Origin of the sequence: Collinsella sp. AM15-2 (genome assembly GCF_003471985.1) — a bacterium.
In the GTDB taxonomy this organism is placed as follows: Bacteria; Actinomycetota; Coriobacteriia; order Coriobacteriales; family Coriobacteriaceae; genus Collinsella.
The window spans coordinates 1-57,671 of sequence record NZ_QRKO01000011.1; the positions used below are offsets into that span (position 1 = coordinate 1).

The 57,671-nt window shown below is 61.1% G+C and carries 48 protein-coding genes (1 of these 48 running past the window's edge); 20 read left to right on the plus strand and 28 right to left on the minus strand.

From position 1 onward, the window contains the following. Window positions 1–148: 148 nt before the first annotated feature. From DW171_RS06015 to recJ, 3 genes are all read right to left on the minus strand, one after another. Complete coding sequence (locus DW171_RS06015; protein ID WP_118270717.1) at window positions 149–832, minus strand: MBL fold metallo-hydrolase; 684 nt, start codon at window positions 830–832, stop codon at window positions 149–151. An 84-nt stretch (window positions 833–916) separates the two neighbouring features. Beyond that, window positions 917–3,277 (minus strand): bifunctional (p)ppGpp synthetase/guanosine-3',5'-bis(diphosphate) 3'-pyrophosphohydrolase, encoded by a 2,361-nt coding sequence (locus DW171_RS06020; RefSeq protein WP_117774295.1) that lies wholly within the window; start codon window positions 3,275–3,277, stop codon window positions 917–919. A 15-nt stretch (window positions 3,278–3,292) separates the two neighbouring features. Continuing rightward, on the minus strand, window positions 3,293–6,580 hold the full coding sequence (gene recJ / locus DW171_RS06025; RefSeq protein ID WP_118270719.1) for a single-stranded-DNA-specific exonuclease RecJ: 3,288 nt from the start codon (window positions 6,578–6,580) through the stop codon (window positions 3,293–3,295). A gap of 276 nt (window positions 6,581–6,856) precedes the next feature. Between recJ and DW171_RS06030 the strand changes: the two genes are divergently transcribed. Further along, window positions 6,857–7,855 (plus strand): bile acid:sodium symporter family protein, encoded by a 999-nt coding sequence (locus DW171_RS06030; protein ID WP_118270720.1) that lies wholly within the window; start codon window positions 6,857–6,859, stop codon window positions 7,853–7,855. Window positions 7,856–7,925: 70 nt separating this feature from the next. Here the strand turns inward: DW171_RS06030 and DW171_RS06035 are convergent, their stop codons facing one another. Beyond that, the gene (locus tag DW171_RS06035; protein WP_118270721.1) at window positions 7,926–8,603 is read right to left on the minus strand and encodes a copper homeostasis protein CutC; all 678 of its coding nucleotides are present in this window, start codon (window positions 8,601–8,603) and stop codon (window positions 7,926–7,928) included. A gap of 284 nt (window positions 8,604–8,887) precedes the next feature. On the opposite strand from DW171_RS06035, the gene DW171_RS06040 reads away from it, so the two are divergent. Genes DW171_RS06040 through DW171_RS06050 form a run of 3 tightly spaced genes read left to right on the plus strand, consistent with a single transcriptional unit; the run spans window position 8,888 to window position 10,105 of the window. Then, entirely contained in the window at window positions 8,888–9,208 is a 321-nt protein-coding gene (locus tag DW171_RS06040; protein ID WP_199586882.1) for a PadR family transcriptional regulator, read from the plus strand. Continuing rightward, window positions 9,195–9,827 carry a DUF1700 domain-containing protein gene (locus DW171_RS06045; RefSeq protein ID WP_118270722.1) on the plus strand — a complete coding sequence of 211 codons (633 nt, stop codon included), beginning with the start codon at window positions 9,195–9,197 and terminating at the stop codon, window positions 9,825–9,827. Before DW171_RS06040 ends, DW171_RS06045 begins: the two co-directional genes overlap by 14 nt. Before the next feature lie 14 nt (window positions 9,828–9,841). Further along, complete coding sequence (locus DW171_RS06050) at window positions 9,842–10,105, plus strand: hypothetical protein (protein ID WP_089573305.1); 264 nt, start codon at window positions 9,842–9,844, stop codon at window positions 10,103–10,105. Window positions 10,106–10,617: 512 nt separating this feature from the next. Here DW171_RS06050 and DW171_RS06060 read toward each other — a convergent pair. The 6 genes from DW171_RS06060 to DW171_RS06085 all read right to left on the minus strand — a co-directional run bounded on the left by DW171_RS06060 (window position 10,618) and on the right by DW171_RS06085 (window position 16,917). Then, on the minus strand, window positions 10,618–11,319 hold the full coding sequence (locus DW171_RS06060) for an ABC transporter ATP-binding protein (protein ID WP_035137222.1): 702 nt from the start codon (window positions 11,317–11,319) through the stop codon (window positions 10,618–10,620). Between the two features lie 12 nt (window positions 11,320–11,331). After that, on the minus strand, window positions 11,332–12,192 hold the full coding sequence (locus tag DW171_RS06065) for an ABC transporter ATP-binding protein (protein WP_089573307.1): 861 nt from the start codon (window positions 12,190–12,192) through the stop codon (window positions 11,332–11,334). Beyond that, window positions 12,182–13,261: a branched-chain amino acid ABC transporter permease gene (locus DW171_RS06070; protein WP_089573308.1), complete on the minus strand. Its 1,080-nt coding sequence runs from the start codon at window positions 13,259–13,261 to the stop codon at window positions 12,182–12,184. Before DW171_RS06070 ends, DW171_RS06065 begins: the two co-directional genes overlap by 11 nt. A 9-nt stretch (window positions 13,262–13,270) precedes the next feature. Then, complete coding sequence (locus tag DW171_RS06075) at window positions 13,271–14,152, minus strand: branched-chain amino acid ABC transporter permease (RefSeq protein WP_089573309.1); 882 nt, start codon at window positions 14,150–14,152, stop codon at window positions 13,271–13,273. A 139-nt stretch (window positions 14,153–14,291) separates the two neighbouring features. Then, complete coding sequence (locus tag DW171_RS06080) at window positions 14,292–15,479, minus strand: ABC transporter substrate-binding protein (RefSeq protein ID WP_118270723.1); 1,188 nt, start codon at window positions 15,477–15,479, stop codon at window positions 14,292–14,294. A 271-nt stretch (window positions 15,480–15,750) separates the two neighbouring features. Further along, window positions 15,751–16,917, minus strand: a complete 1,167-nt coding sequence (locus DW171_RS06085) for an ABC transporter substrate-binding protein (RefSeq protein ID WP_089573311.1) — start codon at window positions 16,915–16,917, stop codon at window positions 15,751–15,753. A gap of 251 nt (window positions 16,918–17,168) precedes the next feature. Here DW171_RS06085 and DW171_RS06090 point away from each other — a divergent pair, with 251 nt between their 5' ends. Together DW171_RS06090 and DW171_RS06095 are read left to right on the plus strand one after the other, a co-directional pair. Continuing rightward, complete coding sequence (locus DW171_RS06090; protein ID WP_118270724.1) at window positions 17,169–18,512, plus strand: homoserine dehydrogenase; 1,344 nt, start codon at window positions 17,169–17,171, stop codon at window positions 18,510–18,512. Between the two features lie 214 nt (window positions 18,513–18,726). Further along, complete coding sequence (locus tag DW171_RS06095; RefSeq protein ID WP_118270725.1) at window positions 18,727–19,476, plus strand: SDR family NAD(P)-dependent oxidoreductase; 750 nt, start codon at window positions 18,727–18,729, stop codon at window positions 19,474–19,476. Between the two features lie 222 nt (window positions 19,477–19,698). Here DW171_RS06095 and DW171_RS06100 read toward each other — a convergent pair whose 3' ends face one another. Further along, entirely contained in the window at window positions 19,699–21,261 is a 1,563-nt protein-coding gene (locus DW171_RS06100) for a cation:proton antiporter (protein ID WP_006234446.1), read from the minus strand. 184 nt (window positions 21,262–21,445) lie between these two features. Here DW171_RS06100 and DW171_RS06105 point away from each other — a divergent pair, with 184 nt between their 5' ends. Both DW171_RS06105 and DW171_RS06110 read left to right on the plus strand, forming a co-directional pair. Continuing rightward, window positions 21,446–25,192: a phosphoribosylformylglycinamidine synthase gene (locus DW171_RS06105; protein WP_117563492.1), complete on the plus strand. Its 3,747-nt coding sequence runs from the start codon at window positions 21,446–21,448 to the stop codon at window positions 25,190–25,192. Window positions 25,193–25,291: 99 nt separating this feature from the next. After that, the gene (locus tag DW171_RS06110) at window positions 25,292–26,227 is read left to right on the plus strand and encodes a DMT family transporter (RefSeq protein ID WP_117563493.1); all 936 of its coding nucleotides are present in this window, start codon (window positions 25,292–25,294) and stop codon (window positions 26,225–26,227) included. A 101-nt stretch (window positions 26,228–26,328) separates the two neighbouring features. On the opposite strand, the gene DW171_RS06115 is transcribed toward DW171_RS06110, so the two are convergent. From DW171_RS06115 to DW171_RS06130, 4 genes are all read right to left on the minus strand, one after another. After that, on the minus strand, window positions 26,329–27,471 hold the full coding sequence (locus DW171_RS06115; protein ID WP_118270726.1) for a diguanylate cyclase: 1,143 nt from the start codon (window positions 27,469–27,471) through the stop codon (window positions 26,329–26,331). A gap of 190 nt (window positions 27,472–27,661) precedes the next feature. Beyond that, on the minus strand, window positions 27,662–28,684 hold the full coding sequence (locus DW171_RS06120; protein WP_117647483.1) for a 2-keto-3-deoxygluconate permease: 1,023 nt from the start codon (window positions 28,682–28,684) through the stop codon (window positions 27,662–27,664). A 142-nt stretch (window positions 28,685–28,826) separates the two neighbouring features. Further along, window positions 28,827–29,150, minus strand: coding sequence for an AzlD domain-containing protein (locus tag DW171_RS06125; RefSeq protein ID WP_117629654.1), 324 nt, complete (start codon window positions 29,148–29,150; stop codon window positions 28,827–28,829). Next, window positions 29,140–29,832, minus strand: coding sequence for an AzlC family ABC transporter permease (locus DW171_RS06130; RefSeq protein WP_117563497.1), 693 nt, complete (start codon window positions 29,830–29,832; stop codon window positions 29,140–29,142). Before DW171_RS06130 ends, DW171_RS06125 begins: the two co-directional genes overlap by 11 nt. Window positions 29,833–29,958: 126 nt before the next feature. Between DW171_RS06130 and DW171_RS06135 the strand changes: the two genes are divergently transcribed. Beyond that, window positions 29,959–30,771: an HD domain-containing protein gene (locus tag DW171_RS06135; RefSeq protein WP_117563498.1), complete on the plus strand. Its 813-nt coding sequence runs from the start codon at window positions 29,959–29,961 to the stop codon at window positions 30,769–30,771. On the opposite strand, the gene DW171_RS06140 is transcribed toward DW171_RS06135, so the two are convergent. Genes DW171_RS06140 through DW171_RS06150 form a run of 3 tightly spaced genes read right to left on the minus strand, consistent with a single transcriptional unit; the run spans window position 30,768 to window position 34,393 of the window. After that, on the minus strand, window positions 30,768–31,973 hold the full coding sequence (locus DW171_RS06140) for an electron transfer flavoprotein subunit alpha (protein WP_117563499.1): 1,206 nt from the start codon (window positions 31,971–31,973) through the stop codon (window positions 30,768–30,770). The two genes, DW171_RS06135 and DW171_RS06140, sit on opposite strands and share 4 nt — an antisense overlap. Then, window positions 31,974–32,789, minus strand: a complete 816-nt coding sequence (locus DW171_RS06145; protein WP_117563500.1) for an electron transfer flavoprotein subunit beta/FixA family protein — start codon at window positions 32,787–32,789, stop codon at window positions 31,974–31,976. Window positions 32,790–32,791: 2 nt separating this feature from the next. Then, on the minus strand, window positions 32,792–34,393 hold the full coding sequence (locus DW171_RS06150; protein WP_118270727.1) for an FAD-binding oxidoreductase: 1,602 nt from the start codon (window positions 34,391–34,393) through the stop codon (window positions 32,792–32,794). A gap of 346 nt (window positions 34,394–34,739) precedes the next feature. On the opposite strand from DW171_RS06150, the gene DW171_RS06155 reads away from it, so the two are divergent. The 3 genes from DW171_RS06155 (at window position 34,740) to DW171_RS06165 (ending at window position 36,232) form a co-directional block, all read left to right on the plus strand. Further along, window positions 34,740–35,036 (plus strand): hypothetical protein, encoded by a 297-nt coding sequence (locus DW171_RS06155; protein WP_089573322.1) that lies wholly within the window; start codon window positions 34,740–34,742, stop codon window positions 35,034–35,036. Beyond that, window positions 35,033–35,542, plus strand: a complete 510-nt coding sequence (locus tag DW171_RS06160; protein WP_099431401.1) for a hypothetical protein — start codon at window positions 35,033–35,035, stop codon at window positions 35,540–35,542. The genes DW171_RS06155 and DW171_RS06160 overlap by 4 nt, the downstream gene beginning before the upstream one ends. 90 nt (window positions 35,543–35,632) lie before the next feature. Beyond that, window positions 35,633–36,232: a hypothetical protein gene (locus DW171_RS06165; RefSeq protein WP_117855242.1), complete on the plus strand. Its 600-nt coding sequence runs from the start codon at window positions 35,633–35,635 to the stop codon at window positions 36,230–36,232. Window positions 36,233–36,263: 31 nt separating this feature from the next. Here the strand turns inward: DW171_RS06165 and DW171_RS10075 are convergent, their stop codons facing one another. Continuing rightward, the gene (locus DW171_RS10075; RefSeq protein WP_147345464.1) at window positions 36,264–36,494 is read right to left on the minus strand and encodes a hypothetical protein; all 231 of its coding nucleotides are present in this window, start codon (window positions 36,492–36,494) and stop codon (window positions 36,264–36,266) included. Window positions 36,495–36,515: 21 nt separating this feature from the next. Between DW171_RS10075 and DW171_RS06175 the strand changes: the two genes are divergently transcribed. The 5 genes from DW171_RS06175 to DW171_RS06195 all read left to right on the plus strand — a co-directional run bounded on the left by DW171_RS06175 (window position 36,516) and on the right by DW171_RS06195 (window position 44,487). Continuing rightward, complete coding sequence (locus DW171_RS06175) at window positions 36,516–37,946, plus strand: hypothetical protein (RefSeq protein ID WP_118270730.1); 1,431 nt, start codon at window positions 36,516–36,518, stop codon at window positions 37,944–37,946. Between the two features lie 118 nt (window positions 37,947–38,064). After that, window positions 38,065–38,781 (plus strand): DUF554 domain-containing protein, encoded by a 717-nt coding sequence (locus DW171_RS06180; RefSeq protein WP_172622415.1) that lies wholly within the window; start codon window positions 38,065–38,067, stop codon window positions 38,779–38,781. An 87-nt stretch (window positions 38,782–38,868) separates the two neighbouring features. Continuing rightward, window positions 38,869–40,629 (plus strand): TerB N-terminal domain-containing protein, encoded by a 1,761-nt coding sequence (locus DW171_RS06185; protein ID WP_233539117.1) that lies wholly within the window; start codon window positions 38,869–38,871, stop codon window positions 40,627–40,629. Then, window positions 40,622–41,926 (plus strand): ATP-binding protein, encoded by a 1,305-nt coding sequence (locus DW171_RS06190; RefSeq protein WP_117563507.1) that lies wholly within the window; start codon window positions 40,622–40,624, stop codon window positions 41,924–41,926. The genes DW171_RS06185 and DW171_RS06190 overlap by 8 nt, the downstream gene beginning before the upstream one ends. 116 nt (window positions 41,927–42,042) lie before the next feature. Continuing rightward, window positions 42,043–44,487, plus strand: a complete 2,445-nt coding sequence (locus DW171_RS06195; protein WP_117563508.1) for a DEAD/DEAH box helicase — start codon at window positions 42,043–42,045, stop codon at window positions 44,485–44,487. A 27-nt stretch (window positions 44,488–44,514) separates the two neighbouring features. Here DW171_RS06195 and DW171_RS06200 read toward each other — a convergent pair whose 3' ends face one another. From DW171_RS06200 to DW171_RS06215, 4 genes are all read right to left on the minus strand, one after another. Beyond that, window positions 44,515–45,393 carry a spermidine synthase gene (locus DW171_RS06200; protein WP_117563509.1) on the minus strand — a complete coding sequence of 293 codons (879 nt, stop codon included), beginning with the start codon at window positions 45,391–45,393 and terminating at the stop codon, window positions 44,515–44,517. Further along, the gene (locus DW171_RS06205) at window positions 45,394–47,301 is read right to left on the minus strand and encodes an elongator complex protein 3 (RefSeq protein ID WP_117840168.1); all 1,908 of its coding nucleotides are present in this window, start codon (window positions 47,299–47,301) and stop codon (window positions 45,394–45,396) included. A 97-nt stretch (window positions 47,302–47,398) separates the two neighbouring features. Beyond that, window positions 47,399–48,295, minus strand: a complete 897-nt coding sequence (locus DW171_RS06210; protein ID WP_158549067.1) for a DUF4097 family beta strand repeat-containing protein — start codon at window positions 48,293–48,295, stop codon at window positions 47,399–47,401. Then, the gene (locus DW171_RS06215) at window positions 48,295–49,008 is read right to left on the minus strand and encodes a helix-turn-helix domain-containing protein (protein ID WP_117640543.1); all 714 of its coding nucleotides are present in this window, start codon (window positions 49,006–49,008) and stop codon (window positions 48,295–48,297) included. Before DW171_RS06215 ends, DW171_RS06210 begins: the two co-directional genes overlap by 1 nt. 267 nt (window positions 49,009–49,275) lie before the next feature. On the opposite strand from DW171_RS06215, the gene DW171_RS06220 reads away from it, so the two are divergent. The 3 genes from DW171_RS06220 (at window position 49,276) to DW171_RS06230 (ending at window position 54,100) form a co-directional block, all read left to right on the plus strand. Further along, the gene (locus tag DW171_RS06220) at window positions 49,276–50,148 is read left to right on the plus strand and encodes a hypothetical protein (protein WP_118270731.1); all 873 of its coding nucleotides are present in this window, start codon (window positions 49,276–49,278) and stop codon (window positions 50,146–50,148) included. Between the two features lie 119 nt (window positions 50,149–50,267). Next, complete coding sequence (locus tag DW171_RS06225; RefSeq protein ID WP_118270732.1) at window positions 50,268–51,107, plus strand: tRNA (guanosine(46)-N(7))-methyltransferase TrmB; 840 nt, start codon at window positions 50,268–50,270, stop codon at window positions 51,105–51,107. Window positions 51,108–51,418: 311 nt separating this feature from the next. After that, a complete protein-coding gene (locus DW171_RS06230; RefSeq protein ID WP_118270733.1) occupies window positions 51,419–54,100 on the plus strand; it encodes an RNA helicase in 2,682 nt (893 codons plus the stop codon). A gap of 79 nt (window positions 54,101–54,179) precedes the next feature. Here DW171_RS06230 and DW171_RS06235 read toward each other — a convergent pair whose 3' ends face one another. The 5 genes from DW171_RS06235 to DW171_RS06255 form a co-directional block, all read right to left on the minus strand. Further along, window positions 54,180–55,937, minus strand: a complete 1,758-nt coding sequence (locus DW171_RS06235) for a DUF2130 domain-containing protein (protein WP_118270734.1) — start codon at window positions 55,935–55,937, stop codon at window positions 54,180–54,182. 138 nt (window positions 55,938–56,075) lie between these two features. Next, window positions 56,076–56,621 carry a metallophosphoesterase gene (locus tag DW171_RS06240; RefSeq protein ID WP_233539118.1) on the minus strand — a complete coding sequence of 182 codons (546 nt, stop codon included), beginning with the start codon at window positions 56,619–56,621 and terminating at the stop codon, window positions 56,076–56,078. A gap of 66 nt (window positions 56,622–56,687) precedes the next feature. After that, window positions 56,688–56,867: a hypothetical protein gene (locus tag DW171_RS06245; RefSeq protein ID WP_117647461.1), complete on the minus strand. Its 180-nt coding sequence runs from the start codon at window positions 56,865–56,867 to the stop codon at window positions 56,688–56,690. 18 nt (window positions 56,868–56,885) lie between these two features. Next, on the minus strand, window positions 56,886–57,212 hold the full coding sequence (locus tag DW171_RS06250) for an HIRAN domain-containing protein (RefSeq protein WP_117647459.1): 327 nt from the start codon (window positions 57,210–57,212) through the stop codon (window positions 56,886–56,888). Between the two features lie 326 nt (window positions 57,213–57,538). Continuing rightward, window positions 57,539–57,671 carry the end of an MFS transporter gene (locus tag DW171_RS06255; protein ID WP_158571026.1) on the minus strand. 1,067 nt of this gene lie beyond the right edge of the window, so only the last 133 of its 1,200 coding nucleotides appear in the window; its start codon lies beyond the right edge, outside the window; its stop codon occupies window positions 57,539–57,541.

Sequence of the window (57,671 nt, forward strand, 5' to 3'; positions counted from 1 at the left end):
AATGGCCTATCCGCTCAATGTGTTCGGCTGAGATCGGAAATCAACCCCAAACAGACTTTTTTGACCGTTTGCCCTACGAAATCGACCCGTTGGGGAAAAATAGCTTGACGTTTGGACGCTTCTCGTGCTTCAAAAGCCGACTATTAAGCTACATCTGCATGAAAGGGTTCTGCATGAGCTCGCGTGCCATGGTGGTCGAATCGCCATGACCGGTTAGGCAAACGGTATCGGGCGGGAGAAGCCGGGCGAGCTTGGAGAGCGAGCGCAGAATCGCCGCCTCGTCTCCTCCAGAAAGATCGGTGCGGCCGTGCCCACCCGGAAACAGGGTGTCGCCCACAAAGGCAATGTTCCCCTGCTCGGTGGCAGCAAACAAGACGATCCCGCCCGGCGTATGCCCTGGCGTCTCGATCACCTGCAGGTAGATATCGCCCACCTCGATAGCATCTCCCTCGGCGAGCAGGTGCGTCGGCTCCCCGGGGTCAGGCGTCTCAATGCCCCACATAGCTCGCTGTTCCTCGATGTTCGCATGCGGCACCGCCACATCCTTAGCACACAGCTCATACTGGCAGCCCTCGCCAAAGGTGGTTCGCACGCCTGCAACACCACCAACATGATCGGCATGGCCATGAGTGCATACGGCGCCAAACACGCGTACGCCGGGATGCTCGGCTCGAATATGCTCCACCAAGCGCTCGCCTTCCCATGCGGGGTCGATAATCACGCACTCATTGTCCGAAATGACAGCATAGCTATTGGTCTGAATGGGACCGTTTACGAGCGTCTCGATCTCGACCGATCCCTTGGGAGTTAAATCCAAGGACACAGCACTCATGTCCCTCTCCTCTCTATAGAACTCGAGGCATCAAACGATGCCTCGAGTGTAGCGAATATCGATAATGTGGCACGTTCGTCGCGACTAAACGCGGCGCTTAAGCTGGGCTCCACCCTCGCCGGGCATCAAGCGACGCGCGTCGTAGACCGAGTCAACGCTGCTGATAGAGGCCAGCAGCGGATCCAGACCACTCGCGTCCGAGATCTCGACCATAAAGCGCAGGGTTGCAATACCCTCGCGGTTGGTCGACGTGGCGGCAGAAAGGATATTGCCACCCGCATCGCCAATGGCAATGGTGACATCCTTGAGCAGGCCCATGCGGTCCAGGCACTCGACCACGATCTCGACCTGGAAGAGGGTGTCGGCAGCGCCGTCCCATTCCACATCGATCATGCGCTCGGGATGCTCCATAAGACCCTTGACGTTGGGGCAGTTGGCGCGATGCACCGAAACGCCACGACCGCGCGTGATGAAGCCGACGATGTCGTCGCCCGTCACGGGGTTGCAGCAATGGGCCAGACGGACCAGCAGGCCGCTGTTGCTCTCGCCCTTGACGATAATGCCGTTGCTGGCGCTCTTGCCGCGCTTTTGCGGCTTGCGGTTGGAGCCGCGGGCAGGCTGCTTGACAACCTCGGCGATAGCCTCGGCCTTGGTGAGCTGTTCCTCGGGTTTGGGGTCCAAGATTTGCTCGACCTTATTGCCAACGGCACGTGGGGCGACTTTGCCCGCACCAACGGCGGCAAACAGGTCCTCGAGCTGCTTATAGTTAAACTGCTCCGCCACGGCGTTGAGCGCACGCGTGGATCGTGGCGTAGAGATGCCATATCCGCGCTTGCGCAGGTCCTTAGCCAGTATATCGCGGCCGGCGGCAGCGTCGTCGTCCTTGGTCGCGGCGGCGAAGTAACGGCGGATCTTTGACTTGGCGGAAGGTGTCTTAACGATCTTGAGCCAATCACGCGACGGCTTGGAACTCTTGTTGGTCAGAATCTCGACACGGTCGCCCGTCTTGATCTCGTGCGTGAGCGGGGCCACCGCACCGTTGATCTTAGCGCCGACGCAGTGGTTTCCCACCTCGGTGTGAACGGCGTAGGCAAAGTCGAGCGGCGTGGAGCCGGCACGAAGCGCCATGACCTCGCCCTTGGGCGTAAAGACGAAAATCTCCTGATCGAAGAGGTCGACCTTCAGCGAATGCAGGTATTCCTTGGCGTCGGTGATCTCATCAGACGCAGCCCAATCGAGCGAATGTTTGAGCCAGTTAATCTGGTCGTCCAAGCGCTGGGCATCATTGGTCTTAGACGCGGACGATCCGCCCGACTTCTTATAGAGCCAGTGGGCGGCAATACCGTACTCGGCCTGCTCGTGCATCTCGTAGGTACGAATCTGAATCTCGAGCGGACGAGCCGTGGGGCCGATAACCGTCGTGTGGAGCGACTGGTAGTTATTGACCTTGGGCATGGCGATATAGTCTTTAAAGCGCCCGGGCATGGGGTGCCACAGCGTATGCACCGCACCGAGCGTGGAATAGCAATCGCGCACCGAATGCGTGATGACGCGCAGTGCCACCAGGTCGTAGATCTCGGAAAATTCCTTGCCCTTGCGCTTCATCTTTTGGTAGATGGACCAATAGTGCTTGGAACGGCCGTTGATCTGAAAGTCCTCCAGGCCAATGCGGTTGAGCTCGTCGGTGAGTGTCTTGATGGTCTCGGCCAGATAGCGCTCACGGACCTCGCGCGACTCCGCCACCATGCGTGCGATGCGCTGGTAGGCGTCGGGTTCAAGGTAGAAGAAGGACAGATCCTCGAGTTCCCATTTAATGGAGCTCATGCCCAGACGGTCGGCCAGGGGCGCATACACGTCCATGGTCTCGCGGGCCTTAAACAGGCGACGGTCCTCACGCAGGGCCGCAAGGGTGCGCATGTTGTGCAGACGGTCGGCAAGCTTAACGATGATGACGCGGATGTCCTTGGACATGGCGAGAAACATCTTGCGCAGCGTGAGCGCCTGTTTCTCGTCCATGCTGTCGACTTCGATGTTGGTGAGCTTGGTCACGCCATCGACGAGCTCGGCCACCGTATCGCCAAACAGGCCGGAAACATCGGCAAGCGAGGTCTCGGTATCCTCGACGGTATCGTGCAGCAGCGCGGCGCACACCACATCGCAGTCCATCTTGAGATCGGCCAAAATGATGGCTACCTCGACGGGATGGTTGATGTACATCTCACCCGAGCGGCGCTTTTGGTTGCAGTGCTTCTCGGCAGCAAAACAATAGGCCTGCTCCACCTTAGAAAAGTCGTCCTCATTCATATATTTGAGGCACAGGCGCTCCAGCTTGTCGTAGCTGTCCGCCATAATCTCGGGCGGCAGCTCATCGGCATGCTTATAGTGCTCCATCTCCGAGAACGGCTGGAGGGCGGAATCATGGGCGGTACGGGCTGCGGCATCCATCGAGGTCCCCTTCCCCTAGGCCCGCGGTACGATCGGGCGGTTAACTTTGGCTAGCATATCAGAAGCGCACGAATCGAGCGCCCAACTCCGGAAAGCCGAGAACTCCATGCGCGAGCGCAAGCCCTCCAAATAGCGAATTGACCTGCTCAATTGCACACGGCCGGGGTTTTCGGCCATCGCGATGCGACGGGTGTCGTCAAACCCCGAAACGCGACAGAAGCCAAGCTCTTCGAAGATTCCCAGGCCACTTTCCACCGAGCGCTCGTCGACCGGCGTGCGAGCATCGATGGCAAGGCACATCTGCGCGATGTCGATATCGCTCGCGCTAAAGGAATCGTCCCCGGTCTTGCCGCGGTTGGAGCGCCACATGGTTTGCAGCGCGCGATAGAGCGTGACGAGCTCGTCGCGCTCGGGCGCATAGCAGTCGAGTAGGCGCTCGTTAATGCGGGCGTCGCGCGACGAATAGAGCAGGTGAATCACGGCGGGCTGTCCATCGCGACCGGCGCGGCCACTCATCTGGTTAAACTCAATCGCGCCAAACGGCATGTGATAGAGCACGACATGGCGAATATCGGGAAGGTTGACGCCCTCGCCAAAGGCCGAAGTCGAGACGATGCAACTGAGGCTGCCGTCTCGGAATGCTTCCTCCACGCGGCGGCGATCGGGGCGCGCAAGACCCGCGTTATAGAACGCGATATGGGTTGCGCAATCGGGCACACGCTTGCGCAACGTCTTGGCGAGCGCCACGGACTGGTCGCGCGAATTAACGTAGATGACGGTCTTCTCCCCCGTCGCCACGATCGACACCAAACGGTTCTCGCGGCTCGCAAGGTCGCGGTCGTCCTCGAGCTGTAGGTTCTCGCGCACCGTCTCGTCGACCACCGTGCGAGTGATCGGCAGCATGCGGGCAAGCTCGGCCACGACCGGAGCCGTTGCGGTGGCAGTCGTGGCCAGAACGACCGGATCGCCCAGGGCTTTGAGGATATCGGGCATGTCGAGATAGGCGCTGCGGTCGCCGCCCTTGGCAAGGCCGGCGTGGTGCGCCTCATCGATAACGACAAAGCCGATACGGCCCGAACGCGCGAAGCGGTCGCGGTGAATAGACAGGAACTCGGGCGTCGTGAGCACGATGCCGGTGCGGCCCGAAGCCAGGCCGGCGAACACGTCATCGCGTGCGGCTTCCACGGTCTCGCCGGTCAGCACGCCAACGCCAATGCCAAGCGCTGCCATCGTCGACGAGAGATGATAGGCCTGGTCGGCAACGAGCGCGCGCAGCGGATAGACAAAGATGCTCGCACGTCCGCGAAGGACAGCCTCGCGCGCAGCATGTACATGGAAGATGAGAGACTTGCCGCGGCCCGTTCCCATAACGGCCAAGACGCTCTGGTGGTCAGCCAAGGCATCGAGTGCCTCAACCTGTGCGCGGTGCGGCTGGTTCGATCCGATAAAGCTATGGATAAGCGAGCGCGTGAGCTCGGTATAGGAAAGCTGGGCGAGCGTCTCGCGCTTACGCGACTCCAGGCGCAGGCCGGAATCCGCCGGCTGCACGCCACGACGAAGCTCGCATGCCGGATCGTCGACGCTGGGCAGCGTGGTATCGCGGACCAGAACATCCTTGATCATGAGCTTGGGCTTCACACGCCCCTGCCAATGCTCGGCAACGGCCTCGAACACCAAGTCGACAGCGCTATCGCAGTTGATGAGCTTATCGATTTGCGGCACGCGGAACATAATGGCCGGCACACTCGCGGCGCCATCGGTCGCCACAAAGCGCATGTGCTCGCCGGTTTTGCCCACCACGGCGCGATCGCACATTGTCACGCCCTCGGCCGCCAACAGCGGCACCTTGTTGCCCTGGCCAAACGGCTCAAGACGGGAGATCTGCTCGATGGTCTCAATATTCAGCTCGAAAAGGTCGACGGTGGCGGCGACCTCGTCGGTGTCTTCAAAGTCCTCGGCGGGAAGCTCCGATAGCACGGCGGAAAGGCGGCGGCGGAACTCATCGAGCTTGGATGCCTCGATGGTCACACCCACCGCACCGGCATGTCCGCCGCGACGAATCAGCAGGTCGGAACAGCGCTCGACGGCGTCAAACAGGTTAACTTTGCCCACCGAGCGACCAGAGCCGCGCGCGATACCGTCCTCGATCGAGAACAGCAGCGCCGGCACGTGATAGCGGTTGGTCAGACGGCTTGCCACGATGCCCTTGACGCCCTCGTGCCAGCCCTCGCCACCCACGACGATTGCGCGTCCGCCGTCATAGGTCTTCTCGACCTTTGCCATGGCATCGCGCGTGAGCTCCGCCTCGATCTCACGGCGCTGGCGGTTGATTTCCTCGAGCTCAGCCGCCAGCGCGCTTGCTTCGATGGGATCGCGGGCAAGCAGCAGGTCGAGCGCCAGCTTGGGATCGGCCATGCGACCGGCAGCGTTTAAGCGGGGAATGAGCGAGAACGATAGGCCATCCGCCGTAATGCTCGAAAGGTCCGCCTTGGCGAGCGCGGCAAGCGCGATATAGCCGGGACGAGCGGTTACGCGCATCTGCTGGATGCCCTCGGCAACCAGCGCGCGGTTCTCGGGCGTGAGCGGCATCATGTCGGACACGGTGCCCAGCGCCGCGACCTCGATTAGCGAACGCCAATACGACGGCTTGCCCAAGCGCTCACCCAGGACTTGCACCAGCTTGAGCGCCACACCAGCACCGGCAAGTTCACGCGAGGGTCCCTCATCCTCGAGCTTGGGGTCGGTCAGGGGCACGCTCTGCGGCACCTGGTCGGAGGGCTCGTGATGGTCCGTAACCACCAGATCGATTCCCAGGCTCTCCAGATAGGAAACCTCTTCCTTGGCGGCAATGCCGTTATCGACGGTCACGATCAACTGGGGGCGAGCGAGCTCGTTAACGCGGTCGAGCGCCGCGCGCGAGAGACCGTAGCCCTCGTCAAAGCGATGCGGAATAAACGGCGTGACATCGGCGCCAAACGTGCGCAGTGCCTCGGTTAACAGGCAGGTCGACGTAATACCGTCAACGTCAAAATCGCCAAAGACCGCGATGTGCTCGTGGTTGCGAATAGCACGCTCGACGCGGTCGGCAACGACCGACATGCCCGGGATAATGAGTGGGTCAGCCCAGTCGCGATCGAGCGAAGGCGTCAAAAACAGCTGGCCTTCTTCGATGGATGTAATGCCGTGCGCAACCATAATGCGCGCCACCAGCCCGGGTATTCCCAGGCCAGCCGAAAGCTCCTTTTCGAGTTCGGGATTTTGCTGAGCGACCGCCCAGCGATGCGTCGTCTTAAGCGATGACATAGGCGCCCACCCCCGATAGGGGCAGGTCGCCGCGATACCTCTCACGGTTCATAGCGATGAGTCCTCTGTGTATGCCCGCTTCGGCAGGCAGATCTGTTGAACGAATTTATTATACCGTGCAGCGCGGACGCAAATCGCCGCAGTACGCCGCGGTTTCGGTAAACGATGCCGGTAATAGCCTCGAAATATTCAGGCGTTTCTGACGCACGGACGCACGCGAGCGTCTAGCATATCCATTCAAAACGGATTCACGAACAAAGGGAGTCACAAGAGCATATGAAGCAATGGGTTGGACTGGGCAAGTTTCTCGCGGGGCACATGCAGGTCATCGTTCCGATTTGCGTGGCGCTCGGCGTGCTCTTTCCCCAACAGATTGGCGCACTCAAGCCCATCGTTCCCACCTTGTTTGCCTTTATGACGTTTCAGGGTGCGCTCAGCAACACCTTTCACCAGGTAACCGAGGTGTTCCGCCGTCCTCTGCACCTGGTCTTGGCGCTGCTCGTCTCGGCGGTGTTTATTCCCATCGCGGCGTATGCCATGGGGTCACTCTTCTTTGGCTCCAACCCCAACCTTGTCTGCGGCATCGTGCTCGAGTACAGCGTACCCGTGGCAGTCACTGCCTTTATGTGGATTAGCATGTTCGGCGGCAACGGCCCGCTCGCGCTCACCATCATCCTGACGTCCTCGGTCATCTCACCTGTGACGATTCCGCTTACGCTCAAGCTCCTGCTGGGCGCCACCGTCTCGATCGATGTTCCGGGCATGATGCAGAACATGGCCTTTATGATCGCCATCCCCGCCGTGCTCGGCATCGTGATCAACGAACTCACGCGCGGATGGGGACACGAAAAGCTCTCGCCCGCGCTCTCGCCCGCCTGCAAGTTCATGATGATGGGCGTTATCGCGTCCAACTCCACCGCCATGAGTGAGTACGTGCTGCACATGAACGCGGAGCGCCTGGAAGTTGCCCTCTTTATTTTTATCTTCGCCATCAGCGGCTTTATCGTCGGCATTCTGGTCGCCCGCGTACTGCATCTGCCGTATAGCGAGACGACCACCATGTGCTTTACCTGCGGTATGCGCAATATCTCTTCGGGCGCCGTCATCGCCACGCAGTACTTTCCGGGCGAAGTCGTGTTTCCCGTCATGTGCGGAACGCTGTTTCAGCAGGTACTTGCCTCGCTTATCGGCCATCTCTTTGAGCACCTGACCAGCGAGGAGCGCGCAGCGCAGCGCAAGCGGGTCGAGGCCGGCCGCGACGCCATGGCACGCTAGTTTGTCCGCTTTGTTCGAGCGCTCCCCTTGTTACTCAAGCGCCATGGGATGAACACGCAGCCAGCGCGGGCTACGCCTCCAGCGGCACGATCTTGGTGCCATGCAGCTCGGAGACGCCAAGCGCCGCCGCCACGGCATCGCGGTTGGCCGTGGTAATGCCGCCGCCGGGAAGGATGGTCAGGCGCCCGGCCGCATACTCAACAAGGCGCGACAGGTGCTCCAGGTTGTCCTCGATCGCCGTGCCAGCGGCGCCGCCGTGCGTCAGGATGCGCGTAACGCCGCAATCAACAAGCGTATCGAGTGCGTCGAGCTGAGCCTCGGGGAAAAGCTGGTCAAATGCCATATGGAAGGTGATGTCGACGGGATCGCGCTTGCACTCCTCGGCTGCACATCCCGCAGCCATCACCAAGGCACCGAGTGTGAGCTCGTCGAGCGCCCATCCGCCAGCACAGCGTTTGCAGCAGCCAAAGACGAGGCCGTCGACACCGGCACTTACGGCAAGGCCCAGGTCCATCTCCATCATGCGCAGCTCGTCTTGGTTGTACTGGAAGTCGCCGCCGCGCGGACGAATCATGCACATCACGCGTGCATCGTGCTCGTGAGCATAGTTGACCGTAGCGCTGATAACGCCGGCGGAAGGCGTGGTGCCGCCAACGGCCAAGTTGTCGCACAGCTCAATGCGAACCGCACCGGCCTCGATAGCCGCCGGTACCCGCCCAAAGTTCTCGGCGCAAAACTCGTACAGCATAGATAGCCTCCAGAAGACATTTCTATTTCCACACGGCATTGTCGCACGTTAAATAGCAACCCGCACGATGGAACAAAACCTTGACAAGGAGTGTCCCAAAGTGCCGGCACATAAGGAGCGTCCCCAGGTGCCACCTTGAGCGATGGGCACTCATTTAAGTACGTCCCCAATGAGTACCCGCAGGGGACAGACAGACCGGACTCCCTATACGACAACTGTTGACATCATATACTATGTGTCATATAGTAGGTGTTACACAGTATACTACGAAAGGAGGTGTGCGGATGGAGGCACAGATGAAGCGCGGCTTCCTCGAGGCCTGCGTGCTCGCGGCCGTCTCGGGCGAGGAATCCTACGGCTATCAGATCGTGAAGGACGTGCCCGCGAGTATGGGGCTCACGGAATCCACGCTCTATCCGTTGCTCAAGCGCCTGGAGAAGGCGGGCTGCATCACCGCGCGCTCCGCCGAACACAACGGGCGGCTGCGGAGGTACTACCGCATCACGGACGCCGGGTGCGAGCGTATCGCCGAGTTCCTCGCCGAATGGCCATCCGTGCAGAAGATCTACCGTTACGTGGAGGGGGCGCACCATGACGCGCGATGAGTTCTTGAACCGACTGGGCGAGCTTCTGGCCTGCCTGCCGGCAGATCAGGTAAAGGAAACGCAGGAGTTCTACGCGGAGGCCATCGCCGACCGTATGGAGGACGGCATGACGGAGGCCGAGGCTGTGGCCGCCATGGGCACGCCCGGTGAGGTCGCCGAGGCAACGCTCGACGAACTGCCCGCCGTGCCGCGCGCGATCGCGAGGACCAAGCGCAAGAGCACGGCACTTCTATGGGCGCTCGCCATCGTGGGCTCTCCGATATGGATTCCGCTGCTGCTCGCGTTCGTCGCCGTTGCCGCTGCAGTCTACATCTGTATTTGGGTTCTTGCGCTCTGCGTGTGGATCGTGGCCGCGGCATTCGGGGGCGCGGGCCTGGTAGGGCTCCTGTTCGCCGTGGACGGCATCATTATCGGGCATGTTCCGTACGTTTTGGCCTCGATGGGAATTGGATTCGCTTCCATCGGTGTGGCGCTCCTCACGGGAGCCGGCGCCTGGACGGCGTCCAAGCAGATCGCGCGCCTCTCTGCCCTTTGGGCGAAGAAAGCCGTTTCGCCCTTCTGGAAAGATCGAGGCAATAAGAGCCGCATGGGCGCCGAAGCGGCGCCGCTCACGGCATAGGAAGGAGTGCAAACATGTCCAGCGTAAAAAGGATTTACCTTGCCGTAGCGGGTGGGCTTGTTGCCACGGGGCTCGTCCTGGCTGCTATCGGATTTGTGGCCTCCGGCTTTAACCTCGCTGTGCTCAACACGCAGATCGACCTGCGCGATGACACCATCATTCTGGGTGGTGTTGAAATAGACGACCCGACAGGGCTTCCACTCATCGAGCAGCTTGCCGAGGTCGGCGAGATCCATATTGGATCTGCAACGACTGGTTCGTCTTCTCCTCGCAAATGATCGAGCTCGTAGCAGCCGTCCCCCCCCCTTCGGGCGCACCACGACGGGCATGAGCACGCCGCGCTCGGAGCCTTTTTGCGAGACCTTCCGTCACGCTCTTCCTGCGTGGTGAACCGGTCATCGACCGACGAGAGGCTGATGGGAATCTCTCGACTTCGGGCCAATCCCGCTCACCGATCTGGTCTTCCTTCGTGATGCGCACATAAGCGAGCAGACACCGCGCAGAGCTTCAGCGCGGCCGCACTTCCACGTCTATGACGGAGGTGCCCGGCGGCGTCTTGGCGATCCCCTTGTTTGCAGGCGTTAGCGCGTGGGGATCGCCCACTCGGGGGTCGAGGTCGCCGAGGACGGCGGCGAACCTCGCGGTGTCATTCGACATCGCGAGGTTCCCGGACCATGACCACCTGGCCTCGTACCGCGGCATAGCCCCAAGGGTGAGGAGCTTCGGCACGTCGATCAGGGCGCCCGCGCAGCGTCGGCCGGTCCGCCGTTCGGCAGAACGGCGGAAGTCCCTAGCCGCCCAGGTAGGCTTTGCGGACGTTATCGTCGTGCAGGAGCTCTTGGCCGGTGCCAGTCATGGTGATCTTGCCGGTCTCGAGCACGTAGCCGCGTGTGGCGATCGAGAGCGCCATCTGCGCATTCTGCTCGACCAGAAGCACCGTGGTGCCGGCCTTGTGCAGGTCCTCGACAATCTGGAAAATCTGCTCAATCAGAATCGGCGCCAGGCCCATGGAAGGCTCGTCGAGCATGAGCAGCTTGGGGTTGCTCATAAGGGCACGGCCCATGACGAGCATCTGCTGCTCGCCGCCCGAAAGGGTGCCGGCGACCTGGCGGCGGCGCTCCTTCAGGCGCGGGAACTGCTCGTAGACGCGCTCAAGGCCCGGAGCAACCGTGGACTTGGGCTGTGTATAGGCGCCCATCTCCAGGTTCTCCTCGACCGTCATCTGCAAAAAGGCGCGACGGCCCTCGGGAACCTGGGCCAGGCCCTTGCCCACCAACTTGTCGGCAGGCGTATGGGTAATGTCCTCGCCCATAAACTTGATGGAGCCGGTCTTGGAACGCAACAGGCCCGAGACGGTTTTAAGCGTTGTAGACTTGCCGGCACCGTTGGCGCCAATCAGGGCCACGATCTCGCCCTCGTTGACGTTAAAGGAGATGTCCTTGATGGCGTGGATAGCGCCGTACCAGACGTTGATGTTGTAGACGGAAAGCATCGGCTCTGCCATTTAGTTCTCCCCCTTATCCTGCTTGCCCAGATATGCCTCAATAACGGCGTCGTTGTTCTGGATCTCCTCGGCCGTGCCCTTGGCGATGACCTTACCAAAGTTGAGCACGCAGATGCCCTCGCAGATGTTCATGACGAGCGACATATCATGCTCGATAAGCATAATGGCGATGCCAAAGGTGTCGCGGATCTTGACGATGTTCTCCATGAGCTCCGCGGTCTCGGACGGGTTCATGCCGGCGGCAGGCTCGTCGAGCAGCAGCAGTTTGGGGTTGGTGGCAAGCGCGCGGACGATCTCCAGACGACGCTGGGCGCCGTAAGGCAGCGAGCCGGCCTGCTCGTTTGCCAGGTGCTCCATATCAAAGATGGACAGCAGCTCCATGGCGCGCTCGTGGGCGGCCTTCTCGTGCTTCCAGTACGTCGGCAGACGCAGCACGCCCTCAAAACCAGAGTAGCGCTCCTGGTTGTGCAGGCCGACCTTAACGTTGTCCTCCACCGTCATGGTGTTGAACAGGCGAATGTTCTGGAAGGTACGGGCGATACCCATACGGTTGACCTGATAGACCGACTTGCCCGAGGTGTCCTCGCCGTCGAGCAGGATAGTACCGTGCGTGGGCTGGTACACCTTGGTGAGCAGGTTGAAGACCGTGGTCTTACCGGCACCGTTGGGACCGATCAGACCGGCGATCTCGGTCTTACCGATGGTCAGGCTAAAGTCGTCGACTGCCTTAAGGCCGCCAAATTCAATGCCCAAGTGGATGCACTCGAGCGCCGGGCGCTGGCCCAGGTCGCGGTCGGGAACGATGGCGCCAGAAGGATACGGGACCATCTTGCCCTTGTTGAACTCAAACTTACTGGGCATCGGCTGCTACCTCCTTCTTGGAAGCAAAGCGGTCCTTAATGCGTGCGAAGAACGCCTTGAGCTGCGGGTTGTTGGTAAAGATCATGACCAGGATCAGCACGATGGCGTAGATGAGCATGCGGTAGTCCGAGAACTGACGGAGCAGCTCGGGAAGCACCGTGAGCAACGCCGCCGCGATGACGGAGCCGCGCATATTGCCCAGACCGCCCAGGACCACGAATACCAGGATGAGGATGGACGTGTTGAAGTCGAACTTGGTGGCGGAAAGCTGCGAGAAGTTACCGCCGAAGAGGGCTCCGGCAGCGCCGGCGAGAGCGGCGGAAACCACGAAGGCGATCATGCGGTACTCGGTGACGGAGATGCCCACGGACTCGGCAGCGATCTTGTTGTCGCGCACGGCCATAATGGCACGGCCGGTACGGCTGCGAACCAGGTTGAGCACGATCACGAGTGCGACCATGACCAGGACGGCACCGGCGAGGAAGGTCGAGTACGTCGACACGCCCGATGCGCCCTGGGCGCCCTTGATGATGGCGGTGCCGTCCTCGAGCAGGTGCAGGTCGTCGATCGTGGAGTTACCTGTAATGTTAAAGATCACATGCAGGCCGCGGGAGTCGACGCCCACGATAAGGCAGGTGACGATCTCTTTGATGATCTCGCCAAAGGCCAGCGTCACGATAGCCAGGTAATCGCCGCTCAGGCGAAGGACCGGGATGCCGATCAAGAAGCCCAGGATGGCGGCAGCGATGGCGCCGACCACGATGCTGATGATAAGGCGCACCGGATCGGAGGGAACGGCGCTCTCCAGCGCGACGGCGGTGACGATTCCCGTATAGGCACCGACACTCATAAAGCCCGCGTGGCCCAGCGACAAGTCGCCCGCGATGCCGACGACGAGGTTAAGGGAGATGGCCATGACGATATAGGCCGTAATGGGAACCAGCTGACCGGCGATCATGCGCGGAATCATGTGGTTGGACTGCATAAAGAACACGATGGCGAACGCCACAAGGCACATGGCGTACGTAACAAAGTCGTGACGCGTCTGCTTGTCTTTAAGAAACTTCATAACGCTCACCTACACCTTCTCGGGGACGTACTTGCCCAAGAGGCCGGCAGGCTTGACGAGCAGGACGATGATCAGAACACCAAAGACGATGGAGTTGGCAAGGCTCGTGGAAATGTAGGCCTGCGCCATCGCCTCGATGATGCCGATGAGAATGCCACCGACAAAGGCGCCGGGGATGGAGCCGATACCGCCAAAGACGGCGGCGTCGAAGGCCTTGATGCCAGGCATGGCACCCGTCGTGGGCTGCAGCACCGGCGAGTAGGAGCACAGGAGCACGCCGGCGATGGCGGCAAGGGCAGAGCCGATGGCAAACGTCATCGAGATGGTGCGGTTGACGTTGATGCCCATGAGCTGAGCGGCGGCCTTGTCCTCGGACACGGCGCGCATGGCTTTGCCCATCTTGGTCTTACCTGTAAAGAACATCAGGCCGGCCATGATAACCAGGCAGGCGACGATGGTGACGAGCGACACGGCGCTCACGTTGAACTTGGCCAAGAACTCCGGCACCGGGAAGGTGACGAGCGAAGTGAAGTTCTTGGGCGTGGCGCCCCACAGAAGCTGCGCGGCATTCTGCAGGAAGTAGGACACGCCGATGGCCGTGATCAAAACGGCCAGCGGGCCTGCTTGGCGCAGCGGCTTATAGGCCAGACCCTCAATGAGAACACCGAGAACCGTGCAGACCACGCAAGAGAGAATTACAGATGCCCAGCCCGGGAGGCCGAGATACGACGTGGCGCAGAACGAGACATAGGCACCGACCATGATGACGTCGCCGTGAGCGAAGTTCAGCATCTTGGCGATACCGTAGACCATGGTGTAGCCCAACGCGATGATGGCGTAGACGCTGCCCATGGACAGGCCGTTGACCAGGTATTGGATAAAGACCGTCATGTTCCACATCCCCCTTTCGAATAGGTTTCCAGTTGATGTATGAAACAGGGACGTTACACTGTCCCTAGATACCAAGCAAGCAGGGAAGGCCAAAACCTCCCCTGCTTGGGATCAAAACCGCTCTATGTAAGGCGGTCTATTAGGCCTGTACGTACTTGCCATCGGTGATAACGTACGCCGTGGGGTCCTTCTGGACCTGACCCTTATCGTTCCAGGTGAGCTTGCCGGTCAGACCGTCAACGGTAATCTTGAGCATAGCCTTGGGCAGCTTCTCGGCGACCTCGGTCGGATCGGCGTCGACACCAAGACCGGCCTCCTTGAGGGCCTCAGCCACCGCGTGCACGCCATCGTAGGCGTCGGCGGCAAACTGGTCGGGGGTATCGCCGTACTTATCCTTGTAAGCGTTGACGAAGTCGGCATTCTTCTCGTCGTCGGCGGAGAACGGGGTCATAAGCAGCAGGCCCTCGGCAAGAGAAGTGTCGAAGCCCTCAACGCCCAGGACGCCGTCCATGCCGTCGCAGCCCATCATCTTGACGTCGTAGCCCATGTCCTTGGCGTTCTTGAGCAGGACGGACGCCGGCGTGTAGTAGATCGGCGCGAAGATCATGGTGGCGCCGGCCTGCTTGGCCTTGGTCAGCTGGTTGGTAAAGCTCGTGGCAGAGTCGTCCTTAAAGGTCTCCTCGTCAACAATCTCGAGCTTAGACTCAGCGGCCTGGGCCTTAAAGGAATCTGCGATACCCGAAGAATAGGCGTCGCCGGAGTTATAGAACAGTACGAACTTCTCGTCCGCATACTTCTGCGCCAGGAACTTGGCAGCGTTGACGCCCTGGTTGGGGTCGGTAAAGCAAACCTGGAAGACGCAATCCTTGCCGTCGGTGACGTCCTCGGAGGACGCGGACGGGGTGATCATGAACGTCTTGGGGTCGTTACCGCACTCTGCGGCAACGGCAACCGACGCACCCGTGGTGGTCGGGCCGACAAGGGCCTGCATGCCCCAGTCGAGCAGGGTATTAAAGGCGTTGACGGCCTTCTCGCCGTCGGCCTGGTCGTCCTCGGCCTTGCTGGCAAGCGGCAGCTCCTTGGTGGAGAAGTCCTTGCAGCCAAGCTCGACGCCCTGGGTAACGGACTTGCCGTAGGACGCGGCGGCACCGGTCAGCGGGCCGATGGTGCCGATCTTAAACGAAGCGTCGCCCGAAGCGGAACCGCTGTCGCCGCCGTTGGAGGAGCAGCCAGCTAGAATGGACATCGCCCCCAGACCTGCTGCGCTCGCGATAACGCTCCTGCGATTCATAACAGGGTTCAATGACTTACCGGTGAGGCTCGACATGCGGCTCTCCTCTCAAATCTCGTCGGGTTTCGGTTACCCAACAGGCCATCCTTCGCCGTGTTCGGCGTTCGCAAAATAGTAGACGCTTTAGTTGAGAAAAGTGGCGATTATTTCAACTATTCTTTTGTTTTGTCCGTTTATCCATAATTATGCGTATTTCTATTGGTTTATGCAGTTTAGCCACTTTATTGTGTGAAAGTAATGTTTCCATTCTGTTACAAGCTTCCCTGTCCTGATTAAAACGGCCTCACCGGTAGCGCTTTATACGCACTTAGGCGGCGATGTACTTGCCGTCCTGGATCACATAGGCTGTAGCGGGCTTCTCGACTTGGCCCTCGTCGTTCCACGTGAGCTCGCCCGTCAGGCCCTCGATCTTGATCTTGCGCATGGCCTTGGCAAGATCGCCGGCAATGTCGGCGCCGTCGGCCGTAATATCGATGTCTGCCTTATCGATAGCCTCGACAATCGCATGGACGCAGTCATAGGCATCGGCGGCAAACTGGTTGGGCGTCTCGTCGTAGGCGTCCTTATATGCCTTGACAAAGTCGGCGTTCTTCTCATCGTCGGCAGAGAACGGGGTCATGAGCAGCACGCCCTCGGCAAGGGAGGTGTCGAAGCCCTCAACGGAGAGCAGGCCGTCCATGCCGTCGGTACCCATGAGGGTCATGTCGTATCCCATGTCCTTGGCGTTCTTGAGCAAAACGGACGCCGGCGTGTAGTAGATCGGCGCAAAGATGAGCGTGGCGCCGGCCTCCTTGGCCTTGGTGAGCTGGTTGGTAAAGCTCGTGGAGGAGTCGTCCTTAAAGGTCTCGGTATCGACGATATCAAGTTTGGACTCCTTGGCCTGCTCGGCAAAGGCATCGGCAACACCCGAGCTGTACGTATCGCCGGAGTTGTAGAACAGGGCGATCTTGGCGTCTGCATACTTCTCGGCCAAAAACTTGGCAGCACTCGCGCCCATGGTGGGGTCGGTAAAGCAAACCTGGAAAACCGTGGTCTTGTCCTTGGTGACGTCGAGGGACGAAGCAGAGGGCGTGACCATGAGCATATCGTCGGCGATCTCGCCCGAGACAGCGACGGCGGCACCAGTCGTGACGGGGCCGACGAGCGCCTGCATGCCCCAGTCGCACAGGGTATTGAAAGCGTTGATAGCCTTCTCGCCGTCGGCGACGTCATCCTCGGACTTAAGCGAGAGTTTGAGGTCCTTGGTCGAGAAATCCTTGGCGGCAAGCTTGGCACCCTTCTCGGCCGAAACGCCATAGGTTGCCGCGGCGCCGGTCAGAGGGCCGATGACACCGATCTTGAAGGTCTTGCCGTCATCGGCGGTGCCGCCGTCCGAGCCACCCGACGAGCAACCAGCGAGTGCGGCGGTGCTGCCGAGCGCCGCAGCGCCGGCGAGAAAGTTCCTACGGCTGAGCGTGCTGTTGATGTTGAACATGGTGTCCCCCTTTTTCGCTGGCCGCGGTGCGGCCGTCTTGCGGTACAGGGCAAACCTTATGGCGCAAACGTTGACAGTTTGTTACAGAAGTCCGTTTGTAGCGAGCGTGTTTCCAATGTTTCCGCAGCGTTTCGGGGGTGCCGTTTTGTGCGGCTCCTGTTGCCTGGCGAGCACGCGCCCCCGGTTCACGCTAGAATGCACTCAACCTTTAAGCGGTTAATCCATCCATAAGATGCACGAAGGAGCTATCTATGAGCGAATCCCTGCGCACCGTGAACGTCGGTCTGATCGGTCTGGGAACCGTCGGCGGCGGCGTGGCCCGTCTGATCAAGAGCCACCACGATGAGTACCTGGCAGCCTACGGCATCGACCTTAAGCTGACCCGCGCCTGCGCGCTTGCCTGGGAGCAGGCCGAGGCAGCCGGTATTGAGCGCGAGGCCTTTACGAGTGACTGGCATGACGTCGTCACCGACCCAGCCGTCGATATCGTCGTCGAACTCATCGGCGGCGAGCACCCCGCGGCCGAGATCTTCACCACCGCCTTTGAGCACGGCAAGCACGTCGTCTCTGCCAACAAGGCCTTGCTGGGCCGTCACGTCGAGACGCTTGCCGAGAAGGCGCGTGCGTGCGGCGTGCAGATTAAGTGCGAGGCCAGCTGCGGTGGCGGCATCCCCATTGTCAGCACACTCGAGCACGACCTGGTGGGTAACAAGATCCTGACCATCGCCGGCATCCTCAACGGCACCACCAACTACATCCTGTCGCGCATGGACGCCGAGGGCGCCGATTACGCTGACGTGCTCGCCGACGCACAGGCTAAGGGCTATGCCGAGGCCGACCCGTCCGCCGACGTCGACGGCTTCGATGCCGCCAGCAAGACGGCCATCCTCGCCTCCATCGGCTTTGGCACCCGCGTTACCACCGATGATGTGTACCAGCAGGGTATCCGCACCATCGGCGCCGAGGACATCGCCCAGGCCCGCGAGCTCGGCTACACCATCAAACTGCTCGGCATCGCCCGCAACACCGACGCTGGCGTCGACGTTCGCGTGCATCCCACGCTGATCCCCGCAGACCATATGCTCGCCAAGGTCAACGGCGCCATGAACGCCGTCTACGTGGTAGGCGACGCCGTGGGCGAGACCATGTTCTACGGCGCGGGCGCAGGCTCCTTCCCCACCGCGAGCGCCGTCGTGGGCGATATCCTGTCGCTCTCCGAGCAGATCAGCCGCGGCGTGGCTCCGCTGCCCGAGATTGAGCCCTATGGCCACAACCTCGCCTTTAAGCCCATGGACGAGCTCCAGACCAAGTACTATGTGCGCCTGAAGGTCGCCGACCGCGTGGGCGCCCTGTCCGAGACGGTCGACATCTTTGCCAAGCATAACATCTCGATCTCGCTCATCAACCAGGTCGAGGACGGCAAGTCGGGCGTCAGCGATGCCTGCTCGGTCATCTTCCTGACGCACCGCGCGCTCGAGAAGGACGTCCAGGCTGCCGCCGCCGAGCTTGCCAGCGTCGGCTGCGTGGCCGAGGTCGCCAACGTCCTGCGCATCGAGGACGTTGAGGCTTGGACCGAAGGCGTCATGGCGAACTAGCCCAACGCTCGCCTAGCAATACGCGCCTTGAGGGCTCCCGTCCGATGTGGGACGGGAGCCCTTTTGTCACCTGCCCTAAGCACAACGGCAAAGCACATTTGCGCGAGCCGCTCATCGGTAACGCGGGCTACCGTTCACCGATATGCAAACGCGGCCGATTCCGACTACCGCTACGCTGTGCTGCGAATGTCCGCCCGCGATGAGAGGAAGCACCATGTTGCTCGAGGGCAAGAAAGCAATCATCACCGGAGGCACACGCGGTATCGGCTATGCCATCGCCTGCCGTTTTATCGAGGAAGGCGCTGCCGTCACCGTCTTTGGCTCGCGCCAGGAGACTGCCGACACGGCCGTTGAGAAGCTGACAGCCGCCTATCCCGACGCCAAGGTCTGGGGTCGCTCCTGCGATCTCACCTCGCTCGAAGCCGTGACCGAGGCCTTTACCCAGGCTGCCGCTGACATGGGCGGCTTGGACACGGTCGTCAACAATGCCGGCATCTCCCAGCGCTCGCCGCTCCTTAACTATACGGCCGAGGAGTTCGCAAAGGTCATGGACCTTAACGTCGTCGCCGTCTTTAATGGCCACCAGGCTGCCGCCAAGATCATGACCGAGGCCGGCCACGGCGGCACCATCACTACCACAAGCTCGATGGTCGCCAAGTACGGCCAGCCCTCCGGCGTCGGTTACCCCACGTCCAAGTTTGCCGTCAACGGTATGGTCCAGTCGCTCTCGCGCGAGCTCGCTCCCATGGGCATCCGCGTCAACGCCGTCGCCCCCGGCGTGACTAAGACCGACATGGTCGCCAACCTGCCCGAAGAGGTCATCAAGCCCATCATCGCCACCATTCCGCTGGGTCGCATGGGCGAGCCCGAGGATGTCGCCAACGCCTTTGTTTTCCTGGCGAGCGACATGTCCTCCTATGTCGCGGGCGCCGTGCTCCCCGTCGACGGAGCCGCCCGCTCCTAAGGAGCCACAAGCTTTGGCTTCAAGTTTCAACATAGCTCAACCAAAAAGGCGCGCCGTCTGAATCAACTACAGACAGCGCGCCTTCTCCTGTTATGAAAGGGAAACTATGTCCCAGTATTTCGGATCAGAACGGGGCACGGTTTCCCCCAGGACCTCCTTGCGGAAACCACATCCCGTTCCGAGCCTTCAAAGCGGGACGCGGCTTCCCCGAGAAAGTATCGACTACTTACCGTCGTCGTCTTCGGCTTCTTCGCGCGCATAGAGCTCCAGCATGCGGCGGCGGTATTCGCGCACAGCGAGCTTGGCGCGCTCCAGGCGGCGGCGCTCACGCGGAGTCAGCTCGGACGGGTCGACCTCGTCTCCATAGGTCTTATCGGCAAGCAGGTGCGCCGCGTCCACGATGCGGGCATCGATGTGGCCGCTCGCTGCCTCGGCGGAAAGACGCTCGGCAATCGTATCGAGCGTAGGCAGGCCCTCGAATACGCGACCATGGCCATGCGAGGTCAGCAGCTCGTGCTCGCGCGCGAGCAAGCTCGCTAGGTCGTGGTGGGCGCGCAAGATGTCGAGCGCATCGGATGGATGCTCGGCAACCTCTGCCACGGCGGCGACCGGTGCGGCATCCACCACGCGGTAGAAGAGCTGCGCGAGCAATGGCATCAAGAACACCGTGATGGCACCGGCGGCAACCATGACCGACGCAATATCTTGCGACAGCGCGCCCGCGTTGACGGCAACGCTCGTAACGGCAACGATGATCGGCAGCGCCGTGGTGCAGTACAGGGCCACGGTAATGCGACCATACGCCGACACATCGCGCGTCGCAGGACAAATGCTCATGGAAATAAGAATAGGCACGGCACGAATAATCAACAACGCCACGATAAAGCCCACGAGCAGACCCGGGCGCGACGCCACGGCCGTCAGATCGATCTTTGCGCCCGATACGGTAAAGAACACCGGAATCAAAAAACCGTAGGCCAGACCGTCGAGCTTGGTCTCGAGCGTATGGTTGCCCTCGGGGATGATATAGCGCAGGACAAAGCCGGCGGCAAAAGAACCCAACACGATGTCGAGATCAAAGACGGCCGAGAACGCCACGAGCGTGACCAGGATGAGCACCGTCAGGCGCACGAAGGTCTGCGACGTGGTATCGGCGCGCTCCTCGACAAACGCAAAGAAGCGGCTGCCGACGCGCTTGGAGCGGCTTGGGACCACGGCCAGCAACACGCAAACCACCGCAAACAAGCCAAGGATTACGAGCGTTTGGATGCCAGTGCGGGCAGACAGCAGCACCGACATGGCGAGCACGGGACCGAGCTCGCCCCAAGTGCCATACGCGAGAATCGAGTCGCCCACGCGCGTGCCGGTGAGCGAGCGCTCGCGCATGATGGGCACAAGCGTACCGAGCGCCGTCGAAGTGAGGGCAAGCGTCACGGCGATACCGTCGAAATGACTGACTGAGAACCACGGGGTAAAGCGCACGGCAAGCCAGGCGATACCAAACGTGACGACCCACGTCGCCAAGCCGTAGCGCCCCTCGACGCCCGTGATGCTCTTGGGGTCGATCTCAAAGCCGGCAAGCAGGAACAAAAAGGCCAGGCCCAGCTCGGACACAAGCGAGACCTCAGCATCTACATGGATGACGCCGAGCATATGGGGTCCCAGTACCGCGCCGAGCACGAGCAAAAAGACCGTCTCGGGAACGGGTTTTCCGGGAATCGCCGAGGCGATAAAAGGACTCGCAAAGGCCACGAGTGCGATGATGGCGAGCGAAACGAATGCCATGTGATGCCTTTCTCTTGTTTGCGCTTCACTGTAGCACCCTCGCCGTCCTCAACGCGCCGCGAGCTGTCGTATCATAGTGAGGTTTACAAACATGTGGCTCAAGGCGACCGCAGGGCAGACCCCGCAAACCGACCGCTGCCGCATACCGTACCGTACGCCCAACCGATCAGGAAGGCAGGAACCAATGGTCTCTCGTATCTACGTGGAGAAGAAACCCGGGTTCGACGTCGAGGCTCAGCAGCTCAAGGGCGAGCTGACCGAAATTCTCGGCATCAAGGGCATCGAGGCCCTGAGGATTATCAACCGCTACGACGTCGAGGGCATCGACAAGGAGCTTTTCCGGTCCTGCGTGCCGACCGTCTTTAGCGAGCCCCAGGTCGATGTGACCTACGACGAGCTCCCCGCAAGCGATGGCGCCGTCTTTGCCGTCGAATTCCTGCCTGGCCAGTTTGACCAGCGCGCCGACTCCGCCAGCGAGTGCGTGCAGCTCATCAGCCAGGGCGAGCGCCCCGCCGTGCGCTCCGCCAAGGTCTATATGATCTCGGGCGCTCTGGACGAGGCCGCCATTGATGCCATCAAGCACTACGTGGTGAACCCCGTCGAGGCGCGCATCGCCTCGCTCGACCTGCCCGAGACGCTGTACATGGAGACCCCCGAGCCCCAGCCCGTCGAGGTGCTCGACGGTTTCCGCGAGCTCGACGAAGCCGGCCTTGCCGCCTTTATTTCCGAGCGCGGCCTTGCCATGGACGAGGCGGACATCGCCTTCTGCCAGCAGTACTTCCGCGATGAGGATCGCGACCCCACCATCACCGAGATCCGCGTGATCGACACCTACTGGTCCGATCACTGCCGCCACACCACCTTCGGCACCGTCCTGGACGACGTGACGATCGACGACGCCGTGGTGCAGCAGGCCTTCGACCGCTACATGGAGATGCGCCACGAACTCGGTCGCGACACCAAGCCCGTCTGCCTCATGGACATGGGCACCATCGGCGCCAAGTACCTCAAGAAGACCGGCGTCATGACCGATGTCGACGAGTCCGAGGAGATCAACGCCTGCACCGTCAAGGTGAAGGTCGATGTCGACGGCGAGGACCAGGACTGGCTGTTCCTCTTTAAGAACGAGACCCACAACCACCCGACCGAGATCGAGCCCTTCGGCGGTGCCGCCACCTGCGTGGGCGGTGCCATCCGCGACCCGCTGTCGGGCCGCAGCTACGTGTACCAGGCCATGCGTGTCACCGGCGCCGGCGACCCCACCGTCCCCGTGTCCGAGACGCTCGAGGGCAAGCTGCCGCAGCGCAAGCTCGTAACCACCGCTGCCGCCGGCTACTCCAGCTACGGCAACCAGATCGGCCTTGCCACCGGCCAGGTCAACGAGCTCTATCACCCCGGCTACGTTGCCAAGCGCATGGAGGTCGGCGCCGTCGTGGGCGCTACCCCGGCAAACCACGTGCGTCGCGAGTGCCCCGCCCCCACCGACAAGATCATCCTGCTGGGCGGCCGCACCGGCCGTGACGGCATCGGCGGCGCCACCGGCTCCTCCAAGACCCAGAACACCGAGTCCATCGAGACCTCGGGCGCCGAGGTCCAGAAGGGCAACGCCCCGGTCGAGCGCAAGCTGCAGCGTCTGTTCCGCCGCGGCGACGCCTGCCGCCTGATCAAGCGCTGCAACGACTTTGGCGCCGGCGGCGTCTCAGTCGCCGTGGGCGAGCTTGCCGACGGCCTGTATGTCGACCTGGACACCGTGACCAAGAAGTACGACGGCCTGGACGGCACCGAGCTCGCCATTTCCGAGTCCCAGGAGCGCATGGCCTGCGCCGTCGCCGACGGTGACGTCGAGGAGTTCATGGGCTACGCCGCCGAGGAGAACCTCGAGGCGACCGTTATCGCCGAGGTTACCGCCGAGCCGCGCATGCGCATGGCCTGGAACGGTGTCGCCATCGTCGATCTGTCCCGCGAGTTCCTCAACTCCAACGGCGCGCCCAAGCACCAGGTCGCCCACGTCTGTGCCCGCAGCGTGTGGCAGCCCAGCTGGGCCGGCACCACGCTTGCCGAGCGCATGACCTCGCTTGTCACTGACCTCAACGTCGCCTCCAACAAGGGCCTGTCCGAGCGCTTCGACTCCACCATCGGTGCCGCAACCGTGCTCATGCCCTTTGGCGGCAAGACGCAGCTCACCCCGAGCTCGGCCATGGTTGCCAAGTTCCCCGTGGACGGCGAGACCACCACGGCGAGCGCTATGGCATGGGGCTTCAACCCCTACCTGATGGAGGCCGACCAGTTTGCGGGCGCCTACCTGTCCGTGGTTGAGTCCATCGCCAAGCTCGTGGCTGCCGGCTTTGAGCACAAGCGTGCCTATCTCTCCTTCCAGGAGTACTTCGAGCGTCTGCGCACCGAGGCCGAGCGCTGGGGCAAGCCCATGGCAGCCGTCCTGGGCGCCCTTATGGCCCAGGTCGATCTGGGTGCCGGTGCCATCGGCGGCAAGGACTCTATGAGCGGCTCGTTTGAGGACGAGGCCGGTGAGCTCAACGTTCCGCCGACCCTGATCAGCTTCGCTGTGGCCGTGGGCAAGGCCGCCCGTGCCGTCTCGCCCGAGTTCAAGGGTCTGACGCATCGCGTCGTGCGCATCGCCCCCGCCACCTATGGTGAGGACTACCGCCCCGACGCTCAGCAGCTGCTCGCCGCGTTTGACGCCGTCGAGGCGCTCACCGCCAACGGCGACGCCCTGGCCGTCTCCACGCCCGGCTACGGCTGCGGCGTCGAGAGCCTCTTTAAGATGTGCGTCGGCAACCAGATCGGCATCGAGCTTGCCGAGGACGTGGACGTGGAGAGCCTCTTCACCCCGCTCTACGGCAGCTTTATCGTCGAGCTCGCCGAGGACGCCGAGCTGCCCGAGGTCGCCGACGGCGTTGTCGTCGAGCCCCTGGGTACCACCGTCGAGGGCTATGTCATCGACACCGGCTCCGAAGTCATCGAGCTCGCTGAGCTCCAGGAGGCCTGGGAGAGCGGCATCGAGGGCGTCTTCGCCTACCGCAGCACCGGCGAGACCGCCGAGGTCGAGACCATCGACTTCCGCGCCAAGGATATCCACGTGTACGGCGGCGCCAAGATCGCCCGCCCGCGCGTAATCATCCCCGTGTTCCCCGGCAACAACTGCGAGTACGACAGCGCCCGCGCCTTCCGTGCCGCCGGTGCCGAGGCCGACACCTTCGTGATCAACAACCTCACGCCCGAGGCCGTCGCCGAGAGCACCCACGAGCTCGCCCGCCGCATCCGTGCAAGCCAGATCGTCATGATCCCCGGTGGCTTCTCGGGCGGTGACGAGCCCGATGGCTCCGCCAAGTTCATCACGGCGTTCTTCCGCGCTCCCGAGGTCACCGAGGCAGTCCGCGACCTGCTCAAGGCCCGCGATGGCCTGATGCTGGGCATCTGCAACGGCTTCCAGGCCCTGATCAAGCTCGGCCTGGTGCCCTACGGCGACATCGTCGACGCCACGCCCGATGCGCCCACGTTGACGTTCAACACCATCGGTCGCCACCAGAGCCGTCTGGTACGCACCCGCATCTCGTCCAACTTGTCCCCGTGGCTGTCGCAGTGCAGCCTGGACGACCCCTACACCGTCGCCATCAGCCACGGCGAGGGCCGCTTTGTCGCCAATGACGAAGTGCTCGCCCAGCTGATCGCCAACGGCCAGGTCGCCACGCAGTACGTGGGCGAGAACGGCAAGCCCAGCATGGATCTCTCCGTCAACCCCAACGGCTCCGCACTCGCCATCGAGGGCATCACGAGCCCCGACGGCCGCGTCCTGGGCAAGATGGGCCATGCCGAGCGTCGCGGCGACAACCTGTACCGCAACGTGCCCGAGCATGTCCCCGGCGACAAGTTCATGCCGATCTTTGAGAGCGGCGTAGCCTACTTCGCCTAAGCCTTTCCCATCGGGTACAATCCCCTCGGGTAACAACACCCGCCACCGACACATCCGGTGGCGGGTTCTTTTTTGCTTCGCGCATGTAGGAAGGACATCATGGAAAGCCGCAAGCCGTATCTCGCCACCCTGCCCGGACTCATCCTGGGCTGTCTTGTTTGCTGTGCACTCTGGGGATCGGCCTTTCCCTGCATCAAGATCGGCTACGCGCTCTTTGGTATCCCGGCGCACGATAGCGCCTCGCAGCTGCTCTTTGCGGGCTTGCGCTTCACGCTTGCCGGCGCCCTGGTTATCGTTGGGATGAGTGCGGCCCAACGCCGCCCCCTCATTCCGCAGGCTCGCGACATCAAGCCCATCTTTGTCTTGTCGCTCTTCCAGACTATCGGGCAGTACTTCTTTTTCTATCTGGGCCTCTCGTGCGCCAGCGCCATGTCGAGCTCCATCATCGAGGCCAGCGCCAACTTCCTCGCAATCCTCTTTGCCGCCCTAGCATTTCACACCGAGAAGCTCAATACGGCCAAGGTGCTTGGCTGTGCGCTGGGCTTTGCCGGCGTCGCGCTCGTCAACCTCTCGGGCGCAGATGGCACCTTTGGCTTCAGGCTCGATGGCGAGGGCTTTATCCTAGCCTCCACTGTCGCGGGTGCTCTTTCGACCTGCCTGATCGGCATCTTCTCGCGCAAGCACGACGGCGTCTTGCTTGCCGGGTGGCAGTTCTTGGTCGGCGGACTGGTCCTCACCGCCATCGGCTTTTTGATGGGCGGCGCGCTCTCCCCCACTGAAATCGCCCCCGCCATCGCGCTCATTATCTATATGGCACTCATTTCCGCCGTCGCGTACTCGCTATGGTCGCGTCTGCTTGCCGTCAACCCCGTCAGCCGTGTGTCGGTCTTTGGCTTTATGAATCCAGTCTTTGGCGTACTGTTAAGCGCGCTGCTGCTCGGCGAGGGCGCTGGCACGAGCCCTGTGACCGTACTTGTTGCCCTGCTGTTGGTCTGCGGCGGCATCATCATCGTCAACAGGCCCAAAAAGGCCTAATGAACTGCCCTTATTTAGCAGAGCGGATTCACATACTTTAGTTTAATGGAGTACATCGGAGAGCCGAGGGCCGCCACGCACGCCAGCGTGTGCCCCTTTTCCTAGCGTATCTGAACGCCGGCTTTCTTCTTCTCGCGCTTTACGCGGTAGAGCTCCGCGTCGGCAGCACGAAGCAAGTCTTGCCAGGTATCGACGCCATCACCAACCCGTGCGTAGCCGATGGACATCCGCAACAGATACGGAACCTCGGCGCGCGCGAGCTCATCGTTGATTGTCGCGCACAGATGCATGATATCCTGTTCCGCCACTGCCTTTTGGAGCACCACGAACTCATCGCCACCATAACGTGCGATAAAGCCGCCAGACGCCGAGCAGACTTCTTTGAGCGCAGCGGATATGACCTGAAGAGCGTGGTCGCCCTCCACATGCCCATAGCGATCGTTAATCTGCTTAAAGCCGTCGGCGTCCATCATAAGCAGATATACATCTTCGGCCTGATCCACATTTGAGAAGAGCGACAGCATATAGGTCTCAAAACGGTTGCGATTGTTAAGTCCAGTCAACGGGTCGGTCGAGATGAGCTGCTCCTGGTAGATGATGTAGAGCAGCAACATGCTAATCATTATGCCGACACAAAGGCCGGGCACCGAGTATACGACCTGAAAGGTACCGCCCACCAGGGCCGGAATGGCGAAAAATGCCAAGGTTCGATAGATGGCCTTCGTCTGCAGGCTCTCGACCCTGCGAGATTGCACAAATGCATGCAGGGACGTATGTATAACGTAACAGTAGCTGACGATGGGCTGGATCATATAGGCAAAGCCGCGACGATACACGCCCTGCGAATCGATATAGAACAGGGCGTGCGTCCAGTAACTGGTAAACGCCAGCACGACCACCAGAGCCGTAGGCAACGCAACAAGCACCACCCTATAGCGCGAGGTCAAAAGGCGAGAACCCTGCACCGTCTCGGAATAGATAAACCAAATGAGACACGCGATAGCAAAGAGCGAAAACGAAACCGCGTTGGAAATCCAGTTGGCCGTGATGCCTACAGGAGTGCTCAAGCCATCCGAGAGCGTCCAGATCATATCGAAGAAAATGTAGGCAGCAGACGTGTAGCCCAGCATGCTAAACAATAGCTGCTGGGTGCTCGAGAACAAGGAGCGACGACTTCGCACGGCAAGCCCGATAAGAACAATCATGCATAGCACGAATATCTCAATCTTGAGTGCCTTAACCACTAGCGCCACCCCTTCAATACCCAAGTGGTCAGAATCGCCCAATTCGAATCAGGGCAATAAACACCCCTTTACTCCGCAGGGGTAAAGGGGATAATAGCAGAGCGCCCGAACATCACTGCAAAACAGTTTCTGTTCGGGCGCCCATACGGCGCGAATTGCACACGCCGGCATCATTGATGGGTATCGATTGCTACTCGCCATCGATGTCAGTCGCGACGGCCTCCTCGATGGCCTCGACACCGACAGGCGACAGATCCTCCTTGCCTTGGCAGAACTTCTTGTCGACCCAGCCAGTCAGAATCGGAGCCATGATCGCCGTGATGATAACGGCGGTGGCGATCTGAGCGTACGCGATGGGCGCAAGCTCGGCGTAGCGCGGTGCGACCTCGGCGAGGGCAACCGGTGTGGTCATAGCCGTGCCGGCAATGGTGGAGCAAGCCACAGCGGCCTTGCCATTGCCGCCGCACAGACGCTCGAACGCAAAGGTGATGGGACCGACGACAAACAGCGTGACAAGGCCCAGCAAGATGCCGGAAATACCGCCGGTGATAAAGCTCGACAGGCTCATGGACGCACCGAGCTGAAATCCGATGACGGCAATCGCGGGATTGGCACCGGGAACCAGCAGGTTCTTGATAAACGGGAACAGGCTGCCCAGAACCATGCCAATAACGAGTGGCAAGATGGAGCCGATAATGGTGCCAATGGGAATGTTGGCGAGGCCGGAAACACCGAGGATGATCATCGTGACGGCGGGGCCAGCCGTAAAGAACAGGATACCGACGGCGCCCTGCTCAGACTCATCACCGAACTCGCCCATGATGCCCGTATAGAGCGCCATGTTGCAAAACGTGATGCCGCCGATGATAGACACGGAGCTCAGACCCAGGAAGTTGTCGTTAAAGAAATATGCCACGCCCAGGCCGAGAGCCGCTGCGACGACCAGCTTGGGGATCAGCACGACGATACCGGTCTTGATGGCACCCGGCGTGGACTTAAAGCTGATGCCGGCGCCCACAAACAGCAGGATCGCGGCGACGATGGCATTGGAGCCACCGCGGCAGGCAGCCGTAAAGAAGCCACCGATCTCAAAAACCTGCGGGCAGAAGGTGTTGAGCAAAAGACCGACGATCATCGGATAGATCATGATGTCGCCCGGGATGCGCGGGACCTTGAATTTCTTTTGCTCGTTGGCGGTCGCTTCCTGTGCCATGAAACCCCCATTTCCGCTGACGGGGTACAAAAGCCCACGTCACGCTTTGCTACAGTAAAGTTTGACCATGGTACCAGAAGAAATAGACCAGCTCGGTGAGAAATTCGATTCGTTGGACAGGGGCGCTAAACGTGCCCCGCTCTTATATGAGGCTCAAAACGATATAGAACACGATGCCCGAAACACAGCACCACAGCATCGATTTTGTCTTGACCGCCACGGCCACGACGCCGGCAGCCGCAATCCAGGGAACCAAGGCAGGCCAGGGTCCCGCGTCGAACGCGCCGGGGCTCACCAAGTCGTTGGCGACCAGCGCGGCAAAGGCAGCGGGCGGGATATAACCCAGGGCCTCGGTAATGCGGGGCGACAGCGTTCTCCCGCGCAAGGCAAACGCCGGCGCGATGCGAAAGAACGCGATAGCAGCCCACGACGACAGCCACAGAACCAAGAACTCGTTAACGGGCATCGCGGGCACCTCTTCCGTCAAATACAGCATCGCACGCCAACGCAATGGCAATGCCGGCCACGACGCTTGCCGGCACGGCAATATTCGTGAGGCCCAAGAACTTGCATACGGCGACGGACACCGCGCCCGAAACCGCCGCGACAACGTTGCCGCGCGACAGCCGCTGCGAAAAGAGCAGGCAGATAAAGAGCGAGGTGCAGACAAAGGCTGCAATGGCGGTGGGAACATCGACAACGGCGCCGACGATGGCGCCCATCGTACACGAAACGCCCCATGTTGCGATGAGAATCACGTTGAGCACGAAGGACTCGCGCGGGCCCCAATCCTCCCCTTCAACCAACTTGGCAAGCGAGATGCCATATGCCTCCTCGGTAAGTGTCGCGGCAACAGCCAGCGTCTGACGCTTCGAGGCACCCGTCAGATGCGGCGCGATCGATGCCGAGTAAAGCGCAAAGCGCGAGGAGATGGCAGCAACGCTCGCGACGATCGATGCTGCAGGCACGCCCGCCAGCCAAAGATTGCAGATCATAAACTGGCCGCTGCCCGTCACAAACGTGCTGCTCAGAGCAAAGACCATCCAGGGCTCCATTCCCGTCTGCCCCATGATCATTCCGCACGGCGCGCCTATTGCAACATAGGTAAGCATCACTGGCCAGACGATTTTAAAGATCCTAAGGACCATGCCACTCCCATTCTGGTAAGTCGTCTGCAGCGCGCCTTGCAACGCAGCAGAAATATCAACCGGTGGCAATAAAGTTCACCTACAATTGCCACCGGATCGAAAGACACAACTTTTTAGGAAGTCATTATGACAGCTATCGATCGAGACCGGGCGCGCGCGGCCTTCAAAAGCTACACCGATGCCTACGACGCCACCAACCCACGCATCGCGCTCAAAATCGAGCATACGTACCACGTGGCCGAGGCATGCGATGCCGTAGCGCGCGAGCAGGGCTGGTCGTCAGAAGATATTGACCTGGCATGGCTTTGCGGCCTGCTGCACGATATGGGCCGCTTTGAGCAGCTGCGACGCTGGGACACCTTTAAGGACGCCGAGAGCATGAGCCATGCAGTGCTGGGCATCGAGGTCCTCTTTGGCGAGAATCCCGCCGATGCACCCGCCGTAATGAGCATCCGCGACTTTATCGATGACCCGGCAGAAGATGAGCTCATCCGAGCGAGCATCGCCTATCACAGCGATTTCCGTCTACCCGCACAGCTCGACGAGCGCACGCGGAGCTTCTGCGACATCGTGCGCGATGGCGACAAGATCGACATTATGCGCACCATCGCCGACAGCACCGTCGACACCGTCCTCAAGGTGGATGAGGACACGTTTCTCGCCAGCCACTTCTCGACACCGGCGCTTACCGCCTTTGACGAGCACCGCTGCGTCGCGCGCGATGAGCGCGATGAGCCCGCCGACTTCTTGGTGGGGCTTATCTGCTTTATGTTTGAGCTCGTCTATCCGGCAAGCCGCGCGCTGGCGCGCGAGCAAGGCGATATCTACCGCCTGCTCGACGCGCCCTTTGGCATTACGCGGCCCTTTACCGACCCCGCCACGCAGGCAACCTGGAGCCGCCTAAAGGACGAGATGCGCGACTGGCTGGTGCGTGCCTAGCGCTCAAACTGGGCCAGCAGCTCCTCGACGACCTCGACGGCATCACCGACAACCTTGTACTGGGCAGCACCAAAGATGGGGGCATCCGGGTCCTCGTTGATGGCGATAATGCACTCCGCCCCACCGATGCCGGCAAGATGCTGGATGGCGCCCGAAACACCGATACTCACGAGAAGCTTGGGCGAGACCGATACACCCGTCTGGCCAATTTGGTGGCGATACTCCAACCAGCCTGCCTCCACAATGGGACGCGTGCAACCAAGCTCGGCACCCAGGGCATCGGCGAGCTTTCGCATCAGGGGCAGATTCTTCTTGGAGCCGATGCCGCGGCCCACCACGACCAGACGCTCGGCATCGGCAATTGAGGCCTGCTGTCCCCACTCCTCGGCGGGAATCGAGATCTCGACGCGGGCCTTAACGTCATCCGCAAGCACTACCTGGGTAATCGTGCCGGAGCGGCTATAGTCAAACTCGGGCGCCTTAAAGATGCCGGGGCGCACCGTTGCCATCTGAGGACGGTGGTTGGGGCAGATAATGGTGGCCATCAGGTTGCCGCCAAACGCCGGGCGCGTCTGCTGCAGCAGACCCGTCTCCGTATCCATAGAAAGCACCGTGCAATCGGCCGTAAGACCCGTCTGCAAGCGCACGGCCACACCGGGCGCCAGCTCGCGACCAAAGGCGGTCGCGCCGTACAGAATGGCCTCGGGCTTGCGCTCGGCTACCAAATCGCAGATCAAGCGAGCGTAGACCTCCGCGTCGTTCTGACGCAGGCGCTCGTCACGACAGACCAGAACTTCGTCCGCACCGGCGCAAATCAGATGCTCCAGGTCCCCGAGTGAGCCCTCGGGGCTCATGCCGACCAGTGCCACCAGACGGCAGCCGCGGGCATCGGCAAGCTCGCGCCCCTTGCCCATGAGCTCGAAGGCCACGGATGCAACGGCATCGTGCTCGTCAGTCTGCACGAAGATCCAGATGTCTCGATATGCGTCAAGGTCTGCCGCGCCGGCGGCCTCGTCGCGCTCAATCGAGATGGCGTTGACGGGGCAGGCGTCGACGCACCCACCGCACAGGATACAGCCGTCGGTTACGCGGGCACAGCGATTGGGGCGCTCACCCTCCACCACAATGCCGCCCGAGGCGCAGGCGCGAACGCAGCGACCGCAGCCGATACAGGCTTCGCTATCGATAATCAGCCCGCTCATCTATGCCATCCCCTCAATAATCTTGGCAAGTTTTACCGCCTGCTCGGACGCCGTTCCCTCAACGGCCTCGCACGTTTGGTCACGGTCGGGCACAAACGAGCGCACGACCTGCGTCGGTGATCCGGCAAGGCCGCAACGCGAGGGATCGGCGTTTACGTCGGCAGCGCTGGCCACACGCACGTCTGCATCCTCGGCCGCACGAATACCGGCAATACTCGGCATGCGCAGCTGGCCAATCTCCTTGGCGGTCGTCATCGCACACGGCATCTCCAGGTACACCGTCTCCTCGCCGGCATCGCAGCCGTGAACGAGCGCCAGCGAGCCACACGTCGTAAATCCCGCGCTCTGCACACAGCTCACGTCGGTCACGCAGGGGACCCCAAAGGCGCCGGCCAGCTCGGGGCCGATCTGGGCCGTATCGCCGTCCACTGCCATCTTGCCGCAGATGAGCAGGTCAAAGTCCTCATCGAGTGCCTCGATGCCGCATTTGAGGGCATAGGTGGTGGCTAGGGTATCGGCGCCCGCAAAGGCGCGATCGGTCAGCAGCAGCGCGTCGTCGGCACCGCGGGCGATGCAGTCGCGCAGCAGCGATTCGGTCGCGGGGATGCCCATCGACACCACCGTCACACGCACGTCCATGCCAAAGCCGATAAAGTCGTCCTTCAGCGCTAGCGCACATTCGAGAGCACTTGCATCGAAGGGATTAACGACCGCCTGCTTGCCATCACGCACGATAGTATTGGTCTTGGGGTCCATCTTGACCTCGGTGCTTCCGGGCACCGCCTTGACGCACACCACCATATGAAAATCACTCATCTTCACGCGCCCCCTTTCTGGACGAGCTCATCCAAGAGCTTCTCCGTAAACAGGTTGCCGCGACCCAGCTGGCCGGCAGGATCGAGCTGGAGTTTGAGATGCGCCGACTCGACCATGGCCTCGTGGCCGTACATCGTCTCCAAGAAGCCCGCCTTGATCTTGCCGACGCCGTGCTCAGCAGAAACGGCACCGCCCATGGCCGTGACCTCGGAAGCCCACTGGGCAAAGAGTTCTCCACCACGACGGTAGTCTTGCGCATCGCGCGGCAGGATGTTCACATGCAGATGGTTGTTCCCGATGTGTCCCCAGGCAGCAGACTCAAGCCCGCTTTCGGCCAGCGTGCGGCGATAGAGGACCACGACATCGGCAAGGCGTGCATTGGGCACCGACATATCCGATCCCAGCTTGGTAATGGTGGGGTCGGTGCGGCGACGCTCGTCAACGAGCATGTTGACACTCTCGGGGACCGCGTGGCGGAAAAACCGCTGGCATTCGCGATCGACTTCGGTGCGCGCGACCCATGTCGCATCGTCGCGGCCGCCCGCAAGCTCCAAAACCCATCCCAGGTGGTACAGCTCCTCGGTCGCCTGCGCCTCGTCGTCGCAGTCAAGCTCCACGTAGACACAGACCTTTGCCTCGTCGTCGAGCGCCGGCAGCGAGGCAAACGCCGTCGACTGCTCGCGCTGGCGACGTAGAATATCCAGGGCGCCAGCATCGAAGTACTCGATGGCAGCCGCATGGGACAGGACAGGGCGCACGGAATCGGTAAAGGACACCGCCTTGTCCTCGCTATCGAAAAAGCAACTCACACCCCATACGACCGAAGGTGCCGCCTGCAGGGCGATCTCGAGCTCGGTGACAACGCCGAGCGTGCCGCACGCGCCGATAAAGAGGTCGATGGCGTCCATATCGTCCGCAACGAAATAGCCTGAGGCATTTTTTGTCTCGGGCATGGTATAGCCGGGAAGATCGAGTTCGAGCGTACGGCCCGCTGCCGTCACGAGCGACAGGTGGCGGTCCTGGGCAAAAGCCTCGCCGCGCTGAAGCTCAAGCAAATCGCCATCAGCCAGCGCGACGTGGAGTCCCGTGATATGCGGGCGCATGGGACCGTAAGCGTAGCTGCGGGCGCCGGAGGCGTTGCATGCCGCCATGCCGCCCAGACAGGCAGATGCCTCGGTGGGATCGGTGGGAAAGAACTGCTCGGGGGACTCTTGGAACTCCTCGTAGGCCTCAAGCGATGCCTGGTCCCAACCAGCGGTCGGCAGTACCTTCTTGCTCAGCTGCTTACGCAGCTCCGAGAGCACAACGCCCGGCTCCACGCGCAGCAGAAATTGGTCTTGTTCATCGCGGCGAAGGCCCAAGTAGCGATTCATACGGGAAGTATTGAGGATATGCCCACCGTGGGGCACGGCACCGGCGGCAAGGCCGGTTCGGGCGCCCTGAACCGTTACCGGGACACGCTCGGCATGGAGCGTTTCCAAAATGGCACGGACCTCGTCTTCCGTTGTCGGAAACGAGATGCTCGATGCTTCGCCCGATGCGCGAGATTCATCGCGGCCATACTCTTCGAACTCGTCGGTGAAGGGTTTAATGGTTGCAGACACGCGAACTCCCCCTTTAGCTAACTACAGTGTTTGCAGGGAGATGTTACCGCATCGTTTCGTCGACGTGTTCGAGACCGTCTCCATAATTGGCGATTTTTACGTTTGTGCAATTCGGCGAACGGCAAGGCTTCCTCGGCAGACGATGCTTTTGACACATATCGCCCCGCCGTCGCCGACCGCTCGATTGTCGCTCGAAAAAAGTTGAAGTAATTTTTTCCACCTTTTACCTGCGGAGATGTCAATCCGTCAAGCATTTGGTCAGAAATTGGTCAAGTAGCGGCTGATACGGTCGGCGTCGACAGCCAAAACCGATAGAAGTTTTGGCCCCAGAAGCAGGGAGGTTCCCATGGCATATTACTGGCCCCAGTACGGCGTCGCCATCGAGGTCGACGACGATCCCTATCTCCTGCCTTTCGACGAAGAGGCGTTCCCCGATACGGCGGTCTACCACGTCACCACCGATGTTATCTGCGACCCCGAGTCGTTCTCGGCGCTCGCCCACCACATCGCGCGTATCCACGACATCGAGCTCCCTCACGACTTTGACGAGCTCATCTACTCACGCCGCCTGATGCTTCACATGCTCTTTGGAGCGGACCCGTCCACGTTCGCACGTGTCTACACCACCAAGGACGCCGCATGAGTGCGAAGAAGCCGCCCCGCCTCGCAGGACTGGGGCGTCGCAAGAAACTCGTCGTTGTCTGTCTGGCTATCGTCTGCGCCCTCATCGCCGTAGGGCTATACGCCTGGCAGTCGCAGCCCGTGCCCGAAGCGGGCGCCTCAGTCACGACGGCAGAGGGTAAATCGCGACAAGAAATCCAAGATGAGCTCGATGCCATCGTCCGCGACAACATGATGACGATTTCGGTCGCGCCGGTCGCTCAGCTACAGGAGGACGGCAAGCTGCGCGTCAACGTGCAAAACGTCCAAGACAATAAATTTCCCCAGCGATTCCGCGTCATCCAAAACGACGAGACCATGTACGAATCCGGTGTGGTCGAGACCGGCAAGACAATCGAGACGTGCCCCGCCGGCGACATCAAAGAAGGCGAGGCATACATCGAGATCCAGGCACTCGATGCCAAGACCCTCGACAGCCACGGCAATCCGACACGTGTCAAGGTACGGGTTGAGCAAGCCGAGAACTAGCTTTTTCGGCCGACGCGGCACCGCACGCAATTCACCAGCATTCGTCCAATCATCGCGGGGACGGCCCGCGGCGAATAGAAAGGAACGACCATGGACATCACCAGGAACATGAACGGAGCCAGAGCGCTCGTCGTGGGCGCAGGGCTCGCGCTCGCGCTCGCAATGGGCGCCGCCCCGACGCCAGCTCTGGCAGCCGGGCGCGTTGGAACCACGAAAGTAATGGTCAGGACCGAGATCGACAACGTAGAGTTCAAAGTTCCAACGGTTATTCCCTTCGTCGCCAAGGCCGACGGCACGCTTCAGGGCCCCTCAGAAGACGCGACCACCATCGACAACCATTCGGCCTACGGCATCCATGTCACTAACATGAAGATCGACGCCATGAACACCTGGACCATTGCCGCCGACGCCAAGGCCGGAACCGCGCAGAACTCCATCGACTTTAAGGTCGGCCCCGACGGCGCACTCCAGAACGCCAGCGCCGCAATGCAGGGGACGGGCCTCGATCTTTCCAAGAATGCAGCCTTCGACATGGGCTACCAGGGCATTGCCGGCGGCACGGACAAAATTAAGCTCAAGACAAGCGGAAACGTCGCCCGCGTCACGCGCGACATCTTCCACGTAACCGGCGAAGGCGATCAGGTTGCAACGATCACCTGGACGGTCGAGCCCGGTGCGCACACGGCATAAGGCCGTCGCCCTGGCCACCGCCGTCAGTATCCTAGCGTTTGGGCCAGCCATGGCCTTTGCCCAGCAAGAACAGGCACAGGCCGCCACGCAAGTGACGGTCGACCTCTCGGAGCTCGACCGCGGCGGCCGCGAGGAACCGTTGGCTCAGACAGGCGACAGACGATGGCTCTTGGCAGCAGGCGCCACAGCAGCAGGTGCGGGAACCACCGGCCTCGGTCTGCACATCAAACGCAGCCAGAAACGAAACACGGACAGGCCGCATTAAATTAGCTAAGGAGACCCCATGGCATCGAAGAACCTTTTGCCCGTCGTCGCACTCTGCGGCGCGCTCGCAACCGGAACGCCTGTCGCCGTTTGGGCGACTCCCGTCATGGCGGGCTCCTTACCAGCAGCCTTAAGTTCCGCACCAAATCCGTCGAGCGCCATTGCGTGCGAGCGTTTTTCGATCGCACAGGCCGCAATCTCAACCTCGGGATGCCTTCGTCGTAATACGGACGGCTCGATAGTCGTGGATATCAAGCGTTCGAACAAGGCAAACGGCTCCCAGGCGGGGTGCGCTGTCTGCACATGGCGCTCGGTTGTGCTCGATGCAGATGGCGATCCATGCAATTTAGAGCTGCGCATCGACATCGCTTCGGTCGATGACTCGGCGAACGGAGCGAAGGTCGCCTTCGACGGTGCGTTTTTTGAGAAAGGAGGCGGTATATGTCTGGGTTGCGCCGCCGCGAATGCAGACGATGTGCAGCCCACCCTCTCATTCACGGCATCGCTGCGGCTGACCAAGGCGGGCACCGATGCCATCGCGGCGGGAGAAGCATCCCTGCTGTTCTACGCCGCCAGTACCGAAGACACAGACATTCATTTCGAGAAGCCGGCCGGATCACTCAGCCTTACACGAGGGATAGAGGCAGGGCCTATTGAAATCGATGCCCACGCGCAAAGCAGGCAACGCATTCTTGCCGACCCGGCGCTTCTCGAGATGGAGTGGAACGGATCCGGAGCCGTCGGGATTGTCCCCTCCGCGCTTGACGCCAAGACGCTCCCCTCAGACGACGAACCCATCAACGCAACCGTACAAGAAGAGAGCACGGACAAAGAAGCAGGTGCGGGCGACACGCCGTCGCCGACAAGCAGCGTACCAGCTTCTTTCGAAGCACCGAATGAGCCCGCTACCGGTCCAAACGATCCCGAGCTCGCGGACAGTCTGGGGCTTGCTGATCCTCAGGAGATCGATGAAGGTAACTGCTGCGTGCTTGCCGCCCTCGACCACACAGAGGTCATCGACGCCGCGAACATCGAAGTTGCCGCCGCCAATCAGCCCGTCCGCAAGTCGGCCATCATCGCATTTCCTGAATCCATCGAAGTCGTCTTTTTGCCATCGGGCGAGGTCGTGGCCCCAACACTGCTCACCTTGTTGGGCGCCAAGAATACTCGAAACGAAATTAAAAAGGTCACGGTTGTCGACCCTGCAACCACCGCTAAACTGCGTCTATACGCCGTTGCCCCAGACGGAAGCAAGACCTTGGAATTCGATGGCGACACACTTCTAGCCTGGCGACGTCTGGACATTATGCAAGACGTTTCGTATCAGATCGAACTCGAAGGGTTTGATCGTGCCCGCGATGCCAATATCATCGCCGCGGCTATTGAATCCCCACAGCGGCTTATGACACTGCGCTTTGACTACTATCCCTATGTCCCGACAACCACCTGAGGCTTAAATGCTGCGCATCATTCCTAATACCACTTATATAACGTATTAGATGAGTCGCGATGTGCCTCGCATTTCGTTCTGCTACGATTGCCACGTTGGCATCAATACAGGAGGGCTCATGCCGGGCTTGGGAACAATCATCAACGTTGCGCTTTTAGTTGCGGGCGGTCTTTTGGGATTAGCGGGCGGCCGCTTCATTACACCGCGCATCCAAGACACGCTCATGAAAGCATCGGGGCTGTGCGTCCTGTTTATCGGCCTGGGCGGCACCATGCAAAAGATGCTCATCATCGATGGAAAGGCGCTAGCGACCACCGGTACCACCATGCTCATCGTCTCATTTGCGCTCGGTTCGCTCATCGGCGAGGCCATCAACTTGGAGGCCGCCATCGAGAACCTTGGCGAATGGCTCAAGCGCAAGACTGGCAGTGAGGGCGATAACGAGTTCACCAACGCTTTTGTCTCGACTTCACTCACCGTGTGCATCGGCGCCATGGCCATTGTGGGATCGATCCAGGACGGCCTGCTCGGCGACTGGTCAACGCTTGCCCTCAAGGGCGCACTGGACTGCATCATCGTCTGCACCATGACGGCCTCGCTTGGCCGCGGCTGCATCTTCTCCGCCCTGCCCGTCGCCGTGTTCCAGGGGACGATCACGTTGTTTGCCGGCGCGCTCTCCCCCATCATGACCACAGCTGCCCTCAACAGCCTTTCGCTCGTAGGCTCCATGCTCATCTTCTGCGTCGGCGTCAACCTCATCCGTCCTCAGACCTTCCGCACGGCCAATATGCTTCCCTCCGTCGTCATCGCCGTCATCTACGCCCTCCTGTTCTAAATCTATCAACGCAGCGGTATCTCGAACATCTGTTTGATGCTGTGCTATGATATGAGGTCACCGTAGCTGTGTTCGAGAGGAGGAGCGGTGGCCGACCAGGACATCAAGATGCTCATCGAGCGCATCATGGCCGAGGCCCGGACCCATCAGTCCGCCCGCTTCTCAAACGAAACCTACGCAGACGAGCCGATTCTCAAAACCGGCCGACAGATGCAGAACTTCCTCCCCGACCAATACCGCAAGATGCGTGAGATATCGCGTTGGCAAGAAGACCCAAAGGGCGGCGCGGGCCGTTGGCTTTCGGAAGCCGAACTTTTCTACCGCCAAGGCCTGCTGATGGCCGACTTTGAGGACGACTGTCCCTACAACGGCACCTTTAAGTCGTACTTTCCCACCTACAACGCCATGAGCGACCGGCAGTTGCGCGGCTACTTTACCTGGCGTGCCCAAGTGCGCCGCGGGAATATCGAGGAGACATCGACCTCGTTTGCCTTCTTGTATCTCTACGAGCTGATCTGCGGCATTGGCGTAGATGATCCGCTCGATGGTTTTAACAAGATCAAGGCTTTTTGGGATGTCTATCGCGCCTTCGAGCCCGGCATCGACCGGTTTGCGCGCGTGTGGCTGCAGGACTACGCCGTGTTCCACGGGCTCGACCCCAAGCTGCTTCGTGACTCTAAAACCGTCATGTTCGATAACGCCCTTATCGAGCTGCGGCGCGCGGCACGAGACCTTGTACCAGCACCGGCACCGTCGGACCAGGCGCCCAAGCGTCGCAAGGCCTCCGAGCCCACGCTCCCCCTTCCGCCCGACGAGGCGCGCGAGGAACGACTCATGGCCGCCATCAATGCCCTCTCCACGTACAACCTAAGTAACTCGCGGCTCGACCGCAGCCACCACCGCGATCTGCGCCACGTGGCGTGCGCCGCGTATGTCCGCATGACGCGCTACTATGACACGCACCGAAAGACTGGCATCATGGCGAGTTTATTTGGGGAGGAGACGGCCATGCCCTACACCATGTTTGCGTCGGCCGTATTCTTTGCGCCCGAGCGCCACGAGGACTGCGAATATCGCCTGGACCCCATTCACGTCTACCGCTGCCAAAACGGGTTTTGGGAATGCATGCGCATTCACGGCAGCAGACAAAAAAGTAGCAAGCTCGGTGAGATGATGCGCGCCTGCGACCAGCGCCTACGCCTGGCCCTGGACCCCGCCCATCCCCTTAAGGAAGAGAAGGTCCCCAAATATCTGGCCAAGATTATCGATGACGAGATTGTGGCATGGCTTTCATGGGATGCCGCACATCAGCCCGTCAAGATCGATATCGACCTGAGCCAGCTGGGGCACATTCGGAGCGCCGCCGCACAAACGCGCGAGGCGCTTTTGATCGACGAGGAGCGCGAAGACAGCACGCTTGCAGATGCCGAGACAGCGGACTCAGGGCAACCGGAAGCCGAGCCCGCGACCGCCGCGACGGTCGAGGCGGTCGCGGCGGCCGCAGGGCAGGACGAGGACGACGAGCCGACCATATCCACCGAACAGTTTGGCGTCGTGGCACCGCTTCTCGTGCCGACGCCCACGTCCGCAGCAACTGCCTCCGCTGACGCTGCGAACGAACTCGCACCAGCCGCAGCCGTCTATCTGCGCGCACTGCTCGAGCAGAACACGGCGCAGGCGGCGTCGGCGGTTGAGAGGTCGGGGCAGAGCGAGGACATGCTCGTCGATACCATCAACGAGGCGCTCTTTGACCTGGTGGGCGACACCGTAATTGAATTTAGCGCGGCAGGGCCGCAGATTATCGAGGACTACGAAGCAGACGTGAGAGGATACCTAGACCATGAGTGATACCGCATCCGCAGCACCTCGCGTGCCCAAGCGCGTCGCTGCCGTCATTCTCAACTCGCTCAAGGGCGGCGTGGTCCCGCGCATCGGCCTTCCTTACATCACCGTAGGGCGCGAGGTCGAGATCCGCGCCCTGCTCACCGATCTGAGTCTCATCGCCGACGGTGGCGCGAGCTTCCGCTTTCTGGTCGGTCGTTACGGCGCCGGCAAGAGCTTTTTGCTCCAGACCATCCGCACGCACGCCATGGGCGAGGGATTCGTCGTCGCTGATGCCGACCTGTCGCCCGAGCGCCGCCTGCAGGGCGGTCAGGGACAGGGCCTTGCCACCTACCGCGAGCTCATCCGCAATATATCGACCAAGACGCGCCCCGAGGGCGGTGCGCTCAACCTTATTCTGGATCGCTGGGTCGCCTCGTGTGCCGACGTCGACGAGTCGGTCGTCAATGCCCAACTGGCCCCGCTCGAGGAGATGGTCCACGGCTTCGACTTCACCCGCATGCTCCGCCGCTATCGCATGGCCGCATCCGGGGGCGACGAAGAGGCCATGAGCCGCGTGACCAAATGGATTCGCGGCGAATACCGCACCAAGAGCGAGGCACGCGCCGAGCTGGGCTCCTCGACCATCATCAGCGATGACGACTGGTACGACTACGTTAAGCTCATTGCGCGCTTTTTGGTCTGCAGCGGCTACAAGGGCATGCTGGTGCTCATCGACGAGCTCGTGAATCTGTATAAGATTCCCAACGCCATCACGCGCCAATACAACTACGAGAAGATCCTGACTATGTACAACGACACGCTCCAGGGCAAGGCGCAGTACCTGGGCATGATCATGGGCGGCACGCCAACCTCCATCGAAGACCGCCGCCGCGGCGTGTTCTCCTACGAGGCCCTGCGCAGCCGACTCGCTCAGGGTCGCTTTGCGCGCGAGGACCTTAAGGACATGCTCGCGCCCATCATCCGCCTGCAGCCACTCACCTATGAAGAGTTGCTGGTGCTCATCGAAAAACTCATGCAGATCCATGCCGGCTACTTTGGCTGGACACCCACGCTTACCGAAAACGACTTGGTGGACTTTCTCAAGATTGAGTTTGGCCGCGTGGGGGCCGACACGCATCTGACGCCCCGCGAGGTCATCCGCGACTTTATCGAACTGCTCGATATCCTGTGTCAAAACCCCGATGCTAACGTGGCCGAGCTGCTGCAAAGCGTCGGCGGCGACGCGTTGGCGCCGGCAACCGCAACAGGCGACACCGATACCGCAGGCGGCGACCGTAACTTCGCCGAATTCACCATCTAACCTGCCAATAAGCGACAGGTTTATTTTGGCAGGTTTTATCTGGGCAAACGTTGAGACTGTAATGCAGCAAGCCGTTGTCGGCAGCGTTGAGAGATTCGTTGTTGAAAGGAGGCCCCGTGAACGCCTTTGACCGCTACGCCCCGTTTATCCAAGACTTCATCTACTCCCACGATTGGGAGAGCCTACGCTCTATCCAGGTTGCAGCAGCTGATGCCATCTTTAACACGCAAGATAATGTGCTCCTGACGGCATCCACGGCTTCCGGCAAAACCGAGGCAGCCTTCTTTCCCATCCTGACCGAGTTTTGGGAGAACCCGCCCGCAAGCGTGGGCGCCCTCTACATTGGCCCCCTCAAGGCGCTCATCAACGACCAATTCGTCCGCCTCAACGACCTGTGCGAAGAAGCCGATATCCCCGTCTGGCACTGGCATGGCGATGTCTCGCAATCACACAAGGCCAAACTCATCAAAAAACCGAGCGGCATCCTACAGATTACGCCCGAGTCGCTCGAGGCGCTCCTGATCCATAAGCACATGGCGATCCCGCGCATGTTTTGCGACCTGCGCTATGTGGTTATCGACGAAGTCCATTCGCTCATGCGCGGCGACCGCGGCGGGCAGACGCTCTGTCTTATCGAGCGCCTCTCGCGCATGGCAGGCGTGCAGCCCCGCCGCATTGGCCTTTCGGCCACCATCGGCGACCCCGAGCGCACGGGCGCCTTTCTCTCGCAGGGAACGGGGCGCGACTGCGTTATCCCCCGCTTTGAGGAACCGCACCGCGTGTGGCGCATCTCCATGGAGCACTTCTACAACTCGGGCCCCCAGGCTCAGCAACGAGGATTCGTAGGCACAGGTCCACAAGAAGCCGAGGTGCTTGCTTGCGAGCGTATTGAGACGGCGGCGCCCGCGGCGCTGCCCGCATCCGGACAAGACATGTGCCACAGCGGACAGCTTACACAGGAAGAACACCGTCAACGTCGTGAGCAGGCGCGGGGCAAGGCCGCTCCCAAAGACCGTCGCACTTCCTCGGCCCCCGAGGGCGAAGTCGACATCCCACGAGCGACCGAGCAGGCGCTTCTCAACCCCACCGACACGGCGCCCGACAACGCCGACCCCGGCATGGGCTATATCTTTGAGCATACGCGCGGCCGCAAATGCCTGGTCTTTGCCAACTCGCGCGAGGAGGCAGAGGCCGTGTGCTCCATGCTGCGCAGCTACTGCGAGAGCCGGCACGAGCCCGACCGTTTTCTCATCCATCACGGCAATCTTTCGGCATCGCTACGCGAGACGGCCGAGGAGCTCATGCGCGACGAGGAGCAGACGCAGACAACCGTCACCACCTCTACGTTGGAGCTCGGTATCGATATCGGCCGCCTGGAGCGCGCCTTCCAGATTGACGCGCCGTTTACCGTTAGCTCCTTTTTGCAGCGCATGGGGCGCACGGGCCGTCGCGATCTTCCGCCCGAGATGTGGTTTGTCATGCGCGAGGAAGAGCCCGAGCCGCGCACGATGATGCCCGAAACCATTCCCTGGAAGCTCCTGCAGGGTATCGCGCTCGTACAACTCTATCGCGAGGAAAAGTGGGTCGAGCCACCCAAGCTCGATCGTCTCCCCTACAGCCTGCTCTATCACCAGACTATGTCGACCCTCACCAGCACCGGCGAGCTCACGCCGGCCGAACTTGCCCAGCGCGTGCTCACGCTCAGCTATTTCCACCGTGTCTCGGCAGACGATTACCGCGTGCTGCTACGTCACCTCATTAAGATCGACCATATCCAGGTCACCGAAGGTGGCGGGCTCATCGTGGGTCTCGCGGGCGAGCGCATCATCAACAACTTTAAGTTCTACGCCGTGTTCCAGGAAAACGAGGAGTTTACCGTCCGGAGCGAATCGGCCGAGCTGGGCACGATCGTTAATCCGCCCCCGCCCGGTGAGCGCATCGCCATCGCCGGACACTGTTGGATTGTCGAGGAAGTGGACTGGAAGCGCCACACTGTCTTTGCCACGCAGGTCAAGGGCCGGGTGCCGGCCTACTTTGGCGACTGCCCCGGCGACATTAACACGCATGTGCTCGAGCGCATGCGCAAGGCGCTCAACGAGCACGCGACATATCCGTACCTTATGGGTAACGCACGGGCCCGCTTGGCGCAGGCTCGTCATACCGCCGAGATTTCGGGGGCGGGAACCAAGCCGCTCATTAACCTGGGCGGCGATACCTGGGTGCTCTTCCCCTGGCTGGGCAGCTACGCCTTTTTGGCGCTCGAGCGCATGCTCAAGATTAAATGTGCCGCGGAGCTGGGCCTTCGCGGGCTCGATCCGTCACGCCCGTACTTTATGCAGTTTAAGATGAAGGCCGACGAGGAGACGTTCTTTGAGGTGCTCGCCGCCGAGGCCGAAAAGGACTTCGATCCCATCGAGCTCGTCTATCCTGGCGAGGTGCCTTACTTTGACCGCTACGACGAGTTTGTTCCCGAAGAGCTCGTGCGCAAGGGCTTTGCCGAAGGCGTGCTCGACATCGAGGGTATGAAGCAGCGCGTTCTCGGCTGGCGCGACCACGCCTAAGACCAGTCTTTTTTGGGACGGGGAGACTTACTTGTCGTGAAGGACGGTGCCGAGGAAGTCGGTGTCGAAGGGCACGGCTTCGGCAAAGGCGTAGTCGCCGTCGCTGGCGATGAGCAGGTAGTTCTCCTCGCCGCCGAACTCCGTATCGCCACAAGGCGCCACCCAAGCGCGGTTGAACACCTCAAGTGCCGTGGCAACGCAATCGCGCAGGAACGTCACATCGCTCCCCTCGTTTGCGCTCACGATATTGGCAACGTAGATGCCGCCGGCATTCAGGCTGCCCCGCACCAGGCGCAGCGCCTCAACGGTCGCCAGCTCGCGCACAGGCTCGGCACCGCCAAAGCAGTCGCTCACAACGACGTCGTAGCGACGATGGCCCACGCTCGTCACACCCAGATACGAGCGAGCCTCGGCGGTAATCACCCGCAGGCGATCGCCCACCGTGTGCTCCAGTTCATCCAGATAGAACCAACGGCGCGCCAAGCGCGTTATCTCTCCGTCATACTCGATGACGTCCATACGCAAGCCCTCATGCGACAACAGTGCAAACTTGGGATAGGAAAACCCACCGCCGCCGAGCATAAGCATGCGGTCGATGCCGTGACCATAAGCGTCGCGCATTGCATCCTCGGCCTCAAACACATCGTCAAATGCACGATAGTACGCAAAGGCCGGCTCCGCCCAACGATCGCCAACATAGCTCGCGCTTTGGTAGACGCCGCCCTGCACGAGCACACGGACCTCGTCACCGCCCTCATTGTGCATGCGCTTCACCCGCGCCAGCCCGTTGCGGGTCCTCGCGACCTGCAAACAGGCAGCGCGAACAGCGACGGCGGCCGCACCAAGCGCCGCGGCTCCCAGGGCAACGCCGGCAACGACGCCGGCAGAAACACTTGGCTTGTTCATCTAGAGCTCCTTCTGCAGATAGAGTCCATGGTCATAAAACCCAAGATGGCGATAGTACTCGCGCGTACCAATCGCGCTGATCACGTTGATGTGCGTATAACCGGCATCCCGAGCTATCTGGCACGCACGCTCCACGAGCAAACGTCCCAATCCATGGTGCTGCGCCGCCTGACCCTGGTCGCCCACGCGCGCCGCCATACCGTACACGTGCACCTCGCGAATCATCGCCTCGTCCGGCGTCGTCGGCAGCTCGTCCACATGCGCGGCAACAAAAGCGCGATCGGGCAGCGACAACCGCAAAAAGCCCGCGATCTTGCCCCGCGGCGTCACCCATTGCAAAAAGTGCTCGTAAGTCACCGGCGTCTCGTACGCCACTTCCTCATCAAGGGTCAACTCGTCCAGGTCGGCACCCGCCGTGCTGATCTCGCGATAGCGAATCTCACGCACCGTCGCACCGTCACCCCGAGCAGCCAGGCGGTTCTCGACGAGCTGACGTAGGTTGGGCTTCTTGTTGCCCACCATGATGTCGTCGGAGCTAAAGTCGCGAATCATACGGCTGATGCGGCAGAACGCCGGCGTCACCACGATGTCGTCGGCCAGCACATCGAGCAGCTCTTCCTCGGTATAGGGGCGCCACTCGCCACGCTCATAGCAGCCCACCAGACGCGAGCCCTCGATGAGCGCACACGGGTAAACCTTGACCTCGTCGGGCATAAAGGCCCCTTCGGTCATAAAGCGCTCGTAGTCGCGCTTGTCCCCCTCGGGCGTGGCGCCCAGCAAGTTGAGCATAAAATGCGCGTGGATCTTAAAGCCAAACAGGCGCGCAAGCGAAAACGCCCGCTCGATCTGCGCCACCGAAATGCGACGCTCGTTGATATCGAGCAAATGCTGGTCGAGGCTCTGGATACCCATCTGAATCTTGGTGCAGCCCAGACGGCGGATAAGCGTGAGGGCCTGCGGCGTTACGGCATCGGGGCGCGTCTCGATAACGAGTCCCACCACGCGATGCTTCGCCGTCTCGTTGATGCGCTGCTGACGCTCGAGCTCCTCCATCGTTGCCGTCTGCCACTCGGTGACCTCGCCCCACGGCGTACCGGGGCCGTACAGACGACGCACCGCACGGTTGTAGCCGCCCACGGCAACATCCACACGCTCCTGCTCGTCGGCAACGCCGGCAGCGAGCTTGGCCTCGTCTGTCGCAATGCCGGCAGCCCGATAGCGCTCGCGGCGCTCTGTTACCACCGGCGGCAGGGCATCGGCGGGAGCGTCATCGAGCAGGCGCCCCGCCTCGGCACGGCTGATGCCCGGACGCGCCAACATGGGGTTTGCCGCCACGCCCGCCACCGCATCATCATTGAGCGCACGGAAGAGCTCCGACATAAACCATGCCTGATACCCTTGCGAATAGTCGCTCCAGGTACCGCCGAGCACGATGAGCTCGATCTTGTCGGTCGCATGCCCCATCTGCGAAAGCGCCGTCAAACGGGCGCTCACCTGCAGATACGGATCGAAGCAGTTTTGCTCCGCACGGGCGCACGCCGGCTCGGCGTGCAGGTAGCTTTTGGGCATGCGCAGATCGTTGGGGCAAAACAGGCAATCGCCCGAGCATGGCCAGGGCTTGGTGATGACGGTAATGGTCGCCACGCCCGAGGCCGTTCGGCGCGGCTTCATACGCAGCACCTGCAGCAGTTGGCGTTCCAGATCGGCATCGACATTCCATCCAGCCCAACGAGCCGGCTCCTCGCGCTTCACCCGCTGGTAAAACGGCAGCAGGCGGCGCTTGGCCAAATCGCGTTTGTCGGCGCCCTCACGGCGCGCCTCGGCATGTATCAGCTTGACGAGTGCCTTGTCGTCCACGGTCTCGCCGCGACGCAGAGCCTCGAGTATGTTCAAAATAATCTGTTCCATGCCCCCATTGTAAAGGCAAAGGCGCCGGAGCCAGTCACGGCCCCGGCGCCTCCATCAAAGAGCATGCCTATATGCACCGATCTCCGAAAACCGCATGTCACACCGATTCGAACGACATGTCGCCCGAACCGACCTTAAAACGATACGTTGCAGACTTGTCACCGTTGTCGAATTCAGCATTCAATATGGTCTCGCCATCGTAGCCAAGCGGAAGGAAATCGCTCTCAAAGTCACCGCTGCCCACGGTGAGGCTCGCCTTAAAGCCCGTAGAGTTCGGAACCGATATCTCCACATCGCCCGAGCCCACGCTTACGTCCATCGACTTCGCGGGGGCCTGGTAGAGCTCGAACGCCACATCGCCCGAACCGACCTCGGCATCCAAGGTGTCGGTTACGGTGCCCGCAAACTCGATGTCTCCCGAGTCCAAAGTCAAGTTGAGGTCATGACACGCAATGTCCGTGACCGTCAGATCGCCCGATCCTACATTCGCTGTAATGCCCACCATGTTATCGGCAACTTCGCGCGGCAGTTCGACGGTAACCGTGCGGTCAATGGCGCGCTCGTCATCGCAATCGAACTGGCGAATCTTGAGCGCAGAACCCTTAACCTCGGCCAGATTCTGAGTGGCAGCATCGTAGGTAGCTACCCCCTTTGCAACACGACCGCTCTCGATGACACGCACCTGCCCGCCGGAAACGCACTTGATCTCAACCTCACCCGATGTCACATCCAGGTCAAGGGACTGGAATGAGTCGGCATCAAACGTTTCGCTCGAAAGCTGCCGAGACTGAGCGGAATAGTTACCGCCATCCAAAGAATCGTCCCCGTCAACCACATCGTCCATACCGGACAAACCGGATGCAATATCGCCGAGATCCCACGGGCCATCAAAATGAAACAATATCCGCGAAGTGCCAAAGATAAGCCCGATGATGAGCACGAACGCTCCGATACCGACGCCCAGGCGGACCTTGGACTCATGCGAGAGCTTCATCATTCATCACCTTCTTTGGCGCTCGGCTCAGCGGCGGTCGAGGAAGCCACGTCAGTATCAACCGCAGCGGAAACATCCTGAGCCTTAGCCGCCTCCGGCGCCGGACCAACCTGAATATCCCCGCGTGCCCAATCGCCATCGAGCGCACGCGCCACCCAGTGATAGATGGGGATTGTAAAGAAGATCAGCGCGGCAAAGGAGCCACCAAACAGGAACATCAGCAAAAAGAACAGCAGCCAGCACACGGCCCAATACGGAAACGACTGGAACGGACCTTTCACCGGAGTCGAGCCAGCTGCGCCGCCACTCGTCACCTGCGCCGTAGCGGCATTGGCGGCCTGCGCGCTCCAGCTTGCCGCTTGCGCCGCCTTGGCGGCGGCATCACTCGCCTGTGTTGCCGCCTCGGTAGCACGTGCCGCTGCCTCATGGGTACGGGCGCGCTCCGCTGCCTCGGCCTCGCGCTGACGGGCGCGGTCCTCGTTCTCAAACTCGATATCGTCCTCGATCTCATCGCTCGGATTAAGGAGCTCATCCAAACTCACGCCATAGAGTTTTGCGAGCGAGATCAGGTTCTCGGTATCGGGCGAGCTCTCCGCACGCTCCCATTTACTGACCGCCTGGCGCGACAGCCCCAGCTTTCGCGCCAGCCCTTCTTGGCTAAAACCCTTGCTGCGACGAAGGTCGGCGAGCCGCTGCGCAGTTTCTACATTCATGGTTCCTCCTATGCGATGCCAGCCGTGCCGCCGGACCGTTTTTGTTCTTAAGGCGCCTTGCACAGTTAAAAATCTATCCGCCACCGCCAAAAGCATGCCACCTATTCTAGTGAGATTTTTGACAACCGGCGGTTGCGGGCATATATGAGCTGCGGAAATGTGTCCAAACAAAGCAATGACCCGCAGCTCGGTTGTCCCCGTTGCGGCGTTAACGGTAGTATGGTCGTACTGTTTATTCCGCACCGCCAACGGAGGGAGTTCCGCGCCGTGAACCGCGATTTCGCCTCATCGCTCATTCAGCTCAACAATACGTTCTATCGCGAGCACTCCGCCTCCTTCTCCGATACGCGCCAGGCACCGTGGCCCGGCTGGGTACGCACCATGGACATAGCGCTCGAGCAGCTCGACGTCGCCACGATCGAGCATCCCGTCCGCGTCTTCGATCTTGCCTGCGGCAACATGCGATTCGAGAACTTTGCCGCCGGCGGCGCACTTTCCGCCAAGGGCGTCGACGGCGCAAACCCCTCGGCAGACGCCAGTTGCCCGTTTGAGTTCTATGGTGTTGACTCGTGTCAGGATTTGGCTATCGATGCGCACGGTCACGCCCTGCGCATTCCCAACCTGCACTTCCAGGAACTCGACGTACTCGATGCCCTCATGAAGCTCAACCCCGCCGAGACACCCGACGTGCTTTTCGACGCCCCGCTCGCCGACATCTCGGTCTGCTTTGGCTTTATGCACCACGTGCCGTCGTGCGAGTACCGCGTACGCGTGCTCGACGCCTTGGTGCGTCAGACGCGCCCGGGTGGCATCATCGCCATCAGCTTTTGGGAGTTTATGAACGACGAGCGCATGGCGCGCAAGGCCGTTCGCGCCGAGGCCCGTGCCGAGCTCACCCCGCCGTTTGAGGGTTACGATTCCGCGCAGTTTGAAGCCGGCGACCACCTCATCGGCTGGCAAAACGACCGCCACGCCTACCGCTATTGCCATCACTTTGACGATCAGCAGATCACCGACCTGGTGCGCGGCGTGCGTACGTTCTACAAGAGTGGCGAGGTCCCCGTGCGCGAGCTTGAGCGCTTCCATGCCGACGGTCGCAGCGGCGAGCTCAACCGCTACGTGATTCTCAAGCGTCTGTAGGCACCGACGACTCGCCGCCGAGCCGCGCCGCATCTTTTGGGTAAGCTATGCCCATCCGTTTTCCAACCCACCGACGGAACGCGCAGCCACGCGTTCCATACGTATGACCAAGGAGCCTCATGGGAGCCGTCCACGTTCGCACGCCCAAGAACTTTGTGCTCGAGGAGCGCCTGGAGCGCTACGCCGATGCGATTGAGACGAGCCCCGAGGCCTATGCCGAAGATTGGCGCGAGGCTTGCGCGCCAGTTGGCAGCAAGCCCTTCGAACACCTTCACCTGGATCTTGGCTGCGGCAAGGGAACGTACCTTGTAGAGCGCGCGGCCCACGAGCCAAACGCCCTCTTTATCGGCATGGACCAGGAGCCCATCTGCATCGCCTATGCCGCGCAGAAAATCTGCGAGCAAGAGCTATCCAACGCGCTCGTCCTGCCCCGAGGTGCCGCATCGCTGCCGCAGCTATTTGCCGCAGGCGAGCTCGATGCCATCACCATCAACTTTCCCACGCCGCAGCCCAAGGCCAAGTACGCCAAAAAGCGACTCGTCCATGTCGACCACCTAATGCTGTACCGTCCGCTCTTTTCAGCCGGTGCCACCGTCACACTGCGAACCGACAGTAAGCCATTGCGCGACTACGCCTTGGGGCAGTTTGCCGCGGCCGGCTACGATACACTTTGGGTAAGTGACGACGTTCGCCGCGACCATCCCGAGCATCCCGAGACCGAGTACGAGTGCCGCACGCGCGAAATGGGTGCCGTCGTCTATGGCATTTGCGCCACACCCGGCGCGCAGCCCACCGACGAACAGCTCACAGCGGGTCGCATGCAGGAGCAAAGTCTTGCCTGCTACCTGCCCGATAACCTCGATGAGCTCACCTATGTGCCTCTGGGCATGGAAGAAGCCGTCGAGAACTTTAGAAACCGCGCCCGCAAGGGCAAGAAGCGCTTACCGCAGGAGTCCTAGGGGCTTCTGATGGTCGCGGCATCGGCAGACAAGCGCAAATAAGCGCCAGCGAACGATCCTCAGACCTAAGTGAGTAGACTTTTTAGCAATAGCCAAGCACAACCCGCATAGCGAAAACTAAAACCGCAGGTAGAGCCCTTGCGCAAAAGCCATGTGCTCGCGATATTGCAAAAAGTCTACTCACTTAGCTGGCAACTGCACCAAACGGCTGGGCAGAACGCCCATTTCCTGCATTTTCTCGCGCGCTGGCACCCCGCGCCGCCGCTACGCCATAATAGTTGGCGGACAATCGCGAGAGAAAGTACCCCCACATGGCACAGGCCACGATAGATACCGCCGCCAGCACCGTCTCTGGCGCCGGCGCCGCCAGCTCATTCTCGGGCGGCACGGGAACCGAGGCAGAGTTCGGCTCGCTCGGCGCGCTCTCCCCCGCTTGGTGGGAGCCCGAGGATGGCAGCGAGCCCGAACCGTGGCTCACGCCCGATCAGGCCTTCGAGCGCTTCTTTGAATGGACGAGCGACCGCGGCATCGAGCTGTGGGATCACCAAGAAGAGGCCCTCATGGACCTGGCTGCCGGCGATCACGTCATTTTGGGCACACCGACCGGATCGGGCAAGTCGCTTGTCGCGCTGGGCATGCTCTTTATGGGCATGGCGCAGGGCAAGCGCTGCTATTACACGGCCCCCATCAAGGCCTTGGTCAGCGAAAAGTTCTTCGACCTGGTACAGGTGCTCGGCCGCGATAACGTCGGTATGATCACCGGCGACACGCATATCAATACCAAAGCGCCCGTCATCTGCTGCACGGCAGAGATCCTTGCTAACGACGCACTGCGCGAGGGCGAAGATGCCGATGTGGGCTGCGTCGCCATGGACGAGTTCCACTACTTTGCCGACCCCGATCGCGGTTGGGCCTGGCAGGTACCGCTGCTCACCCTGCCTCACACACAATTCATGCTCATGAGCGCCACGCTCGGCGATGTCACCGCGATCGCCGCCTCACTCGAGGAGCACACCGGCGCCGCGTGCGATCTGGTCGTCGATGCCCCACGCCCCGTGCCGCTGAGCTACGACTACGTGACGACCTCGCTCGAGGGCACCGTCGAGCTCGCAATGCGCCGCGGCGAGGCCCCGCTCTACATCGTGCACTTTAGCCAGGACGCCGCACTTGCGACGGCGCAATCCCTCGCCAACTTTGGTATTGCCAGCAAGGAGCAGCGCGAGGCCATCAAGGAGGCGGCCAAGGGCACGAGCTTCTCGACGGCCTTTGGCAAGATTCTTAAGCGCTTGCTCGGATGCGGCGTCGGCGTGCACCATGCTGGCATGTTGCCGCGCTATCGTCTGCTGGCCGAGCGCTTGGCACAACAGGGCCTGTTGCCCGTCATCTGCGGCACCGATACGCTCGGCGTCGGCATCAACGTGCCCATCCATACCGTGGTGCTCACCGCGCTCACCAAGTTCGACGGCTACAAGATGCGTCGTCTGCGCGCCCGCGAGTTTCATCAGATTGCCGGTCGCGCCGGCCGCTCGGGCTTCGATACCGAGGGCATGGTGATTGCCGAGGCACCCGAGCACGAGATCGAGAATGCCAAGCTCATGGCCAAGGCGGGCGACGACCCCAAGAAGCTCCGCAAGATTAAAAAGAAGAAGGCCCCCGAGGGCTTTGTCACCTGGAACAAGCAGACCTTTGAGCGCCTGATCGAGACGCAGCCCGAAACGCTCAAGCCGCGCCTTCGCATCACACACTCCATGGTGATTAGCGTGGTCGAACAGGGCGGCGACGCCCGTGCCCGCGTGCACGACCTCATCGAGACGAGCCTGCAAACGCCCGAGGAAAAGGCAAAGCTCGAGGTTCGCGCCGACGAAATCTTCGCCACGCTCATCGATTCCGGTGTCGTCGTTCGCACCGAGGTGCTGCCCGCACCCGACGCTCCGGCTGACGCCGCGCCGGACATCGACTACGCGCTGACGGTCGACCTGCCCGAGGACTTTGTGCTCGATCAGCCGCTCTCGCCGTTCTTGCTCGCCGCGTTGGAGCTGCTCGATCCCGAGAGCGAGACCTATACCATGGATTTAATCTCAATGGTCGAGGCGACGCTCGAAGATCCCAAGCAAGTGCTGCGTGCGCAGGAGCGTGCCGCACGCGATCGAGCTATGGCCGAGATGAAGGCCGACGGCATCGAGTATGAGGAGCGTCTGGAGCGCATTCAAGACGTCACGTACGAAAAGCCGCTCGAGGATTTGCTCGACGCCGCTTTTGACAAGTACTGCCAGGAAGTACCCTGGGCAAACGACTACCAGCTCTCTCCCAAGAGCGTCCTGCGCGATATGCTGGAAAGCGCGAGCGATTTTAAGGGCTACATTCAAAAGCTCGGCATCGCCCGCTCCGAGGGCATTTTGCTGCGCTACCTGGCAGAGGCTTACCGTTCGCTCGACCGCACCGTACCCATCGAGAAGCGCGACGAGCGCCTGCGCGACATTATCTCGTGGCTGGGCTTTGTGGTGCGCTCGGTCGACTCGAGCCTGGTGGACGAGTGGGAGAACGCCGGCAACCCGGCAGCCCTCGACGCCGCGCCGCCGCAGGGCATCGACGAGGTCGTGGCGGACCGTCGCGGCTGCACGCTGTTGGTGCGCAACGCGCTCTTCCGCCGCGTGACTCTTGCCGCCCGCGAGCATGTGCGCGACCTGGGCGAACTCGACGACGACTGGGGCATGAGCGAGATCCGCTGGCAAAAAGCACTCGACGCTTACCACGAGCAGCACGAGGAGATTCTCACCGACGGCGACGCGCGCTCCTCTGCTATGTTCTCGATCGACGAGTCCGACGAGAAGGCGCTCCACGTGTGGCACGTGCACCAGATTTTTGCCGACGAGGACGGCGACCACGACTTTGGCATCATGGGCGATGTCGATCTGGACGCCACGCAAGACGGTGGCGAGGTCATCTTCAAGAACTACCGCGTCGGTTTTATCGAGGATTTGCTCGAGGATTAGCCAAGCATATTGGGACGAAACGAAGCGGGGCTGTTGGCAACATCGCCAGCAGCCCCGCTTTTTCACTATCCGCTATGCCTTACTCGGCATCCTCGACCTCATACGAATCCGCCTCGGCTGGCTCCTCGTTTGTCTCTGGCGCAGCCTCGCGCGCCTCGTCAAACGCTGCCTTCATGGTCTTGTTGCCCCATGTGAGCTTGCGAATGGTAAGCTCATCGGCCTTGTTGTGGGCCAAGCGTAGGTTCTCGGTGCTGCGGCGCAAGTCGTCCTTGGTCTTCTCGAGCTGCTTAATGGCGGCATCGATCTCCTTGATTGCCGACTCGAATTGCTTGCTCGCCAGGTTGTAGTTGCGCGAGAAGCCATCCTTGAACTTCTCCATCTTGGCTTCGAAGTTCGTGACATCGATATTCTGCTGTTTGTACTCCGCCAGTTCCTGCTTATAGCGAAGCGAACCCATAGCGGCGTTGCGAAGGAGCGTAATCATGGGGATGAAGAACTGCGGGCGGATCACGTACATCTTCTCATAGCGGTAACTCACGTCGACGATACCCGCGTTATAGAGGTCACTCTCGGGCTCCAGCAGGGTGCAGAGCACCGCATACTCGCAGCCTTTCTGGCGGCGATCGTGATCGAGTTTCTTAAAGAAATCCTCGTTCTTGTGTTTGGTCGCGGTCTCGTCGTTCTCGTTTTTCATCTCGAACATGATCGAAATGATCTCGTTGCCGCTCTCGTCACACTCGCGGAAGATAAAGTCGCCCTTGGTACCCTCGGATGCATCGTTATCCTTCTCGAAATACGCGTTGGGAAACGCCGTCATGCGCAGGCGGTTAAACTCGGTCTCGCAGTGCTGCTCGAGCGACTCGCCCACCATCTTGGTGGACAGGCGGACCTTCATGTCCTTAAGGCGCTCAATCTCTTCATCCTTGTAGCGAATCAGCTCCTCGTTCGCGCGCTTGGTCTGCGCAAGTTCGAGCTCGTGTGCCGCCTTGGCCTGCTCCTCGCGTGAATCGCGCACCGCCAGCTCACTCGTGAGCTTGGCGCGGGCCTCGTCACGCTCACGCTCCGCCGCGGCGACCGCCGCCGATAGGTTCATCTTGGCCGTCAGTTCCTGTTCGCGCAGCTGAGCACGCAGACCCTCGGCCTCCTGCTCGGACTGAGCCTTTGCGACGGAAAACTTCTCCTGAACCTTCGCGCGATAGTCAGCAAGCGTACGTTCGGCCTCGCTGCGAGCGGCCTCGAGCTCACGCTGCGACTCGGCCGCAGCAGCAGCAAGCGCCATCTCCTGGGCCTTGTCCGCCGCGGCGAGCCTGGCTTGCAGCTCGGCAATCTGGGCATCACGCGCGGCTACATCGTTTTGAGCAGCGTTGCGCGCCGCCGACTCGGCAAGCTTGGCTTCATCATCCTTGCGTCCCAGCTGCGCACGCAAATTGTCGATCTCACGCTGGAGCTCGGCGTTCTCCTTTTGAGCATCGGCACGGGCCTCGACCGCCGCGCGCTGGCTTGCGCTCTCGCGCTCTGCGGCAGCGCCCTCGAGCTTGGCGCGTAGCTCGGCAAGCTCGGCATCGCGCTTGGCGACTTCTTGCGCCAGCTGTTGAGCCGCAGCGTTCTTCTGCTCTACGAGCTCAGCGTCGCGCTGAGACTCTGCCTTTTGCAAGGCAGCCGTCGAACGCGAGCGCTCAAGCTCCAGCGCCTGCTCGCCTTCGCGCTGGACTGCCTTCACGCGCTCGTCCAGGTCGCGCGAGAACTCGGCATCGCGCACCTGTTTGACGATATCCGCATAGCCGGACGCATCGACCTTAAACACTTCGCCGCAATGCGGGCACTTGATCTCGTTCATGGCAGCTCCTCGATGGACGAAAATTTAAACCGTCTACACTCTACCGCGCCGCGCGGACAAAAAAGGCGCCGCTGCCATAATGGCAACGGCGCCAGAACCACCACAAAGGTGCCTGTCCCCTTCGTGGCGGTTTGCGAGCTACAGGCCAAAGAAATTCAGGATCTGGTCTCGGCTTACGGGCTTGTAGTTGTTGGCGTCGAGGCCCACATCGTAGCGGTAAATGGGGCGCTCGCGATCGCGGTTGCGCGCGTTGACGCGGTCTCCCCTGCTGTGGATATGTCCGTGCAGCATGATGGCACCGCGCGCCTTGCCATTCCAGCTGAGCATGGGGTAGTGGCTCATAACTAGACGATGGCCCTTGGCATAGCCGGGAGCAATCTCCAGGTAATCGCGTACCTCATCCCAAATCTGCGGCACGTCGGGATCTTCCCAGTCGCCGTCATGGTTACCACGGATGAGCGTTACATTCTGGCATTCGATGCGCTCGCGCAGGCGAACCGCCTCCGCCAGGGGCAAACGATAGGTAAAGTCACCCAGAATATAGAGGCGGTCGTCCGTCGCCACGCACTCATTGATGGCATCGATGACCTTGCGGTTCATCTCCTCGACCGAATCAAACGGCCGATCCATATCGTGCAAGATATTCGTATCGCCCAGGTGCAGGTCGGCGGTAAACCACATCATCGTCTGTATCCTCATTTCGCAACGTGTCTAACACGTGCCTAGTATACAGACGCTTTGGCGCGTCGGTTAGCCAAAGAGCCCGCCGAACGGACCTCGGCGGCGTTTGTCTTTCTTTTTCGACGCATCACCCTGGGCGTTCTTGTCCTGCCGCTTCTTCCGGTCCTGCTCCAACTCATCGTCATCGAGTAGCATATCCCACTCAAACGGATCGTCTGTCAGATCGAACAGGTCGTCGTCATCAACCATGACCGCCTCCATTGCCGACTAGCGGGCATCCACCACATAGAGTCCAACGCGCACCTGATGCCACGGGCTGCGCTCGGGAGCAACCTGCTGCACACGGGCTTCAAATACGTCCCCATGCCCGTAATACATCATCAAGGACAGCGGGCCAACCTCGTCTCCCGGAACATAGCCAAGCTTGGTCTTGCCATAATAGATCGCAACCGCCTCGGGGTCGTGGGGATTATCACGTTCGGCACGCAGCGTCAGTTTATCGCCCGCTTTAAGATCGCCCAAGACCAAGGCGCCGTCGGCATACTGAAATCCCGCAATGTGAAACGACAGAAGAACACGTGAAGGCTCGTACATAGCAGCTCCTCTAACGGCCGGGATACCCGGCACTTAACCTTATCGAGAAGTCTACGGGCCCGTGCGGACACATATTCACCCTACCTGCGTCTTTCAATCGCTTGCCGCAACGCTTGCGCGGCAGAGCGCTTGCGGATAAGATAGGGACACGGATGGCACCCGTGCCCGCGGGTCTTGCCAACTCCGATACACGTTTTCATCGTGAGAAGTGGCCGTCTTCGCTTACGCGGGGCGGCCACTTTGTTTATCCCTATGCTATCGGTTCTATTGCACAAAATTGGCACGCCATACTACTTATTCAGCAAAGCAAGTGGGACACCGCGAGTCTAGCCCCGATGCCGGGCGATTGCCCAAAACGTGCAGGCGATAGCGGCCGTTGCCAGGCTTGCGCCAACAAGTACTCCCTGCACGCCAAAGGCATCGGCCAAAAACGGAGCCACAATCAGCGGCAGCACGCCG

Excerpts from the sequence above, each read along its gene's own strand:
- DW171_RS06015 (WP_118270717.1), bottom strand. The coding sequence starts at position 832 with ATGAGTGCTGTGTCCTTGGATTTAACTCCCAAGGGATCGGTCGAGATC.
- DW171_RS06020 (WP_117774295.1), bottom strand. The coding sequence starts at position 3,277 with ATGGATGCCGCAGCCCGTACCGCCCATGATTCCGCCCTCCAGCCGTTC.
- recJ (WP_118270719.1), bottom strand. The coding sequence starts at position 6,580 with ATGTCATCGCTTAAGACGACGCATCGCTGGGCGGTCGCTCAGCAAAAT.
- DW171_RS06030 (WP_118270720.1), top strand. The coding sequence starts at position 6,857 with ATGAAGCAATGGGTTGGACTGGGCAAGTTTCTCGCGGGGCACATGCAG.
- DW171_RS06035 (WP_118270721.1), bottom strand. The coding sequence starts at position 8,603 with ATGCTGTACGAGTTTTGCGCCGAGAACTTTGGGCGGGTACCGGCGGCT.
- DW171_RS06040 (WP_199586882.1), top strand. The coding sequence starts at position 8,888 with ATGGAGGCACAGATGAAGCGCGGCTTCCTCGAGGCCTGCGTGCTCGCG.
- DW171_RS06045 (WP_118270722.1), top strand. The coding sequence starts at position 9,195 with ATGACGCGCGATGAGTTCTTGAACCGACTGGGCGAGCTTCTGGCCTGC.
- DW171_RS06050 (WP_089573305.1), top strand. The coding sequence starts at position 9,842 with ATGTCCAGCGTAAAAAGGATTTACCTTGCCGTAGCGGGTGGGCTTGTT.
- DW171_RS06060 (WP_035137222.1), bottom strand. The coding sequence starts at position 11,319 with ATGCTTTCCGTCTACAACATCAACGTCTGGTACGGCGCTATCCACGCC.
- DW171_RS06065 (WP_089573307.1), bottom strand. The coding sequence starts at position 12,192 with ATGCCCAGTAAGTTTGAGTTCAACAAGGGCAAGATGGTCCCGTATCCT.
- DW171_RS06070 (WP_089573308.1), bottom strand. The coding sequence starts at position 13,261 with ATGAAGTTTCTTAAAGACAAGCAGACGCGTCACGACTTTGTTACGTAC.
- DW171_RS06075 (WP_089573309.1), bottom strand. The coding sequence starts at position 14,152 with ATGACGGTCTTTATCCAATACCTGGTCAACGGCCTGTCCATGGGCAGC.
- DW171_RS06080 (WP_118270723.1), bottom strand. The coding sequence starts at position 15,479 with ATGTCGAGCCTCACCGGTAAGTCATTGAACCCTGTTATGAATCGCAGG.
- DW171_RS06085 (WP_089573311.1), bottom strand. The coding sequence starts at position 16,917 with ATGTTCAACATCAACAGCACGCTCAGCCGTAGGAACTTTCTCGCCGGC.
- DW171_RS06090 (WP_118270724.1), top strand. The coding sequence starts at position 17,169 with ATGAGCGAATCCCTGCGCACCGTGAACGTCGGTCTGATCGGTCTGGGA.
- DW171_RS06095 (WP_118270725.1), top strand. The coding sequence starts at position 18,727 with ATGTTGCTCGAGGGCAAGAAAGCAATCATCACCGGAGGCACACGCGGT.
- DW171_RS06100 (WP_006234446.1), bottom strand. The coding sequence starts at position 21,261 with ATGGCATTCGTTTCGCTCGCCATCATCGCACTCGTGGCCTTTGCGAGT.
- DW171_RS06105 (WP_117563492.1), top strand. The coding sequence starts at position 21,446 with ATGGTCTCTCGTATCTACGTGGAGAAGAAACCCGGGTTCGACGTCGAG.
- DW171_RS06110 (WP_117563493.1), top strand. The coding sequence starts at position 25,292 with ATGGAAAGCCGCAAGCCGTATCTCGCCACCCTGCCCGGACTCATCCTG.
- DW171_RS06120 (WP_117647483.1), bottom strand. The coding sequence starts at position 28,684 with ATGGCACAGGAAGCGACCGCCAACGAGCAAAAGAAATTCAAGGTCCCG.
- DW171_RS06125 (WP_117629654.1), bottom strand. The coding sequence starts at position 29,150 with ATGCCCGTTAACGAGTTCTTGGTTCTGTGGCTGTCGTCGTGGGCTGCT.
- DW171_RS06130 (WP_117563497.1), bottom strand. The coding sequence starts at position 29,832 with ATGGTCCTTAGGATCTTTAAAATCGTCTGGCCAGTGATGCTTACCTAT.
- DW171_RS06135 (WP_117563498.1), top strand. The coding sequence starts at position 29,959 with ATGACAGCTATCGATCGAGACCGGGCGCGCGCGGCCTTCAAAAGCTAC.
- DW171_RS06140 (WP_117563499.1), bottom strand. The coding sequence starts at position 31,973 with ATGAGCGGGCTGATTATCGATAGCGAAGCCTGTATCGGCTGCGGTCGC.
- DW171_RS06145 (WP_117563500.1), bottom strand. The coding sequence starts at position 32,789 with ATGAGTGATTTTCATATGGTGGTGTGCGTCAAGGCGGTGCCCGGAAGC.
- DW171_RS06155 (WP_089573322.1), top strand. The coding sequence starts at position 34,740 with ATGGCATATTACTGGCCCCAGTACGGCGTCGCCATCGAGGTCGACGAC.
- DW171_RS06160 (WP_099431401.1), top strand. The coding sequence starts at position 35,033 with ATGAGTGCGAAGAAGCCGCCCCGCCTCGCAGGACTGGGGCGTCGCAAG.
- DW171_RS06165 (WP_117855242.1), top strand. The coding sequence starts at position 35,633 with ATGGACATCACCAGGAACATGAACGGAGCCAGAGCGCTCGTCGTGGGC.
- DW171_RS10075 (WP_147345464.1), bottom strand. The coding sequence starts at position 36,494 with ATGCGGCCTGTCCGTGTTTCGTTTCTGGCTGCGTTTGATGTGCAGACC.
- DW171_RS06175 (WP_118270730.1), top strand. The coding sequence starts at position 36,516 with ATGGCATCGAAGAACCTTTTGCCCGTCGTCGCACTCTGCGGCGCGCTC.
- DW171_RS06180 (WP_172622415.1), top strand. The coding sequence starts at position 38,065 with ATGCCGGGCTTGGGAACAATCATCAACGTTGCGCTTTTAGTTGCGGGC.
- DW171_RS06190 (WP_117563507.1), top strand. The coding sequence starts at position 40,622 with ATGAGTGATACCGCATCCGCAGCACCTCGCGTGCCCAAGCGCGTCGCT.
- DW171_RS06200 (WP_117563509.1), bottom strand. The coding sequence starts at position 45,393 with ATGAACAAGCCAAGTGTTTCTGCCGGCGTCGTTGCCGGCGTTGCCCTG.
- DW171_RS06205 (WP_117840168.1), bottom strand. The coding sequence starts at position 47,301 with ATGGAACAGATTATTTTGAACATACTCGAGGCTCTGCGTCGCGGCGAG.
- DW171_RS06210 (WP_158549067.1), bottom strand. The coding sequence starts at position 48,295 with ATGAAGCTCTCGCATGAGTCCAAGGTCCGCCTGGGCGTCGGTATCGGA.
- DW171_RS06215 (WP_117640543.1), bottom strand. The coding sequence starts at position 49,008 with ATGAATGTAGAAACTGCGCAGCGGCTCGCCGACCTTCGTCGCAGCAAG.
- DW171_RS06225 (WP_118270732.1), top strand. The coding sequence starts at position 50,268 with ATGGGAGCCGTCCACGTTCGCACGCCCAAGAACTTTGTGCTCGAGGAG.
- DW171_RS06230 (WP_118270733.1), top strand. The coding sequence starts at position 51,419 with ATGGCACAGGCCACGATAGATACCGCCGCCAGCACCGTCTCTGGCGCC.
- DW171_RS06235 (WP_118270734.1), bottom strand. The coding sequence starts at position 55,937 with ATGAACGAGATCAAGTGCCCGCATTGCGGCGAAGTGTTTAAGGTCGAT.
- DW171_RS06240 (WP_233539118.1), bottom strand. The coding sequence starts at position 56,621 with ATGATGTGGTTTACCGCCGACCTGCACCTGGGCGATACGAATATCTTG.
- DW171_RS06245 (WP_117647461.1), bottom strand. The coding sequence starts at position 56,867 with ATGGTTGATGACGACGACCTGTTCGATCTGACAGACGATCCGTTTGAG.
- DW171_RS06250 (WP_117647459.1), bottom strand. The coding sequence starts at position 57,212 with ATGTACGAGCCTTCACGTGTTCTTCTGTCGTTTCACATTGCGGGATTT.